General features: G+C 72.3%; 49 protein-coding genes (1 of these 49 running past the window's edge). 15 read left to right on the top strand and 34 right to left on the bottom strand.

Features of this window, described 5'->3' with window-relative positions:
- Both PV410_RS22885 and PV410_RS22880 read left to right on the top strand, forming a co-directional pair.
- Nucleotides 1-61, top strand: partial view of an ABC transporter permease gene (locus PV410_RS22885; protein WP_500327419.1) — the 3' portion only. Its footprint begins 656 nt before the window's first position; only the last 61 of its 717 coding nucleotides appear in the window; the start codon falls outside the window, past its left edge; it ends in the stop codon at nucleotides 59-61.
- Nucleotides 62-176: 115 nt separating this feature from the next.
- Nucleotides 177-1,193 (top strand): COX15/CtaA family protein, encoded by a 1,017-nt coding sequence (locus PV410_RS22880; protein WP_500327248.1) that lies wholly within the window; start codon nucleotides 177-179, stop codon nucleotides 1,191-1,193.
- Nucleotides 1,194-1,208: 15 nt separating this feature from the next.
- On the opposite strand, the gene PV410_RS22875 is transcribed toward PV410_RS22880, so the two are convergent.
- From PV410_RS22875 to PV410_RS22860, 4 genes are all read right to left on the bottom strand, one after another.
- Nucleotides 1,209-2,318, bottom strand: coding sequence for an amidohydrolase family protein (locus PV410_RS22875; protein ID WP_500327417.1), 1,110 nt, complete (start codon nucleotides 2,316-2,318; stop codon nucleotides 1,209-1,211).
- The gene (locus PV410_RS22870) at nucleotides 2,315-3,667 is read right to left on the bottom strand and encodes a glutamine synthetase family protein (RefSeq protein WP_500327246.1); all 1,353 of its coding nucleotides are present in this window, start codon (nucleotides 3,665-3,667) and stop codon (nucleotides 2,315-2,317) included. Before PV410_RS22870 ends, PV410_RS22875 begins: the two co-directional genes overlap by 4 nt.
- 73 nt (nucleotides 3,668-3,740) lie before the next feature.
- Nucleotides 3,741-4,103: a hypothetical protein gene (locus PV410_RS22865; protein WP_499511226.1), complete on the bottom strand. Its 363-nt coding sequence runs from the start codon at nucleotides 4,101-4,103 to the stop codon at nucleotides 3,741-3,743.
- A gap of 24 nt (nucleotides 4,104-4,127) precedes the next feature.
- Nucleotides 4,128-5,072: a heme o synthase gene (locus PV410_RS22860; protein WP_500327244.1), complete on the bottom strand. Its 945-nt coding sequence runs from the start codon at nucleotides 5,070-5,072 to the stop codon at nucleotides 4,128-4,130.
- A 347-nt stretch (nucleotides 5,073-5,419) separates the two neighbouring features.
- Here PV410_RS22860 and tkt point away from each other — a divergent pair, with 347 nt between their 5' ends.
- From tkt to pgl, 5 genes are read left to right on the top strand one after another with little or no spacing between them, the layout of a single operon-like run.
- Nucleotides 5,420-7,498, top strand: a complete 2,079-nt coding sequence (tkt, locus tag PV410_RS22855) for a transketolase (RefSeq protein ID WP_500327242.1) — start codon at nucleotides 5,420-5,422, stop codon at nucleotides 7,496-7,498.
- A 40-nt stretch (nucleotides 7,499-7,538) separates the two neighbouring features.
- A complete protein-coding gene (gene tal / locus PV410_RS22850; RefSeq protein WP_500327240.1) occupies nucleotides 7,539-8,657 on the top strand; it encodes a transaldolase in 1,119 nt (372 codons plus the stop codon).
- A gap of 5 nt (nucleotides 8,658-8,662) precedes the next feature.
- Complete coding sequence (zwf, locus tag PV410_RS22845; RefSeq protein ID WP_500327238.1) at nucleotides 8,663-10,186, top strand: glucose-6-phosphate dehydrogenase; 1,524 nt, start codon at nucleotides 8,663-8,665, stop codon at nucleotides 10,184-10,186.
- Complete coding sequence (opcA, locus tag PV410_RS22840; RefSeq protein ID WP_499511231.1) at nucleotides 10,183-11,187, top strand: glucose-6-phosphate dehydrogenase assembly protein OpcA; 1,005 nt, start codon at nucleotides 10,183-10,185, stop codon at nucleotides 11,185-11,187. The genes zwf and opcA overlap by 4 nt, the downstream gene beginning before the upstream one ends.
- Nucleotides 11,184-11,966, top strand: a complete 783-nt coding sequence (gene pgl / locus PV410_RS22835) for a 6-phosphogluconolactonase (RefSeq protein WP_500327236.1) — start codon at nucleotides 11,184-11,186, stop codon at nucleotides 11,964-11,966. The genes opcA and pgl overlap by 4 nt, the downstream gene beginning before the upstream one ends.
- Before the next feature lie 87 nt (nucleotides 11,967-12,053).
- Here the strand turns inward: pgl and pgi are convergent, their stop codons facing one another.
- The 15 genes from pgi to uvrA form a co-directional block, all read right to left on the bottom strand.
- Entirely contained in the window at nucleotides 12,054-13,715 is a 1,662-nt protein-coding gene (gene pgi, locus PV410_RS22830) for a glucose-6-phosphate isomerase (protein ID WP_500327234.1), read from the bottom strand.
- Between the two features lie 46 nt (nucleotides 13,716-13,761).
- On the bottom strand, nucleotides 13,762-15,015 hold the full coding sequence (locus tag PV410_RS22825; protein WP_500327232.1) for an MFS transporter: 1,254 nt from the start codon (nucleotides 15,013-15,015) through the stop codon (nucleotides 13,762-13,764).
- Between the two features lie 78 nt (nucleotides 15,016-15,093).
- Complete coding sequence (locus tag PV410_RS22820) at nucleotides 15,094-15,861, bottom strand: sugar isomerase domain-containing protein (RefSeq protein ID WP_500327231.1); 768 nt, start codon at nucleotides 15,859-15,861, stop codon at nucleotides 15,094-15,096.
- Between the two features lie 131 nt (nucleotides 15,862-15,992).
- Complete coding sequence (locus PV410_RS22815; protein ID WP_500327229.1) at nucleotides 15,993-16,973, bottom strand: N-acetylglucosamine kinase; 981 nt, start codon at nucleotides 16,971-16,973, stop codon at nucleotides 15,993-15,995.
- A 111-nt stretch (nucleotides 16,974-17,084) separates the two neighbouring features.
- Nucleotides 17,085-17,420 (bottom strand): RNA polymerase-binding protein RbpA, encoded by a 336-nt coding sequence (locus tag PV410_RS22810; protein ID WP_361803309.1) that lies wholly within the window; start codon nucleotides 17,418-17,420, stop codon nucleotides 17,085-17,087.
- A gap of 163 nt (nucleotides 17,421-17,583) precedes the next feature.
- The gene (secG, locus tag PV410_RS22805; RefSeq protein WP_018557252.1) at nucleotides 17,584-17,820 is read right to left on the bottom strand and encodes a preprotein translocase subunit SecG; all 237 of its coding nucleotides are present in this window, start codon (nucleotides 17,818-17,820) and stop codon (nucleotides 17,584-17,586) included.
- Nucleotides 17,821-17,942: 122 nt separating this feature from the next.
- Entirely contained in the window at nucleotides 17,943-18,719 is a 777-nt protein-coding gene (gene tpiA, locus PV410_RS22800; RefSeq protein WP_500327227.1) for a triose-phosphate isomerase, read from the bottom strand.
- 4 nt (nucleotides 18,720-18,723) lie between these two features.
- Nucleotides 18,724-19,935: a phosphoglycerate kinase gene (locus PV410_RS22795; protein WP_500327225.1), complete on the bottom strand. Its 1,212-nt coding sequence runs from the start codon at nucleotides 19,933-19,935 to the stop codon at nucleotides 18,724-18,726.
- A gap of 129 nt (nucleotides 19,936-20,064) precedes the next feature.
- Nucleotides 20,065-21,069 (bottom strand): type I glyceraldehyde-3-phosphate dehydrogenase, encoded by a 1,005-nt coding sequence (gene gap / locus PV410_RS22790; protein ID WP_499511239.1) that lies wholly within the window; start codon nucleotides 21,067-21,069, stop codon nucleotides 20,065-20,067.
- A 173-nt stretch (nucleotides 21,070-21,242) separates the two neighbouring features.
- Nucleotides 21,243-22,220 (bottom strand): DNA-binding protein WhiA, encoded by a 978-nt coding sequence (whiA, locus tag PV410_RS22785; protein WP_499511240.1) that lies wholly within the window; start codon nucleotides 22,218-22,220, stop codon nucleotides 21,243-21,245.
- Nucleotides 22,211-23,197: a gluconeogenesis factor YvcK family protein gene (locus tag PV410_RS22780; protein ID WP_500327222.1), complete on the bottom strand. Its 987-nt coding sequence runs from the start codon at nucleotides 23,195-23,197 to the stop codon at nucleotides 22,211-22,213. The genes whiA and PV410_RS22780 overlap by 10 nt, the downstream gene beginning before the upstream one ends.
- Nucleotides 23,198-23,214: 17 nt before the next feature.
- Entirely contained in the window at nucleotides 23,215-24,138 is a 924-nt protein-coding gene (gene rapZ, locus PV410_RS22775; RefSeq protein ID WP_018557246.1) for an RNase adapter RapZ, read from the bottom strand.
- Nucleotides 24,135-26,180: an excinuclease ABC subunit UvrC gene (gene uvrC, locus PV410_RS22770; RefSeq protein ID WP_499511242.1), complete on the bottom strand. Its 2,046-nt coding sequence runs from the start codon at nucleotides 26,178-26,180 to the stop codon at nucleotides 24,135-24,137. The genes rapZ and uvrC overlap by 4 nt, the downstream gene beginning before the upstream one ends.
- A gap of 39 nt (nucleotides 26,181-26,219) precedes the next feature.
- A complete protein-coding gene (locus tag PV410_RS22765; protein ID WP_499511243.1) occupies nucleotides 26,220-26,639 on the bottom strand; it encodes a Rieske (2Fe-2S) protein in 420 nt (139 codons plus the stop codon).
- A 75-nt stretch (nucleotides 26,640-26,714) separates the two neighbouring features.
- The gene (uvrA, locus tag PV410_RS22760; RefSeq protein WP_500327221.1) at nucleotides 26,715-29,630 is read right to left on the bottom strand and encodes an excinuclease ABC subunit UvrA; all 2,916 of its coding nucleotides are present in this window, start codon (nucleotides 29,628-29,630) and stop codon (nucleotides 26,715-26,717) included.
- 209 nt (nucleotides 29,631-29,839) lie between these two features.
- On the opposite strand from uvrA, the gene PV410_RS22755 reads away from it, so the two are divergent.
- The 3 genes from PV410_RS22755 to PV410_RS22745 all read left to right on the top strand — a co-directional run bounded on the left by PV410_RS22755 (nucleotide 29,840) and on the right by PV410_RS22745 (nucleotide 32,621).
- The gene (locus tag PV410_RS22755) at nucleotides 29,840-30,571 is read left to right on the top strand and encodes a maleylpyruvate isomerase family mycothiol-dependent enzyme (RefSeq protein WP_500327219.1); all 732 of its coding nucleotides are present in this window, start codon (nucleotides 29,840-29,842) and stop codon (nucleotides 30,569-30,571) included.
- Nucleotides 30,572-30,575: 4 nt separating this feature from the next.
- A complete protein-coding gene (locus PV410_RS22750) occupies nucleotides 30,576-31,232 on the top strand; it encodes an MBL fold metallo-hydrolase (protein ID WP_500327218.1) in 657 nt (218 codons plus the stop codon).
- An 87-nt stretch (nucleotides 31,233-31,319) separates the two neighbouring features.
- The gene (locus PV410_RS22745) at nucleotides 31,320-32,621 is read left to right on the top strand and encodes an MFS transporter (protein ID WP_500327415.1); all 1,302 of its coding nucleotides are present in this window, start codon (nucleotides 31,320-31,322) and stop codon (nucleotides 32,619-32,621) included.
- An 11-nt stretch (nucleotides 32,622-32,632) separates the two neighbouring features.
- On the opposite strand, the gene PV410_RS22740 is transcribed toward PV410_RS22745, so the two are convergent.
- The 7 genes from PV410_RS22740 to PV410_RS22710 all read right to left on the bottom strand — a co-directional run bounded on the left by PV410_RS22740 (nucleotide 32,633) and on the right by PV410_RS22710 (nucleotide 42,232).
- Nucleotides 32,633-33,613, bottom strand: a complete 981-nt coding sequence (locus PV410_RS22740) for a TerC/Alx family metal homeostasis membrane protein (protein WP_500327216.1) — start codon at nucleotides 33,611-33,613, stop codon at nucleotides 32,633-32,635.
- A gap of 249 nt (nucleotides 33,614-33,862) precedes the next feature.
- Nucleotides 33,863-35,611: a TerD family protein gene (locus PV410_RS22735; protein ID WP_500327215.1), complete on the bottom strand. Its 1,749-nt coding sequence runs from the start codon at nucleotides 35,609-35,611 to the stop codon at nucleotides 33,863-33,865.
- 20 nt (nucleotides 35,612-35,631) lie between these two features.
- On the bottom strand, nucleotides 35,632-36,210 hold the full coding sequence (locus PV410_RS22730) for a TerD family protein (RefSeq protein WP_499511249.1): 579 nt from the start codon (nucleotides 36,208-36,210) through the stop codon (nucleotides 35,632-35,634).
- A gap of 109 nt (nucleotides 36,211-36,319) precedes the next feature.
- Entirely contained in the window at nucleotides 36,320-38,416 is a 2,097-nt protein-coding gene (gene uvrB / locus PV410_RS22725) for an excinuclease ABC subunit UvrB (RefSeq protein WP_500327213.1), read from the bottom strand.
- Between the two features lie 49 nt (nucleotides 38,417-38,465).
- The gene (locus PV410_RS22720) at nucleotides 38,466-39,617 is read right to left on the bottom strand and encodes an acyltransferase family protein (RefSeq protein ID WP_500327212.1); all 1,152 of its coding nucleotides are present in this window, start codon (nucleotides 39,615-39,617) and stop codon (nucleotides 38,466-38,468) included.
- Nucleotides 39,614-41,788, bottom strand: coding sequence for a bifunctional polysaccharide deacetylase/glycosyltransferase family 2 protein (locus PV410_RS22715; RefSeq protein WP_500327211.1), 2,175 nt, complete (start codon nucleotides 41,786-41,788; stop codon nucleotides 39,614-39,616). The genes PV410_RS22720 and PV410_RS22715 overlap by 4 nt, the downstream gene beginning before the upstream one ends.
- A gap of 6 nt (nucleotides 41,789-41,794) precedes the next feature.
- The gene (locus tag PV410_RS22710; protein ID WP_500327209.1) at nucleotides 41,795-42,232 is read right to left on the bottom strand and encodes a hypothetical protein; all 438 of its coding nucleotides are present in this window, start codon (nucleotides 42,230-42,232) and stop codon (nucleotides 41,795-41,797) included.
- A 295-nt stretch (nucleotides 42,233-42,527) separates the two neighbouring features.
- Between PV410_RS22710 and PV410_RS22705 the strand changes: the two genes are divergently transcribed.
- Nucleotides 42,528-43,565: a chitinase gene (locus PV410_RS22705; RefSeq protein WP_500327208.1), complete on the top strand. Its 1,038-nt coding sequence runs from the start codon at nucleotides 42,528-42,530 to the stop codon at nucleotides 43,563-43,565.
- Here the strand turns inward: PV410_RS22705 and PV410_RS22700 are convergent.
- Complete coding sequence (locus tag PV410_RS22700) at nucleotides 43,530-44,309, bottom strand: MHYT domain-containing protein (protein WP_500327413.1); 780 nt, start codon at nucleotides 44,307-44,309, stop codon at nucleotides 43,530-43,532. The two genes, PV410_RS22705 and PV410_RS22700, sit on opposite strands and share 36 nt — an antisense overlap.
- Nucleotides 44,310-44,485: 176 nt before the next feature.
- Nucleotides 44,486-45,424 (bottom strand): hypothetical protein, encoded by a 939-nt coding sequence (locus PV410_RS22695; protein WP_500327206.1) that lies wholly within the window; start codon nucleotides 45,422-45,424, stop codon nucleotides 44,486-44,488.
- A 186-nt stretch (nucleotides 45,425-45,610) separates the two neighbouring features.
- Between PV410_RS22695 and PV410_RS22690 the strand changes: the two genes are divergently transcribed.
- Entirely contained in the window at nucleotides 45,611-46,189 is a 579-nt protein-coding gene (locus PV410_RS22690; RefSeq protein ID WP_500327205.1) for a methylated-DNA--[protein]-cysteine S-methyltransferase, read from the top strand.
- Nucleotides 46,190-46,255: 66 nt separating this feature from the next.
- Entirely contained in the window at nucleotides 46,256-47,086 is an 831-nt protein-coding gene (locus PV410_RS22685) for an N-formylglutamate amidohydrolase (RefSeq protein ID WP_500327203.1), read from the top strand.
- Here PV410_RS22685 and PV410_RS22680 read toward each other — a convergent pair.
- From PV410_RS22680 to rpsA, 6 genes are all read right to left on the bottom strand, one after another.
- On the bottom strand, nucleotides 47,079-50,183 hold the full coding sequence (locus tag PV410_RS22680; RefSeq protein WP_500327411.1) for an alpha-N-acetylglucosaminidase: 3,105 nt from the start codon (nucleotides 50,181-50,183) through the stop codon (nucleotides 47,079-47,081). The genes PV410_RS22685 and PV410_RS22680 overlap by 8 nt on opposite strands.
- Before the next feature lie 147 nt (nucleotides 50,184-50,330).
- Nucleotides 50,331-50,699, bottom strand: coding sequence for a tetratricopeptide repeat protein (locus PV410_RS22675; protein ID WP_500327202.1), 369 nt, complete (start codon nucleotides 50,697-50,699; stop codon nucleotides 50,331-50,333).
- A 92-nt stretch (nucleotides 50,700-50,791) separates the two neighbouring features.
- Nucleotides 50,792-51,736 carry a slipin family protein gene (locus tag PV410_RS22670; protein ID WP_500327201.1) on the bottom strand — a complete coding sequence of 315 codons (945 nt, stop codon included), beginning with the start codon at nucleotides 51,734-51,736 and terminating at the stop codon, nucleotides 50,792-50,794.
- Between the two features lie 68 nt (nucleotides 51,737-51,804).
- Entirely contained in the window at nucleotides 51,805-52,407 is a 603-nt protein-coding gene (gene coaE, locus PV410_RS22665) for a dephospho-CoA kinase (RefSeq protein ID WP_500327199.1), read from the bottom strand.
- A 41-nt stretch (nucleotides 52,408-52,448) separates the two neighbouring features.
- Nucleotides 52,449-53,384, bottom strand: a complete 936-nt coding sequence (locus PV410_RS22660) for a PAC2 family protein (protein WP_500327198.1) — start codon at nucleotides 53,382-53,384, stop codon at nucleotides 52,449-52,451.
- 146 nt (nucleotides 53,385-53,530) lie between these two features.
- On the bottom strand, nucleotides 53,531-55,027 hold the full coding sequence (rpsA, locus tag PV410_RS22655; RefSeq protein ID WP_499511262.1) for a 30S ribosomal protein S1: 1,497 nt from the start codon (nucleotides 55,025-55,027) through the stop codon (nucleotides 53,531-53,533).
- 303 nt (nucleotides 55,028-55,330) lie between these two features.
- On the opposite strand from rpsA, the gene PV410_RS22650 reads away from it, so the two are divergent.
- Both PV410_RS22650 and PV410_RS22645 read left to right on the top strand, forming a co-directional pair.
- Nucleotides 55,331-56,164 carry a class I SAM-dependent methyltransferase gene (locus PV410_RS22650; protein ID WP_500327197.1) on the top strand — a complete coding sequence of 278 codons (834 nt, stop codon included), beginning with the start codon at nucleotides 55,331-55,333 and terminating at the stop codon, nucleotides 56,162-56,164.
- The coding region (locus PV410_RS22645) for a helicase-related protein (protein WP_500327196.1) at nucleotides 56,068-57,671 on the top strand (1,604 nt) is incomplete at its 3' end. The genes PV410_RS22650 and PV410_RS22645, both read left to right, overlap by 97 nt.

Here is a 57,671-nt window from a genome sequence, read left to right as displayed (position 1 = left end):
CCTTGCCGTGTGGGCGGTGCTGGGGCTCGGCGCGGCGGCGCGCTGGTTCAGGTGGGAATGACGCGGTCCCCGTAGTGGGCGAAGCCGGCGTCCTTCCGCTGGTCGACGCCGCTTCTGTCCCCGTCCCCTCCCCTGGGCGTCCCCCTCGTGAAGGAATGCACAAGGGGGCCCCTACGATGGTGGCCGTGCCGAATCTCAGCCAAGCAGGCCAAGCCGTGCGAAACCCCCTGGCCTTCATCGCCCAGCGCTGGACCCCGTCCCCCGAGACGGTCCGGCGGGCCGCGCTGGCCGCGCTCGTGATGAGCGTCGTCATCGTGGTGACCGGCGGCGCCGTCCGGCTGACCGGTTCCGGTCTCGGCTGCCCGACCTGGCCCAAGTGCACCGACGACAGCCTCACCGCGACCGGCGCCATGGGGCTGCACGGGGCGATCGAGTTCGCCAACCGCATGCTGACCTACGTGCTGTGCGCGGCCGTCGGCTGGGCGATCATCGCCGCGCGGGCCGCGGAGCCGTGGCGGCGCGGGCTGACCCGGCTGGGCTGGGCCCAGTTCTGGGTCGTCATGGGCAACGCCGTACTCGGCGGCATCACCGTCCTGACCGGTCTCAACCCGTACACCGTCGCCGCGCACTTCCTGCTCTCCAGCGCGCTGATCGCCGTCGCGCTGCTGATGTGGCAGCGGGCCGGCGAGGGCGACGCGGGACCGCGCCCCCTGGTCGGCAAGCCGGTCAGGCAGCTGGCGTGGGTGCTGGTCGCCGCCTCCGCGGCGCTCATCGCGGTCGGCACGCTCGTGACGGGGGCGGGGCCGCACGCGGGCGACAGCAGCGATGTGCCGCGCGTCCCGGTGAAGTGGGAGACCATCTCGCAGCTCCACGCCGACCTGGCGTGGGTGGTGTGCGGGCTGGCGATCGCGCTGTGGTTCGTGCTGCGCGCCGTCGACGCCCCCGGGGGACCGCGGGCCCGGGTGCGGGACCTGCTGATCGTGCTGCTGGCGCAGGGCGTCATCGGCTACGTCCAGTACTTCACGAAGCTGCCCGAGGTGCTGGTGGCCCTCCACATGCTCGGCTCGACGCTGGTGTGGATCGCGGTGCTGCGGGTGCTGCTGTCGATGCGGGAGCGGCCGGAGACCGAGCCCGGCGAGGCGCCGGTGACCGAGGCCGTCGCAGCCGCCCCCGAGCCCGCGCCGGCCGCCTAGCCGCCACCGGCCCGGTCAGCCGAGCCGGTACAGCCGTCGCGCGTTGTCCGCGGCCACCATGGCCGCGACGCGCCGGGCGTCGGCCGCCGACCAGGCACCGTCCGCGACCCAGCCGCCCAGCACGTCGCGCACCGCGCCGCGGAAGACCTCGGCGCCGGTCACGTACAGCTCGGGCAGCCCGTAGGCGTCCGTGGAGAACAGCAGCTTCCCGAACGGCGCCAGCTCCAGGAACTCCGCGAGGACCGCGCCCGCCCGTGCCCCCACATGGGTGAGGGCCAGACCCACGTCCGCGTGCACGTGGGGGAAGACGTTCGCCAGGTAGGCCGCCTGACGGTGGTACGGGTAGCAGTGCAGCAGCACCAGGGCGATCCCCGTGCCCGCGGTCGCCCGGGCGAAGTCCGTCAGCAGCGCCGGATCGGCGTGGTCGAGCCGCAGGTCCGGGTCGCCGAATCCGGTGTGCAGTTGCAGCGGCAGCCCGGTCGCGACGGCCGTCCACAGCAGGTGCCGCAGCAGGACGGGGTGGTCGAGCCGGGTGCCGCCGGCGCGCCGCGCGTCCAGCCACGCCCCGGCGGCGTGCCGCACCTCACCGGGCGCCGGGGGCTCCGGGGCCAGGCCCAGTCCGTGGCGGTAGGCGGCGATCGACTTGAAGCCGGCGGCGGTGCGCGCGGCGGCGTGGACCGCCTCGGCGATGCCCTCGACCAGGGCCCCGGGCGAGTCGCAGGTCCCGGCGACGTCCTCGGCGAGCCGTTCCAGCCGCACGATCTCCCGCTGCGCTCCCCCACCCGCCGCGGCCAGCTCCGCGGGCGTCGTCAGGTCGCCCGTCAGTCCGGTGTCGACGACGTACGTGCCGATGCCGCTGCCGTGCAGCAGCCGGTGCGTGGTCTCGTGCGACCCGAGCTCACGGCGCCGTGCGAGGTAGCTCGCCGGCGGGCAGTGCGGCTCCAGGCCGAGCAGCGGCGGGCACCAGCGGCGCACGGCGAAGCCGGTCTGGGTGTCGAAGTAGGTGGTGCCGGGCGCCGCGGGCGCGTCGGACTCGGTGAGGTACCCCTCGAAGGCCGCGATGCCGAGCTCGCCGCGGACGACGCCGTGGCAGTGGTGGTCGACCAGCGGCGGCAGCTCGATCACCAGCGCCACCGGGTGGCCTCCGCGAGCTCGGCGGGACCGTACTCGGCCAAAGCCTCGGACTCGGCGCGCCGCACCGCGACCACCGCGCCGAACAGCGCCTCCCCCAGCGCCTCCTTCAGCGTCCCGCTGCGCACCAGGTGCGAGACGGCCTCGCTGAGCGAGGTCGGCAGCCGTTTCTGGTCGCCGCGCTCGCCGGGATCGCCGCTGACCGGAGGGGGCAGCGTTCCCGCGCCGTCGCGCAGGCCGGCCAGGCCCGCCGCGATGACGGAGCCGACCAGGAGATAGGGGTTGGCCGCCGCGTCGAACGGCTTGAGCTCGGCGTGGCCGCCGTCGGGGTCGTCGGACTCGCCCGGCACCAGGCGCAGCGCCGCCTCGCGGTTCTCCACGCCCCAGCAGCGGTGCACGCCGGCCCAGTGGGAGGGGACGAGCCGCAGGTAGCTGGCCGGGGACGGGGCGCCGATGGCGCAGAGGGCGGGCAGGGCGTCGAGCACGGCCGCCAGGAAGGTGTTCGCGGCGGGCGCCAGGCCGTACGGGGTGCTGGGGTCGCGGTGCAGGTTGTGCCCGTGCTCGCGCAGGCTCAGGTGCAGGTGGCAGCCGTTGCCTACCTGCCCGGCGACGACGGTCGGGGCGAAGGAGGCGCGCAGGCCGTGGGCGGCGCTGACGGCGCGTACGGTCTCGCGGACGAGGACGACCTCGTCGGCGGCGCGCACCGGGTCGGCGGGCGCGGTGGAGACCTCGAACTGGCCGGGCGCGTACTCGGGGTGCACCTGCAGCACCTCGATGCGCTGCGCGGCGAGCGCGTCGTGCAGGTCGAGCAGGTAGTCCGAGAGTTCGGTCACCCGCGTCAGGCCGTAGGCCGGGCCGCGGGAGGCCCAGTCGCCGCTGCCGTCGTCCTTGACCACGACCCACTCGGTCTCGAAGCCCATCCGCAGCTCCAGGCCGCGCTCGGCGGCCCGCTCCGTCATGCGCCGGGCGAACAGCCGCTGGCAGGCGGGGTGCGGGCGGCCTTCCTGGTCGTAGCGGTCGGCCGGGGCCCAGGCCCAGCCGGGGCGGGCGGCCAGCACGGTGAGGCGGTCCAGGTCGGGGAAGAGACGCAGGTCACCGTCGGGGCCGGCGATGTGCGGGGAGGAGGTGATGGCGTCGTCGGAGGTGAAGACGTCGAAGACCGGCGACATGCCCACCCCGCGGTGCGCGGCGTGCGGCAGCCGGGCGGGCGGCACGGTCTTGGCCCTGCTGATGCCCGCGTTGTCGACCCAGCTGACGGCGACCGCGCGCACGCCCTCCGCGGACAGCCGCGCCGCTTCCCGGCGGGCCGTCAGCCGCCGTTCGTCCCGTTCCTCGGTCTCCACCGACGCCTCCTCGTACCGGCCCGTCCGGTCGACCGGACCACTCCCATGGTGGTCCTAACGGGCGGGCCCGGCGTCAGGTGTTGGCGCGTCCGCCGATCTGGATCCCGGCCATCCGCGACCACTCGTAGCGGCCGGTGCGCACCTTGGCCGCCAGGTCGCCGTCGAAGGACTCGTGCACCGTGATCCCGGAGCGCTCGACGGCGCTGCGGGCGATGTCGTACGTGGGCGCCACCAGGTCGCCCCACTCGCCGTTCTCGCCGACGAGCACGATGCGGGTGCCGACCTCGCCGATGTACGCGATCTGGCCCTCGGCGCCGCCGCCGTGGCTCTTGGCGAACGCGGTGATCTGCTTCGCCAGGCGGGCGGCGCGGCGCTCGGCACGGGCCGCGGCCCGGCGGTCCGCGGCCTGGGTGACTGCTTCCTGGGTCTCTGCCATGAAGGGAATGCTACCCGCCGGTAATCAGCGCAGGAAGGGGTCCACGGCGACGGCGACGAACAGCAGCGTCGCGTAGGTGATCGACCAGTGGAACAGCCGCATCTCCTTCAGCTTGGCGCCGACCACACCGGCCTTCGCCCGCCCGTACAGGGCGTGCGCCTCGACCAGCCAGAAGGCGCCCAGCAGCACGGCGGCGGCCGCGTAGAACCAGCCCGCCGCGCCGAGCGGCCACCACAGGGTGAGCGAGACCAGCACCATCACCCAGCTGTAGATGACGATCTGCCGGCCCACCACGACGTTGCCCGCCACGACCGGCAGCATGGGCACGCCGACGCGCGCGTAGTCGTCCTTCACCTTCATCGACAGCGGCCAGTAGTGCGGCGGCGTCCAGAAGAAGAGGACGAGGAAGAGGACGAACGGCGCCCAGGCCAGTTCGTCCCGCACCGCCGACCACCCGATGAGCACCTGCATGCAGCCCGCGATGCCGCCCCAGACGATGTTCTGGGCCGTGCGGCGCTTGAGGCCGAGGGTGTAGACGAAGACGTAGTAGAGGATGGCCGTGAGGGACAGCGCCGCCGACAGCGGGTTGACGAGCACCCAGAACCAGGCGGTGGAAACCACCGAAAGCGTGATGCCGAAGACCAGGCACTCCCACGGCGCGACCATGCCGGTCACCAGCGGGCGCTGCTCCGTACGGTGCATGAGCGCGTCGATGTCACGGTCGATGTACATGTTGAGGGCGTTCGCGCCGCCCGCCGACATGTAGCCGCCGATCATGGTCGTCGCGACCAGCCAGAGGTCGGGCACACCACCCGCCGCAAGGAACATCACCGGAACCGTCGTGATGAGCAGCAGCTCGATGATGCGCGGCTTGGTCAGCGCCACGAACGCCATCACACGGGCACCGAACGGCCGGTGGCGATGGCTCGATCCGATGGCTCCGGCGGGCCGGGATTCGACGGCCGTCACGAACACCCCTGAGGAAAAGTCCAGCAAGCGGCTCCGCTTGCGCGTACCACGCCACTTTAGACGTAGCGGATACTCCACCCGCGCTCGGGGGTGGCACGTGTTGGCCTCCATAGCGCAAGAGAGGCGCAACCTGAAGGTGTTCTGTGTTCAACAGGCGAAGAAACGCTGACCGGGGCACGCTGGTGACACCACCGGTGCCGGGGAGGGAATGTGGCTGCCCGGGGATCGGTTGCCGCAGGCGTCGAGCCCGCACTCGAATAGGTGCACGTACGTGCAGGGGTAGGCTCGGCAACGCCCGGTGTGCACTTCGTCACCGGCGTAATACATGTGGAGAGGAGCCCTCTCAGGTGAGCACCGAGCCGACCACCACCGAGCTGGAGTGGACCGAGCTTGACAGGCGTGCGGTTGACACCGCCCGGGTTCTGGCGATGGATGCCGTGCAGAAGGTCGGCAACGGCCATCCGGGTACGGCGATGAGCCTCGCCCCCGCGGCCTACCTGCTGTTCCAGAAGCTGATGCGGCACGACCCCTCGGACGCCGGGTGGACCGGTCGCGACCGCTTCGTCCTCTCGCCGGGACACACGTCCCTGACGCTTTACACGCAGCTCTTCCTTTCGGGGTACGGCCTGGAGCTGGAGGACCTCAAGGCCTTCCGCACCTGGGGCTCGCGCACCCCCGGCCACCCCGAGCACGGTCACACGACGGGTGTGGAGACCACCACCGGCCCGCTGGGCCAGGGTGTCGCCAACGCGGTGGGCATGGCGATGGCCGCCCGCTACGAGCGCGGCCTGTTCGACCCGGACGCGGCGCCGGGCGAGTCGGTCTTCGACCACACCATCTGGGCGATCGTCTCCGACGGCGACCTGGAGGAGGGCATCTCCGCCGAGGCGTCCTCGCTGGCCGGGCACCAGAAGCTGGGCAATCTGATCGCCCTCTACGACGACAACCACATCTCGATCGAGGGCGACACCGCGACCGCCTTCTCCGAGGACGTGCTGAAGCGCTACGAGGCCTACGGCTGGCACGTGCAGCGCATCGAGCAGGACCCCTCGGGCGACTTCGACGTCCAGGCCCTGTACGCCGCCTTCGCGAAGGCCAAGGCCGTCACCGACCGCCCCTCGATCATCGCGGCCCGCACGATCATCGCCTGGCCCGCCCCGAACGCGCAGAACACCGAGGCCGCCCACGGCTCGGCACTGGGCGACAGCGAGGTCGCGGCCACCAAGAAGGTGCTGGGCTTCGACCCCGAGCAGGACTTCGAGGTCGTCCCCGAGGTGCTGGCGCACGCACGCAAGGTCGCCGACCGCGGCCGCGAGGCCCACGCGGAGTGGACCAAGCGGTTCGAGGAGTGGCGCTCCGCCAACCCGGAGCGGGCCAGGACCTTCGACCGTATCCACGCCGGCGAGCTCCCGGCCGGCTGGGAGGACGTCGTCCCGGAGTTCCCCGCGGGCAAGGACGTCGCCACCCGCAAGGCCTCCGGTGAGGTGCTGAAGGCGCTGGGCGGCGTGATCCCCGAGCTGTGGGGCGGCTCCGCCGACCTGGCGGGCTCGAACCTCACCACCATCGACGCCTCGTCCTCGTTCCTCCCGGCGGACAACCCGCTGCCGGAGGCGAACCCGTACGGCCGCACCGTGCACTTCGGCATCCGCGAGCACGCCATGGGCTCGACCATGAACGGCATCGCGCTGCACGGCAACACCCGCGTCTACGGCGGCACCTTCCTGGTGTTCTCCGACTACATGCGCCCGGCGGTCCGCCTGGCGGCGCTGATGAAGCTGCCGGTCTCCTACGTCTGGACGCACGACTCCATCGGCCTGGGCGAGGACGGCCCGACCCACCAGCCGATCGAGCACCTGGCAGCGCTGCGCGCCATCCCCGGCCTCAACGTCGTCCGGCCGGCCGACGCCAACGAGACGGCGATCGCCTGGGCGGAGATCCTGCGCCGCCACACGGCCAAGCCCGCCCCGCACGGCGTGGCGCTGACCCGGCAGAACGTGCCGACCTACCCGGCGAACGAGGACGCGGCCAAGGGCGGGTACGTGCTGTTCGACGCCGAGGGCGGCCAGCCTCAGGTGATCCTGATCGCGACCGGCTCCGAGGTGCAGCTGGCCGTCGAGGCCCGCGAGCAGCTGCAGGCCGACGGCATCCCGGCGCGCGTGGTCTCCATGCCGTCCGTGGAGTGGTTCGAGGAGCAGGACCAGGCCTACCGCGACAGCGTCATCCCGCCGAACGTGCGGGCGCGGGTCGCCGTCGAGGCCGGCATCGGGCTGACCTGGCACCGTTTCGTCGGTGACGCGGGCCGGATCGTGTCCCTGGAGCACTTCGGGGCAAGCGCCGATTACAAGGTCCTCTACCGCGAGTTCGGTCTGACCGCGGAGGCCGTGGCCGCCGCAGCGCGCGACTCGCTCGCCGCCGCCGCACGCTGACGCACGGACCCATACGACGTACCGAGGAGATGCAGAACCCATGACAGACGCACTCAAGCGCCTCTCCGACGAGGGCGTGGCGATCTGGCTCGACGACCTGTCCCGCAAGCGGATCACCTCCGGCAACCTGGCCGAGCTCATGGACCAGAGCCACGTGGTCGGTGTCACCACCAACCCCTCGATCTTCCAGAAGGCGATCTCCAGCGGGGACGGCTACGAGCAGCAGCTCACCGACCTCGCCGCCCGGAAGCTGACGGTGGACGAGGCCCTGCGCATGATCACCACCGCTGACGTGCGCGACGCCGCCGACGTGCTGCGCCCGCTGTACGACGCCAGCGGCGGCCAGGACGGCCGGGTGTCCATCGAGGTCGACCCGCGTCTGGCGCACAACACCGCCGCCACCATCGCCGAGGCCAAGCAGCTCGCCTGGCTGGTTGACCGGCCCAACACCCTGATCAAGATCCCGGCCACCAAGGCGGGCCTGCCGGCCATCACCGAGGTGATCGGCCGGGGCATCAGCGTCAACGTCACGCTGATCTTCTCCCTGGAGCGCTACCGCGAGGTCATGGACGCCTACCTGGCGGGCCTGGAGAAGGCCCGGGCCGCGGGCCTGGACCTCTCCCTGATCCGCTCGGTGGCCTCCTTCTTCGTCTCGCGGGTGGACACCGAGATCGACAAGCGCCTGGAGAAGCTGGGCAGCGACGAGGCCAAGTCCCTCAAGGGCAAGGCCGCCGTCGCCAACGCCCGGCTCGCCTACCAGGCGTACGAGGAGGTCTTCTCCTCCGACCGCTGGCAGGCGCTGGAGCACGAGGGCGCGCACAAGCAGCGTCCGCTGTGGGCCTCCACCGGCGTGAAGGACCCGTCCTACCCCGACACCCTGTACGTGACCGAGCTGGTCGCCCCGGGCATCGTCAACACCATGCCCGAGGCCACGCTCGACGCGGTGGCCGACCACGGTGAGGTCACCGGCGACACCATCCGCGGCACGTACGAGCAGTCCCAGGGCGAGCTGGACGCGATCGCCGCGCTCGGCATCTCGTACGACGACGTCGTCCAGCTGCTGGAGGACGAGGGCGTCGAGAAGTTCGCGGCGTCCTGGAACGAGCTGCTGGGCTCGACCGAGGCCGAGCTCAAGCGCCTGGCGCCGAAGGAGGCGTAAGCACGTTGAGCAGCGCCAACCCGCTGCGTGACGCATCGGACCGACGGCTCCCGCGCATCGCGGGACCGTCGGGCCTGGTGATCTTCGGCGTCACGGGCGATTTGTCACGTAAAAAGCTGATGCCTGCCGTGTACGACCTGGCCAACCGCGGGCTGCTGCCGCCGGGCTTCTCGCTCGTCGGCTTCGCCCGCCGCGACTGGGCGGACGAGGACTTCGCGCAGGTCGTCCACGACTCCGTCAAGGAGCACGCGCGCACCCCCTTCCGCGAGGAGGTCTGGCAGCAGCTCTCCGAGGGGATGCGGTTCGTCCCCGGCGACTTCGACGACGACCAGGCCTTCGAGAAGCTGCGCGGCACGGTCGACGAACTGGACAAGGCCCGCGGTACCGGCGGCAACTTCGCCTTCTACCTCTCGGTGCCGCCCAAGTTCTTCCCGACCGTGGTCCAGCAGCTGAAGAAGCACGGGCTGTCCGACCCGCCCGAGGGCTCCTGGCGACGCGCCGTCATCGAGAAGCCCTTCGGTCACGACCTGGCCAGCGCCCAGGAGCTCAACCAGGTCGTCCACCAGGTCTTCCGCTCCCAGGACGTCTTCCGGATCGACCACTACCTGGGCAAGGAGACGGTCCAGAACATCCTGGCGCTGCGGTTCGCCAACACGATGTTCGAGCCGCTGTGGAACCGTTCCTACGTCGACCACGTGCAGATCACGATGGCCGAGGACATCGGCATCGGCGGCCGCGCGGGCTACTACGACGGGATCGGCGCCGCGCGCGACGTCATCCAGAACCACCTGCTCCAACTCCTCGCGCTGACCGCCATGGAGGAGCCCGCCTCCTTCGACGCCAAGTCGCTGGTGCAGGAGAAGCTCAAGGTGCTGCAGGCGGTCAAGCTGCCGTCGGACCTCGGCAGGCACACGGTGCGCGGGCAGTATGCGCACGGCTGGCAGGGCGGGGAGGAGGTGCTCGGGTACCTGGAGGAGGACGGCATCGACGCCAAGTCCAAGACCGACACCTACGCCGCCATCAAGCTGGCCATCGACAACCGCCGCTGGGCCGGCGTCCCCTTCTACCTGCGCGCCGGCAAGCGCCTGGGCCGCCGTGTCACCGAGATCGCGGTCGTCTTCCAGCGCGCCCCGCACTCCCCGTTCGACAACACCGCGACCGAGGAGCTCGGGCAGAACGCCCTGGTCATCCGGGTCCAGCCGGACGAGGGCGTGACGATCAGGTTCGGTTCCAAGGTGCCGGGCACCTCGATGGAGATCCGGGACGTGACGATGGACTTCGCCTACGGCGAGTCCTTCACCGAGTCCAGCCCGGAGGCCTACGAACGGCTGATCCTGGACGTCCTGCTCGGCGACGCCAACCTCTTCCCCCGGCACCAGGAAGTGGAGGAGTCCTGGCGGATCCTCGACCCGATCGAGGAGTACTGGGACCGGCACGGCAAGCCCGAGCAGTACACCGCGGGCACCTGGGGTCCGAAGGCGGCGGACGAGATGCTCGCACGAGACGGCAGGAGCTGGCGCCGGCCATGAACATCGATCTGACCGAGACCACTTCAAGCAAGATCAATTCCGCGCTGATCAAGGCGCGCAGGGCCATCGGCAGTCCGGCCGTCGGCATGGTGCTGACCCTCGTCATCGTCACCGACGAGGGCAACCACTACGACGCCCTCAAGGCCGCCTCCGACGCCTCGCGCGAGCACCCCTCGCGCATCCTGGTCGTCATCAAGCGCCCCGGCCGCTCCCCCCGCGACCGGCGCAGCGCCCGCCTCGACGCCGAGGTGCGCGTCGGCGGCGAGTCCGGCACCGGCGAGACCGTCCTGCTCCGCCTCCACGGCGAACTCGCCGACCACGCCGAGAGCGTCGTGCTGCCGCTGCTGCTGCCCGACGCCCCCGTCGTCGTCTGGTGGCCCGAGGACGCCCCGGCGAACCCCGCCGAGGACCTGCTGGGCCAGCTCGCGGCCCGCCGGATCACCGACGCGGCGGCCACCGAGGACCCGGTCGCCGCACTGGGACTGCGCGCCGAGACGTACACCCCCGGCGACACCGACCTCGCCTGGACCCGGATCACCCCGTGGCGCAGCGTGCTGGCCGCGGCCCTGGACCAGAAGGAGGCAGCGGTCAAGGGCGCCGTCGTCGAGGGCGAGGCGTACAACCCGAGCACGGAGCTGCTCGGGCTGTGGCTCGCCCGGCGGCTCGGTGTGCCCGTCAGGCGGAAGGTCTCCGACGGCCCCGGCATCACCGCCGTACGGCTGGCGACCGCGGACGGCGAGATCTGCCTGGACCGGCCGACCGGCGCCCTGGCCGAGCTCGCCATCCCCGGCCAGCCGGACCGGCACGTGGCGTTGCAGCGGCGGGCGACCTCGGACCTGATCGCCGAGGAGCTGCGCCGGCTCGATCCCGACGAGGCGTACGCGGCCGCGGTCAAGTTCGGCGTGGACCGGCTGGGGCGCGCCGAGGACGCCGCCGAGCCGGCCGCCGCGGGGGCGGGGCCGGCCCAGAACGGCGGTTCGGACAAGGCGGCCGTCACGTGACCGCCCCCCAGGTGGTGGTCCACCGGGACAAGGAACTGATGGCGCAGGCCGCGGCGGCCCGGCTGATCACGAAGATCGTGGACGCCCAGGCCGCCCGCGGCTCCGCCTCGGTGGTGCTCACCGGCGGACGCAACGGCAACGCCCTGCTCGCCGCCCTGGCCGCCTCGCCGGCCAGGGACGCGGTGGACTGGGCGCGGCTGGACCTGTGGTGGGGCGACGAGCGGTTCCTGCCCTCGGGCGATCCGGAGCGCAACGAGACCCAGGCCCGTGAGGCGCTGCTCGACGCGGTTCCGGTCGACCCGGCGCGGGTCCATCCCATGCCGCCCTCGGACGGGCCGCTCGGCAACGACGCGGACGCCGCTGCCGAGGCCTACGCCCAGGAACTGGCGGCGGCTGCCGGTCCCGAGGACCACGGGCCGGTGCCCTCCTTCGACGTGCTGATGCTCGGCGTGGGGCCGGACACGCACGTGGCCTCGCTGTTCCCCGGGCACCCCGGGGTCCGCGAGACCGAGCGCACGGTCGTGGGCGTGCACGGCTCCCCTAAGCCGCCGCCGACCCGGATCTCGCTCACCCTGCCCGCCATCCGTGCCGCCCGCGAGGTGTGGCTGCTGGCGGCGGGCGAGGACAAGGCGGGCGCCGTGGCCATCGCCCTGTCCGGGCCCGGTGAGATCCAGGCCCCGGCGGCGGGTGCCCATGGGCGGGCCCGCACGCTGTGGCTGCTGGACCGTACGGCCGCCGCGAAGCTGCCCCCGCAGCTGTACCCGCCGTCCTCCCCGTGAGGCGGTGACCGGCGCGGGACGCGACACAGGACGCCGGGCGGGCTCCGAGGAGCCCGCCCGGCGTCCTTCTACCGCGTCTGCGGCGTCTCAGCGGCCGCGCAGCGACCGGTAGGTGGCCACGAGGGCCTTGGAGGACGCGTCAAGACCGGGCACCTCGGCTCCCTCGGTCAGGGCGGGCTCCACACGCTTGGCGAGGACCTTGCCCAGCTCGACGCCCCACTGGTCGAAGGAGTCGATGTTCCAGACCGCGCCCTGTACGAAGACCTTGTGCTCGTAGAGCGCCACCAGCTGCCCCAGCACCGACGGGGTCAGTTCCTTGGCGAGGACGGTCGTCGTCGGGTGGTTGCCGCGGAAGGTGCGGTGCGGGACCTGCGCCTCCGGGACGCCCTCGGCACGGACCTCCTCGCTGGTCTTGCCGAAGGCCAGCGCCTGCGTCTGGGCGAAGAAGTTGGCCATCAGCAGGTCGTGCTGGGCGGCGAAGGCCGGCTCCAGCTCTTCGACCGGGTTGGCGAAGCCGATGAAGTCCGCGGGGATGAACTTCGTGCCCTGGTGCAGCAGCTGGTAGTAGGCGTGCTGCCCGTTGGTGCCGGGCGTGCCCCACACGACCGGCCCGGTCTGCCAGTCGACGGGCCGTCCCTCGCGGTCCACGTACTTGCCGTTGGACTCCATGTCGAGCTGCTGCAGGTAGGCCGTGAACTTCGACAGGTAGTGGCTGTACGGCAGGACGGCGTGCGCCTGCGCGTCGAAGAACTGCCCGTACCAGACGCCCAGCAGACCCATCAGCAGCGGCGCGTTGGCCTCCGGAGGGGCGGTGCGGAAGTGCTCGTCGACGAGGTGGAAGCCGGCCAGCATCTCCCGGAACTGCTCCTCGCCGATGGCGATCATCAGCGAGAGCCCGATGGCGGACGGGTACGAGTAACGCCCGCCGACCCAGTCCCAGAACTCGAACATGTTGTCGGTGTCGATGCCGAACTTGGAGACCTCCGCCGCGTTCGTGGACACCGCCACGAAGTGGAAGCGCACCGCGTCCTGGTCACCGCCGAGCCCGTCGAGCAGCCACTCGCGCGCCGAGGTGGCGTTGGTGATGGTCTCGATGGTGGTGAACGTCTTGGACGCGACGATGAACAGCGTCTCGGCGGGGTCCAGTCCGTGCAGCGCCTCGTGGAGGTCGGCGCCGTCCACGTTGGAGACGAACCGGAAGGTGAGCCCGCGGTCGGTGAACGCGCGCAGCACCTCGTAGGCCATCGCCGGTCCCAGGTCGGAGCCGCCGATCCCGATGTTCACCACGTTCTTGATGCGGCGTCCGGTCGAGCCGACCCACTTGCCCGTGCGGACGGAGTTGGCGAAGCTCCCCATCCGGGTGAGCACGTGGTGGACCCCGGGCACCACGTTGACGCCGTCGACCGTGATCTCGGCCGACTGCGGGGCGCGCAGCGCCGTGTGCAGCACGGCGCGGTCCTCGGTGACGTTGATCTTCTCGCCGCTGAACATGGCGTCCCGCAGTGCGGCGACACCGGTGGCCGCCGCGAGGTCGCGCAGCAGACGCAGCGTCTCGTCGGTCACCAGGTGCTTGGAGTAGTCCAGATGGAGATCGCCGACCTGCACGGTGTAGCGCCGGGCGCGGTCCGGGTCGGCGGCGAACAGCTCCCGCAGGTGGGTCGCGCCCAGCTCCTCGTGGTGCTCGGCGAGCGCGTGCCACTCGGGCCGCTGGTCGAGACGGGTTCGGCCCTGCGTGTTGGTATCGGACATCAGTCCACTTCTCCTCGTCCTCCTGCTGCAGGTCCAAACTAGTTGATTACCTGCACGCCGTTGTTTCACCTCCGCCGTCTGGCGTGGTGACGATCGGACGAAGAACAGGCAACGCGCAGCCCAGCACGGCGGCCGCGAGCAGCAGCGGGGTGTTCGGCCCGAGGATCTGCGCCGCGGCGCCGCCCAGCAGGGCGCCGAGCGGAGCCCCCGCCACTCCCAGGGTGCGCATGGCCGCGCTCACCCTGCCCAGCAACTTCGCGGGCGTGCGCTGCTGCATCAGGGTGGTCTCGTTGACGTTCCACACCATGCCGAGGGCACCGAAGACGGCCAGGGCGGCCGCGGTCACCGGCAGGGAGCGCACGGTGCCGGCCACGACCAGGCAGCCGGCCTGGAGTGCCAGGCCCGGCGCGAGGCTCCTGACGCGGCCGCCCAGCAGCGCGGAGAGCCGCCCCGCGGCCGCTCCCCCGGCCACGCTGCCCGCCCCGTAGGCGACCAGCACGAGGGCGTATCCCGTGCGCCCGGCGTGGAGCCAGCCGGTGACCTGGAGGACGAGGGTCGCCACCAGGGCGCCGATGCCCACGTTGACCACGGTGTTGGCCGTGCACAGCGCCCGGAGCACGCGGTCCCGCCACAGCACCCGTATGCCCTCGGCGATGTCCTGCCGCATGGTGCGGCCCGCGGCCCGCGCCGCCCGTTCGGGTGCGGGCAGCCGCAGCGAGGCCACCAGCCCGGCCGCGACCGCGTAGGTGAGGGCGTCCACCCCGAACGGCAGCGCGGCCGTGAGGCCGAACAGCACCGGAACCAGCGGCGCGGCGAGGAAGGTCGCGGCTATGGTCTGACCGGTCATCAGGCGGGCGTTGGCGCGGCCCAGGGACCGGGAGGGGACGACCGCCGGCAGCAGTGAGGTCGCCGCGTTGTCGAAGAGGGTCTGCAGTGTGGTCAGCGCGAACGCCAGCATGAGCAGCAACGCGATGCCCGCCCGGTCCAGCCACACCGCGAACGCGAAGACGGCCGTGAGCGCGCCCCGCACGGCGTCCACGGCCCACATGGCGCGCCGTTGGTCCACCCGGTCGGCCACCGCCCCGCCGAGCAGCCCGAAGACGAGCCAGGGCACGAAGCCGGCGGCGGTGACGAGCGAGACCAGCAGCGGCGAGTCGGTCAGGCCCACGGCGAGCAGCGGCAGCGCCGCCGCCCGCAGCCCGTCACCGAACCGCGAGACCGCCGCGGCCGTCCACAGCCGCCCGAACCCGCCCCGCCACTGCGGCGTGCGCTCCCGGCCCTGCACGATGCCGACGCTCATGGATCCCCCCGCTCACCGGTCCTCGACCTTCGTCACAGACCGTAGCGGGGGCCACTGACAACGCAGCGTCCGCGCAGGTCAGAACCCTCCGCGGTGCAGTCTCTCCCCGTAGTGGCGCTCCAGGACGAGGTTGCGCTCGAAGCCGCCGGGGACGTTGGCCGAGACGTACACCGGTGCCTGGTGGCCCTCGGCGGTCATCAGGCCGACGGCCTCGGCGACGGTCATCTGGACGAGCATGGCCGAGGTGATCGTGGAGATCCCGCACAGCGAGCCGCCGTCGGGCAGCGGGAGCAGGGCGTCGCCGGTCGGCGCGCCGTTGTCCAGGACGACGTCGGCGACGTCGGCCAGGCGCTTGCCACCGGCGTGCAGCGCCGGGACGGAACGGGTGTGCCGCAGCGAGGTGAGGGCGATCAGCGGGTGGCCGGCGTCCTTCACGTGCAGGGCGAAGTCGACGATCGAGTTGTTGACGCCGGAGTTGGAGATGACGACGAAGACGTCCCGCGGATGCGGGGCGGCCAGTTCGTACAGACGCTTGCCGAGCCCCGGCGACCGCTCCAGCAACGGGTCGGAGAGCACCGAGAGGTCCTCGCCGCCCCGGAGCACCAGGTCCGACAGCCCGATGCGGTTGGTGGGGATGAGCCCACCGGCACGTCCGGCGATCTCCAGCGCCGTGGCCTGCGAGTGGCCGGTCCCGAAGGCCTGGACGATGCCGTCCGCGGCGACGCAGTCGGCGATCAGCCGGGCGGCGGCGGCCACGGAGTCCTTGTTGCCGGCGACCACGCGGTCGATGACCGTCCTCGCCTCGTCGGCGAAGCGTGCGGCGGTGGTCGTCACGTCGTCGGCCATGGCCGATTCCCCCTGAGTCCAGTGATCCGGCGGATGCTCCTCCGAAACGATGGACGAGAGGTCTAGTCCACGTCAATCCCCCGGTGGACGCCTCCTGTCGGCGCCGCCCGAACCGTCCGGTTCGCTCCCGCTCAGTCCCCGTTCACCCGCAGCCGGGCCAACGCCAGCGCGCCCGCGCCGCCGTCGCGCACCGGCTGGACGTCCAGGTCCATCTCCTCGGCACGGGCCACCACCCGGCCGAGCAACGGCCCCGTCGGGCCCAGCAGCCCGCCGGTGACGACCAGGGGTTCGCCCGGGCGCGGGTCCAGCGCGGCTACGGTGGCGGCGAGTTCGTCCGCGGCGTCGTCCAGCAGGGAACCGGCGACCTCGTCGCCGTCCCGGTCGGCGGTGACGGCGAGCGGGCTCAACCGGGCCAGCCTGACCGGGGGTTCGGCGTACACCAGCGGCACCAGACGGTTGCGCAGCACGTGGCACTCGTGGCCGCCGGGACGCTCCTGCGCGAGGTACGGGCCTCCGGGGGAACCCATGTAGTGGGAGAGCACGCCCTCGACGAGGATCGTCCACGGCCCGCGCCCGTCCAGCGCGCGCAGGGCGGCCCGCATGACCTCACGGCCCAGCCAGAACCCGCTGCCCTCGTCGCCGATCAACCAGCCGTTGCCGTCCGCGACGAGGGTCTGCTGGCGCTTCTCGATCCGCGCGGCGACGGCTCCCGTCCCGGCGACCAGGGCCAGACCGTCCGCCGGCGTGCCCGGCGCGGAGGCGAAGGCGACCTCGATGTCGCCGCAGACCGTCACCTCGGGCGTGCCGACGCCGTGGCTGTCGAGCGCCGCCCGCAGACAGGAGGTCGCCAGTTCGTGCCCCGTCTCGGGGCCGGTGCCGACCGCCGCACCGGCGAAGCCGCCCACGACGGACGTGACCTCGCCTCTGCGGTCCTCCGGGACCGCGCCGCGGATGGCGTCCGCGAGGTGCTGCGTCAGCGCCACACGTTCGACGGTCATCGCGTTGCCGGGCCCGCCCTCGCCCTCGCCGAGCACCACGCCTTCGCGCGCCGCCTCGGCCAGGTAGGCGCGCGTCCGGGTTCCGCCCGCATCGATGCCGATCACCAGAGACACGACACGGAGTATACGTTTTGGTTACGCACAGTCGAAGGGACGCGACGGGCCCGGCCGCGAAAGAAGGGTCTTCCTCGCGGGCCGGGCCCATGGAGTTTCAGCCGGTACGGCTCAGATCTCGCCGCGCAGCTTGGCGAGCGCCTCGGCGAGGATCGCCTCGCCGTCGGCCGCGCTGCGCCGCTCCCGCACGTACGCCAGGTGCGTCTTGTACGGTTCGGTGCGCGGCGGCGCCGGGGGGTTCTCCTCGTCCTGTCCGGCCGGGAAGCCGCAGCGAGGGCAGTCCCAGGTCTCCGGGATCTGCGCGTCGCTCGCGAAACTCGGCCGGGTCTCGTGCCCGTTGGAGCACCAGAAGGAGATGCGCAGGCGCGGCGCGGACTCGCCCCGCTCGGCCTCTCCCATCGGCCCCGCCCCGACCCGACTGCCACGGATCGCGTTGCCACTTGCCACGGTCGTAACTCCCTGCGTGATGGTGCTGCGAGGTCGCCCAGTTTACGGAGACCGGTCCACCCCCCGCGCCTGCGGGGAAAGGGCACCGTATCCCATGACGCGCTCCCATGATAAGTCGCGCCGACGACGAAGCGTCACTTCTCCCCGGAAGCCGGGGACTCGGTCACTTCTGGAACTTCAGCAGAAGCCCGAGGGCGACAATGCACGCAAACCACAGCAGACCGATGACAACCGTGATCCGGTCGAGGTTGCGCTCGGCCACCGAGGAACCGCCGACGGACGACTGCATGCCGCCGCCGAACATGTCGGACAGACCGCCGCCCTTGCCCTTGTGCATCAGCACGAGCAGCAACAGCAGCAGGCTGAAGATGATGAGGGCGATGGAGAACCCGATGACCACAGCTGGACCAACTCTCTCGGTGACCTAGGACGACGCGGGGGCCGGGCCGCTGCCTGCTATGCAGCGCTCCGACCCCCGACAGAGTACTTCGGGCAGGGCCCGACAGCCTACTGCCGCGAAACTTACTGGTCGCGGAAGCGGATGATCCTGACGAACTCCTCCGGGTCCAGCGCCGCGCCGCCGACCAGGGCGCCGTCCACGTCCGGCTGCGCCATGATCGCCGCGATGTTGCCGGCCTTGACCGAGCCGCCGTACTGGATGCGGATCGCGTCGGCCACCTCCTGGCCGTACAGCTCGGCCAGACGGCCGCGGATCGCCCCGCAGACTTCCTGGGCGTCCTCGGGGGTGGCGACCTCGCCGGTGCCGATGGCCCACACCGGCTCGTAGGCGACGACCAGGGTCGCGGCCTGCTCGGCCGGGACGTCCTTCAGGGCGCCGTCGACCTGGGCGAGGGTGTACGCCACCTGCTCACCGGCCTTGCGGACGTCCAGGCCCTCGCCGACGCAGACGATCGGCGTCAGCTCGTGCCGGAACGCCGCCTTGACCTTGGCGTTCACCTGCTCGTCGGTCTCGTGGTGGTACTGGCGGCGCTCCGAGTGGCCGATGACCACGTACGAGCACTTCAGCTTGGCCAGCATCGAGCCGGAGATCTCACCGGTGTAGGCACCGGAGTCGTGCGGCGACAGGTCCTGGGCGCCGTACTTGATCTTCAGCTTGTCGGCCTCGATCAGGGTCTGCACCCCCCGGAGGTCGGTGAAGGGCGGCAGTACGACGGCCTCGACGGCGTCGAAGTCCTTGTCGTTGAGCGCGAAGGCGAGCTTCTGGACGTGGTGGATGGCCTCGAGGTGGTTGAGGTTCATCTTCCAGTTGCCCGCCATGATCGGCGTGCGCGAGGTCATCGGGTCAGTCCTCCAGTGCGGCGAGGCCGGGGAGCGTCTTGCCCTCGAGGTACTCGAGGCTCGCGCCACCACCGGTCGAGATGTGGCCGAAAGCGTTCTCGTCGAAGCCCAGGATACGGACGGCCGCGGCCGAGTCGCCGCCGCCGACCACGGTGAACGCGGGGCTGTCGATCAGCGCCTGGGCGATCGCGCGGGTGCCCTCGGCGTAGTCGGGGTGCTCGAAGACGCCCATCGGGCCGTTCCAGAAGACGGTGGCCGCGTCGGCGAGCTTCGAGGCGAAGAGCTTGCGGGACTCCGGACCGATGTCCAGGCCCTGCACGTCGGCGGGGATGGCGTCGACGCCGACGACCAGCGGGTTGGTGTCGACCGGGTTCTTCAGATCCGGGAAGGACGGGGCGGCGACGACATCCACGGGCAGCACGAACTCCACGCCCTTGGCCTTCGCGCGCTCCAGGTACTCGGTGACCGCGGGGATCTGGTCCTCCTGCAGCAGGCTGTTGCCCACCTCGTGGCCCTGGGCCTTGAGGAAGGTGTAGACCATACCGCCGCCGATCAGGATCCGGTCGGCACGCTCCAGCAGGTGGTCGATGACCCCCAGCTTGTCGGAGACCTTGGCGCCGCCGAGCACCACCGCGTACGGACGGGACACGTCCTCGGTGAGCTTCTTCAGCACGGTGACCTCGGTGGCGATCAGCAGGCCCGCGGCGTGCGGCAGCCGGGCCGGGAGGTCGTACACGGAGGCGTGCTTGCGGTGCACCGCGCCGAAGCCGTCACCGACGTACAGCTCGGCCAGCTCGGCCAGCTGCCCGGCGAAGGCGCCGCGCTCGGCGTCGTCCTTGCTGGTCTCACCCGGGTTGAAGCGCAGGTTCTCCAGCAGCGCCACCGAGCCGTCGGTGAGGGCGTCCACCGTCCCGCGGGCGCTCTCGCCGACCGTGTCGGTCGCGAACGCCACCTGCGTGCCCAGGAGTTCACCCAGACGCGCCGCGACGGGGGCGAGCGAGAACTGCGGGTCGGGCGCGCCCTTGGGGCGGCCCAGGTGGGAGGCGACGATCACCTTGGCGCCGGCCTCGGCCAGCTTGGCGATGGTCGGTACGACGGCGCGGATGCGGCCGTCGTCGGTGATGGTCGTGCCGGACAGCGGCACGTTGAGGTCGGCGCGCACGAACACGCGCTTGCCGCCGACCCCCTCGTCGACGAGTTCGTCGATCGTCTTCATGGTGGAGGCTCCCCTGCCTTGGTCCTGACTGGTCGGATCGCTCCGACCGCCACGTCATGGGACAGGGCCCGGACGACGGCACGTCGTCCGGACCCTGTCCTCATCGCATGGCGGGCGGTCGAGCGGGTGTCAGAGCTGGCCGCCGACGAAGACGGTCAGGTCGACGAGGCGGTTGGAGTAACCCCACTCGTTGTCGTACCAGCCGATGACCTTGACCTGCTTGCCCTGCGCCATCGTCAGCGAGGAGTCGAAGGTGCAGGAGGCCGGCCAGTTGACGATGTCCGACGAGACGATCGGGTCCTCGGTGTACTCCAGGATGCCCTTGAGCTGGCCCTCGGCGGCCTTCTGGAAGGCCGCGTTGACCTCGTCCTTGGTGACCTCGCGCTCGAGCTCGATGACCAGGTCGGTCACGGAGCCGGTCGGGACCGGGACGCGCATGGCGATGCCGTCCAGCTTGCCCTTCAGCTGCGGGAGCACCAGGGCGGTGGCCTTCGCGGCACCCGTCGAGGTCGGGATGATGTTCTCCGCGGCGGCACGGGCGCGACGCAGGTCCTTGTGCGGGAAGTCCAGGATGCGCTGGTCGTTGGTGTACGCGTGCACGGTGGTCATCAGACCCTTGACGATGCCGAAGTTCTCGTCGAGGACCTTGGCCATCGGCGCCACACAGTTGGTGGTGCAGGACGCGTTGGAGATGATGTTGTGCTTCGCCGGGTCGTACTTCTCGTTGTTGACGCCCATCACGATGGTGATGTCCTCGTCGGAGGCGGGCGCCGAGATGATGACCTTCTTGGCGCCGCCGTCGAGGTGCTTCTTGGCGTCGGCGGCCTTGGTGAAGATGCCGGTGGACTCGATCACGATGTCGACGCCGAGCTCGCCCCACGGGATGTCGGCGGGGTTGCGCTCGGACAGCACCTTGATGGTGTGGCCGTCGACGGTGATGGAGTCGGCGGTGTGCGTGACCTCGGCCTTCAGGCGGCCCAGGATCGTGTCGTACTTGAGCAGGTGCGCGGTGGTGGCCGTGTCACCCAGGTCGTTGACAGCCACGATCTCGATGTCCGCACCCTGGTCCAGGGCGGCACGGAAGAAGTTTCGACCGATGCGACCAAAGCCGTTGATGCCTACGCGGATCGTCACGAACCGATCTCCTCGCTGGTGTGCCGGAGGCCATTTCGCTCCGGCTGCGACGTATTGGGATGTCCCCGACCAAGGACGACCCTACCTCCCCGGGCACCCGGCGGTGACATCGGCGCCACGGGTGCCCGCCGTACGGAACGGTAACCGGACGGGGCGGGCGGGCCGCGGCGGGTTCAGCCCACCATCTCCTCGGTCAGGTTGGACTCGGTGCCCGGGATGCCGAGGTCCGAGGCGCGCTTGTCGGCCATCGCCAGCAGGCGCCGGATCCGGCCCGCCACCGCGTCCTTGGTGAGCGGCGGTTCGGCGAGCGAGCCCAGTTCCTCCAGCGAGGCCTGCTTGTGGTCCATGCGCAGCCGGCCGGCCGCCGCGAGGTGCTCGGGCACCTCGTCGCCGAGGATCTCCAGCGCCCGCTGCACCCGCGCACCCGCGGCCACCGCGGCGCGGGCCGAGCGGCGCAGGTTCGCGTCGTCGAAGTTGGCGAGCCGGTTGGCGGTGGCGCGCACCTCGCGCCGCATCCGCCGCTCCTCCCACGCCAGCACCGACTCGTGCGCGCCGAGCCGCGTCAACAGCGCGCCGATGGCGTCACCGTCACGGACGACCACGCGGTCGACGTTCCGCACCTCGCGCGCCTTGGCGGCGATCTGCAGCCGGCGGGCGGCGCCGACCAGGGCAAGGGCCGCCTCGGGGCCGGGGCAGGTGACCTCCAGGGACGAGGAACGGCCCGGCTCGGTCAGCGAGCCGTGGGCCAGGAACGCCCCGCGCCAGGCGGCCTCGGCGTCACAGGTGGCCCCGGAGACGACCTGCGGGGGCAGGCCCCGGATGGGACGGCCGCGGCCGTCCACGAGCCCGGTCTGGCGGGCCAGCTGGTCACCGCCGGCGACCACCCGCACCACGTACCGGCTGCCGCGGCGCAGCCCGCCGGGCGCCATGACCACCAGGTCGGAGGAGTGCCCGAAGATCTCCAGGACGTCCTTGCGCAGTCTGCGGGCGGCGATCCCGGTGTCCAGCTCCGCCTCGATCACGATGCGTCCGCTGACCAGGTGCAGTCCGCCCGCGAACCTCAGGATCGCCGAGACCTCCGCCTTGCGGCAGCAGGTCCGGGTGACGGGAAGCCGGGAGATCTCGTCCTTCACCGCTGCCGTCATCGCCATGGGCCGATCCTTCCATGCATACGAAAAATCCGGTCGAACGCGGCCGCCAGCAGTTCCGGATCGTGCCGCGGCCCGTCGGGGGCGGCGACCCGGGCCAGCTCCACCGTGCCCGACAACCGCTCGGCTGCCTGTATGAGGCTGTCGCGGTCGAGCACGGCGGCCTCGTCGGCCAGCACCACGTCGATGGTGAGTTTAGGGGCGTGTCGGGCCAAAACCTCCAAGTGACGCTGCGGAGAAAAGCCCTCGGTCTCACCAGGTTGCGGCGCGAGGTTGAGCGCGAGCACCTTGCGGGCCCGGGTCTCCATGAGCGCGGACACCAGATCGGGCACCAGCAGGTGGGGCATCACGGAGGAGAACCAGGATCCGGGGCCGAGCACCACCCAGTCCGCGTCGAGCACGGACTGCACCGCCTCGGGGACGGCCGGCGGGTCGTGCGGCACCAACTGCACCTCCTGCACCTCACCGGGGGTGAGGGCGACGGTGGCCTGGCCGTGCACGGTCGTGACCTCGTCCGGCTCCGCCGGGTCGTGACCGCGCACCGTGGCCGTGAGCTCCAGCGGCACCGCGGACATGGGCAGCACCCTGCCGTGGGCGCCGAGGAGCCGGCCCACCCACTCCAGGGCCGCCACGGGGTCACCGAGCTGCTCCCACAGCGCCACGATCAGCAGGTTGCCCACGGCGTGGCCGTGCAGCTCGCCCTGGCTGACGAAGCGGTGCTGGACGACCTGGGACCAGGTGCGGCCCCACTCGTCGTCGCCGCACAGCGCGGCCAGCGCCTTGCGCAGGTCGCCGGGCGGCAGCACCCCCATCTCCTGGCGCAGGCGGCCGCTGGAGCCGCCGTCGTCGGCGACCGTGACCACCGCGGTCAGGTCCTGGGTGATGCGCCGCAGAGCCGACAGGGAGGCGGACAGTCCGTGCCCGCCTCCCAATGCCACGACCTTGGGCGTGGCCCCGCTGCGCCCTGCCGACCGGCGCAAGCGCCGCGTCGTCCTGATCACTCGCGCCCCATGTCCCGGTGGACGACCACCGTCTCCACTCCGTCGGCGGACAGTCGCGCGGCCAGGCGCTCGGACATGGCGACGCTGCGGTGCTTGCCACCGGTGCAGCCGACCGCGATGGTCACGTAGCGCTTGCCCTCGCGGCGGTAGCCGGCGTTGACGATGTGCAGCAACTCGGCGTAGCGGTCGAGGAACTCCTTGGCGCCGGGCTGGTTGAACACGTAGGTGGCGACCTCGTCGTTGAGACCGGTGTACGGCCGCAGCTCGGGCACCCAGTGCGGGTTGGGCAGGAAGCGGCAGTCCGCGACCAGGTCGGCGTCGACGGGGAGGCCGTACTTGAAGCCGAAGGACATGACGGTGGCCCGCAGCTCCGGCTCCTCCTCGCCGGCGAACTGGGCGTCCATCTTGGCGCGCAGCTCGTGGACGTTGAGGCTGGAGGTGTCGATCACCAGGTCGGCGTCGCCGCGCAGCTCGCTCAGCAGCTCCCGCTCCTTGGCGATGCCGTCGACGATGCGCCCGTCGCCCTGCAGCGGGTGCGGGCGGCGCACCGACTCGAAACGGCGCACCAGCGTCTCGTCGGAGGCCTCGAGGAAGAGCACCCGGCGCTTGACGCCCTTGGAGTCCAGGTCCGCGAGGGACTCGCGGAGGTTGTCGAAGAAGCGCCGGCCGCGGACGTCCACGACCACGGCGATCCGTGCCACGTTGCCCTGGGAGCGGGCGCCGAGGTCGACCATGGTGGGGATGAGGGCCGGCGGCAGGTTGTCCACGACGAACCAGCCGAGGTCCTCCAGGCACTTGGCCGCGTGACTGCGCCCGGCACCCGACATGCCCGAGATGATCACGAGTTCGGGGATGGCCTCGGCCGCCTCTCCCGCTCCTCCGGTCGTCACCTGTGCTCCGCCTCCGTCGTTCGCGTTCATGAGCTGTGCCCCCGTTCCGTGGGGACGGTCACGGGACCGGCCGTCCCCTCTTCCTCGATGATCTCTCCTGTGGCGGTGTTGACCGCCGGTCCGGCCGGGGCGGCCCCGGCCAGCGCGGCGAGCACGGCCTCGGCGGTGCGCAGGCCGACCCCGGGGACCTCGCAGATCTGCTCGACCGTGGCCGCCCGCAGCCGCTTGAGCGAGCCGAAGTGCTTCAGCAGCGCTTGGCGGCGGCTCTCGCCGAGGCCCGGCACCGCGTCCAGGGCACCGGCCTTCATCGACTTGGAACGCTTGTTGCGCTGGTAGGCGATGGCGAAGCGGTGGGCCTCGTCGCGGACGCGCTGCAGCAGGTACAGGCCCTCGCTGGTGCGCGGGAGGATCACCGGGTCGTCCTCGCCGGGCAGCCAGACCTCCTCCAGGCGCTTGGCGAGGCCGCACACGGCCACGTCCTCCACGCCGAGCTCCTCCAGGGCCCGCTGGGCGGCGGCGACCTGGGGCTGCCCGCCGTCGACGACGACCAGCTGCGGCGGGTAGGCGAACTTGCGCGGCCTGCCCGTGTCCGGGTCGATGGGACCGCCGGCGACCTCGCCGGGGCCCTCCTCGCCACCGTCGCCGTCCCCGTCGACCCACTCGCCGGTCTTCTGCTTCTCCAGCAGGTAGCGGCGGAAGCGCCGGGAGACCACCTCGTGCATCGACCGGACGTCGTCCTGGCCGGCGAAGCTCTTGATCTGGAAGCGGCGGTACTCGCTCTTGCGGGCCAGTCCGTCCTCGAAGACCACCATCGAGGCGACGACGTCGTCGCCCTGGAGGTGGGAGATGTCGAAGCACTCGATGCGCAGCGGCGCCGAGTCCAGGTCCAGGGCCTGCGCGATCTCCTCCAGCGCGCGGGAGCGCGTGGTGAGGTCGGAGGCGCGCCTGGTCTTGTGCAGCACCAGCGCCTGCTGGGCGTTGCGCTGCACGGTGGCCATCAGGTCCTTCTTGTCGCCGCGCTGCGGTATCCGCAGGCTGACCTGGGAGCCGCGGCGCTCGGTGAGCCACTGCTGGACCGGCTCGTACGGGTCGGGCAGCGCGGGCACCAGCACCTCCTTGGGCACCCCCTCGCCCCGCTCCTCGCCGTACAGCTGCTGCAGGGCGTGCTCGACCAGCCCGGCGGTGCCGACCTCCTCGACCCGGTCGGTGACCCAGCCGCGTTGACCGCGCACCCGGCCGCCGCGGACGTGGAAGATCTGGACGGCGGCCTCCAGCTCGTCCTCGGCGACGGCGATCAGGTCGGCGTCGGTGGCGTCGGCGAGGACGACCGCGTTCTTCTCCAGGGCGCGCTTGAGCGCCTCGATGTCGTCCCGGAGCCGGGCCGCCTTCTCGTACTCCATCGCGGCCGCCGCGTCCCTCATCTGCTGCTCCAGGCGGCGCAGGTAGGTGCCGGTGCGGCCGGCCATGAAGTCGCAGAACTCCTCGGCCAGTTCGCGGTGCTCCTCGGCGCTGACCCGGCCGACGCAGGGGGCCGAGCACTTGCCGATGTAACCCAGCAGGCAGGGGCGGCCGATCTGCGCGGAACGCTTGAACACCCCGGAGGAGCAGGTGCGCACGGGGAAGACCCGCAGCAGCAGGTCCACGGTCTCGCGGATCGCCCAGGCGTGCGCGTAGGGGCCGAAGTAGCGCACGCCCTTGCGCTTGGGGCCGCGCATCACCTGGACACGGGGGAACTCCTCGTTCAGGGTGACGGCGAGCGAGGGATAGCTCTTGTCGTCCCGGTACTTCACGTTGAAGCGCGGGTCGAACTCCTTGATCCAGGAGTACTCCAGCTGCAGCGCCTCGACCTCGGTGGTCACCACCGTCCATTCCACGGAGGCGGCGGTGGTGACCATCGTGCGGGTGCGCTGGTGCAGGTTCGCGACGTCCTGGAAGTACGAGGAGAGCCGCTGGCGCAGGCTCTTCGCCTTCCCGACGTAGATCACCCGGCCGTGCTGGTCCCGGAACTTGTACACCCCGGGGGAGTCCGGAATCTGTCCCGGCTTGGGGCGGTAGCTGGAGGGATCGGCCATGCCCCCACCCTACTGATTGACGGTGACATTCCCGCCGTCTCAGGCCCCGGTCACGGCGACGAGCTTGCCCTCCTTGACCTGGACGTCGACCTTGGTCAGCGGCTTGGTCGCCGGGCCGTTGCGGACGGCGCCGGTGGCGGCGTCGAAGACGCTGCCGTGGCAGGGGCAGGACAGGGCGGTGCCCTCGACCTTGTCGCAGGTGCAGCCCTGGTGGGTGCACACGGCGCTGAACGCCTGGTAGCTGCCCTGCGTGGGCTGCGCGACGACTATCTTGGCCTCGCGGTAGAGCTTGGCGCCGCCGACCGGGACCTCGGTGGCCGCGCCCAGCTCGACGGGGCCGTCGGAGACCGTGCTGCCGGAGCCGCCGCAGGCGGTGAGGCCGACCCCGGCGACGCCCACGAGGGCCGCGCCCTTCAGGACGGTACGGCGGCAGGGGGGCAGGTCGGTGATGTCGGCCATGAGGGGCTCCGTTTCGGCACGTAAGGAAAAGAGCTTGAAAGCTGCACCTTACGTGCCGAAACTCTGAGCCGGCTGTCAGGCCTTCGCCGCCGCCCGCTTCCGCGGGGCAGCCCGCTTCTTGGCCGGGACCGGCGGGGCGTCGGAGATCCGCTCGGCGCCCAGGAGGTCCCTGAGGAACTTGCCGGTGTGGCTCGCCCCCACCCCCGCCACCTGCTCGGGAGTGCCCTCGGCGATCACCAGACCGCCGCCGCTGCCGCCCTCGGGGCCCATGTCGATCACCCAGTCGGCCGTCTTGATCACATCGAGGTTGTGCTCGATGACGACCACGGTGTTGCCCTTCTCGACCAGCCCGGAGAGCACCTTGATCAGCTTGCTGATGTCCTCGAAGTGCAGACCCGTGGTCGGCTCGTCCAGCACGTAGACCGTGCGGCCGGTGGAGCGCTTCTGCAGCTCGGAGGCGAGCTTCACGCGCTGCGCCTCACCACCGGAAAGGGTCGTCGCGGACTGGCCCAGCCGGACGTAGCCCAGCCCGACCTCGGTGAGGGTGCGCAGGTGACGCGCGATCGTCGGGACGGCCTCGAAGAAGTCCAGCGCCTCGGAGATCGGCATGTCCAGGACCTCGGCGATGGACTTGCCCTTGTAGTGGACCTCCAGGGTCTCCCGGTTGTACCGGGCACCGTGGCAGACCTCGCACGGCACGTAGACGTCCGGGAGGAAGTTCATCTCGATCTTGATGGTGCCGTCGCCGGAGCAGTTCTCGCAGCGGCCGCCCTTGACGTTGAAGGAGAAGCGGCCCGGCAGGTAGCCGCGCACCTTCGCCTCCATCGTCTCCGCGAAGAGCCTGCGGACGTGGTCGAAGACGCCGGTGTACGTGGCCGGGTTGGACCGCGGGGTGCGGCCGATCGGCGACTGGTCGACATGGACCACCTTGTCGACCAGGTCGTCCCCGTCGACCCGGGTGTGCCGGCCCGGGACGCCCCGGGCGCCGTTCAGCTCACGGGCCAAGTGGGTGTAGAGGATGTCGTTGACCAGGGTGGACTTCCCGGAGCCGGAGACCCCGGTGACGGCCGTGAAGACACCCAGCGGGAAGGACACGTCGATGTCCCGCAGGTTGTTCTCCCGGGCGCCGTGCACGGTCAGCCGGCGCTCCCCGTCGACCGGGCGGCGCATGTCCGGGATCGGGATCTGGCGCTTGCCCGCCAGGTACTGGCCGGTCAGCGACTCCTTGTTGCGCAGCAGGTCCTTGAGCGAACCGCTGTGCACCACCTTGCCGCCGTGCTCACCCGCACCCGGGCCGATGTCCACCACCCAGTCGGAGGTCTTGATGGTGTCCTCGTCGTGCTCCACCACGATCAGGGTGTTGCCGAGGTCGCGCAGCCGCACCAGGGTCTCGATGAGCCGGTGGTTGTCGCGCTGGTGGAGGCCGATGGACGGCTCGTCCAGCACGTAGAGCACGCCCACCAGGCCCGAGCCGATCTGCGTGGCCAGCCGGATGCGCTGGGCCTCGCCGCCGGAGAGGGTGCCGGCCGCGCGGTTGAGCGAGAGGTAGTCCAGGCCGACGTCGACCAAGAAGCGCAGCCGCTCGTTGACCTCCTTGAGCACCCGCTCGGCGATGGTCTTCTCGCGCGCGCTCAGCTTCATGCCGCGCAGGAACTCCGCGCAGTCGCTGATGGACATCGCGGCGACCTCGGCGATGGACCTCCCCTGGACGGTGACCGCCAGCACGATCGGCTTGAGGCGGGTCCCCTCACAGGTCGGGCAGGGCACCTCGCGCATGTACCCCTCGAAGCGCTCGCGGCTGGAGTCGCTCTCGGACTCCGCGTGCCGGCGCCGGACGAAGGGGATCGCGCCCTCGAAGGAGGTGGTGTAGGAACGCTCGCGCCCGTAACGGTTGCGGTAGCGCACCGCGATCTGCGTCTTGTGGCCGTTGAGCAGGGCCTTCTTCGCCCGCTGCGGCAGCCCCGCCCAGGGGATGTCGGTGCGGAAGCCCAGCTCGTCGGCGAGCGCGCCGACCAGGCGCTGGAAGTAGTCCCGGGTGTGGCCGAGCGACCAGGGGGCGATGGCGCCCTCGTCGAGGGACTTGTCCTCGTCGGGGACGATGAGCTCCGGGTCGACCTCCATGCGGGTGCCGATGCCGGTGCACTCGGGGCAGGCGCCGAAGGGCGAGTTGAAGGAGAAGGAGCGCGGCTCCAGCTCCTCGAAGGACAGGTCGTCGTACGGGCAGTACAGGTGCTCGGAGAACATCCGCTCGCGCTGCGGGTCGTCCTCGGGGAGGTCGACGAAGTCCAGGATCACCATGCCGCCGGAGAGGCCCAGGGCGGTCTCGACCGAGTCGGTCAGCCGGCGCTTGGCGCTCTCCTTGACGGTGAGGCGGTCGATGACCACCTCGATGGTGTGCTTCTCCTGCTTCTTCAGCTTCGGCGGGTCGGTCAGCTGGACGGTCGCGCCGTCCACCCGGGCCCGGCTGTAGCCCTTGGTCTGCAGGTCGGCGAAGAGGTCGGCGAACTCGCCCTTGCGCTCGCGCACCAGCGGCGAGAGCACCTGGAAGCGGGACCCCTCCTCCAGCTCCAGCACCCGGTCCACGATCGCCTGGGGCGACTGCCGGGAGATGGGCCTGCCGCACTCGGGGCAGTGCGGCTTGCCGATGCGGGCGAAGAGCAGACGGAGGTAGTCGTAGACCTCGGTGATCGTGCCGACCGTCGAGCGCGGGTTGCGCGAGGTGGACTTCTGGTCGATCGAGACCGCGGGCGACAGGCCCTCGATGAAGTCGACGTCCGGCTTGTCCATCTGGCCCAGGAACTGCCGTGCGTAGGAGGAGAGCGACTCCACGTAACGACGCTGGCCCTCGGCGAAGATCGTGTCGAACGCCAGGGAGGACTTACCCGACCCGGAGAGGCCGGTGAACACGATGAGCGAGTCCCGTGGCAGGTCGAGCGAGACGTTCTTCAGATTGTGCTCGCGAGCGCCACGGACGGTGAGACGATCGGCCACGCCAGTGCGCACCTTTCAAAAGACAGACAAGGGGACAGCACCCCCAGACAGCCTAAACGGGGCGCCGACGAGTTTTCTTCCGGTTACGTTGACAGCGAGCCTATAGCACGCACATTCGATTTCCGGCATCGGTGCGGCAGCTTCACCCGAATGAGTGTCCCGCGCTAGCGTCTCCGTGGAGACGTCGATCGGTCCGACCAGGAGGCTCCGTGTCTGTCCAACGACCCGACCCCGACCACGATGCGGCCGAACTCCGAGAGGCCACCGAACGACTGATCGAGACCGTGGCCGCCATGCCCCCGGCGTGCGTCGCCGAGCCGTCGCGGCTGCCGGGCTGGACCCGCGGCCACGTGCTGGCCCACCTGGCGCGCAACGCCGACTCCCTGGTGAACCTGATGATCTGGGCGCGCACCGGCGAGGAGACCCCGCAGTACGAGAGCACCGACGGCCGCAACAAGGACATCGAGGAGGGTGCCGGCCGCACGCTCGCGGAGCACCTCGACGACCTGCGCGTCTCCGCGGACAGGCTGGCCCTGGCCATCGAGGAGCTCCCGCCCCAGAACTGGGCCGCGCAGGTCGTCATGCGCTCCGGCCGGGTGGTCGCCGCGGCCGAGATCCCGTACCTCCGGCTCATGGAGATCTACTTCCACCACGTCGACCTCGGCCTGGAGTACACCTGCGCGCACCTCCCCGGGGACTTCGCGGCACGGGAGCTCGGCGCCATCATCGACGACCTGTCCGGCCACGAGGGCGTCGCCGCCGTCCGCATCCACGACACCGACAGCGGCGAGAAGTGGGTGATCGGCGCCGCGAACGAGCCCGAACTCACCGTCGGCGGGCCGCGGCACGCCCTGCTCGCCTGGGTCAGCGGCCGCTCCGACGGCGAGGGCCTGACCGCCCTGCCCGACGTACCCCTGCCGGTGCTGCCGCCACTAGGCTGACGCCATGACGTACAGCGGCGAGGTCACGGTCGGGGGCGCGCCCGACGTGCACGAACTCAAGGACCTCATCATCACCAAGGTCGCGGTCGGCCCCATGGACAACAACGCGTACGTGCTGCGCTGCCGCGCCACCGACGAGCAGCTGCTCGTCGACGCGGCGAACGACGCGCACACGCTCGTGGAGGTCGCCGGCAACGACGGTCTCGCGTCCGTCGTCACCACGCACCGGCACGCAGACCACTGGCAGGCGCTGCAGGCCGTGGTCGACGCGACCGGTGCCCGTACCTACGCGGGCCGCCACGACGCCGAGGGGATCCCCGTCCCCACCGACGTGCCGGTCGAGGACGGCGACCGGATCCGGGTCGGCCGGGTCGAGCTCACCGCCCGGCACCTGGTGGGCCACACGCCCGGCAGCATCGTCCTGATCTACGACGACCCCCACGGGCACCCGCACATCTTCACGGGGGACTGCCTCTTCCCCGGCGGCGTGGGCAACACGCACAACAACCCGGACCACTTCACGAGCCTGTTCGAGGGGGTCAAGGCCAAGCTCTTCGACCGGCTCCCGGACGAGACCTGGGTCTACCCCGGCCACGGCAAGGACACCACGCTCGGCGACGAGCGCCCCCACCTCGACGAATGGCGCGAGCGGGGCTGGTAGCGGCTCCGTGGCGGCGCCCCCTGCGGCGCCGCCACCCCCGCGCACGTGCGTCGTTGGACCCACGTGCGCACCTCCCCCTCCCCCTCCATGGCCCGGATCGCCGCCGCGTCGGCGGCCGGGACCGCGATCGAGTTCTACGACTTCTTCGCCTACGGCACCGCGGCCGCCCTCGTCCTCGGACCGCTGTTCTTCCCCGACGCCTCGGCTCTCGCGGGCACCCTCGCCGCCTTCGGCACCTTCGCGGTGGGCTTCGTCGCCCGCCCGCTCGGCTCGGTCCTCTTCGGCCACATCGGCGACCGCGTCGGACGGCGCCCCGTGCTGATCGGCTCCCTGCTGCTGACCGGGCTGGCGACCACCGCCGTCGGCTGCGTCCCCGCTCACGCCTCGATCGGCACGGCCGCGCCCGTGCTGCTGGTGGCCCTGCGTTTCCTGCAGGGTCTGGGGCTGGGCGGCGAGTGGGGCGGGGCGGTGCTGCTCGTCGCGGAGCACGCGCCGGGGCGGCGCCGCGGACTGTGGACGAGCCTGCCGCAGACCGGTCCCGCGGTGGGCTTCCTGCTGGCGAACGGGATCGTGCTCGCCCTGTCCGCGGGGCTGAGCGACGCGGCCTTCCGCTCCTGGGGCTGGCGGGTGCCGTTCTGGGTGGCGGGCGTGCTGGCGCTGGCCGGGCTGGCGCTGCGGGCGGCGCTGCCGGAGACCCCCGCGTTCGCGGCGGCCGCGGGGCGCGGGGACCTGGCCCGGGTGCCCGTCTCTGAGCTGCTGCGCGAGCACGGGCGCCTGGTGCTGCTCACGGCGGGCGCCATGGCGTGCGGCTACGCCGTCTTCTACACGGTGACCACCTGGTCGCTGGCGTACGCCACGGAGCACCTCGGCATGGACCGCACGGTCGTGCTGGGCTGCGTCCTGGTGGCCGTCCTGGTCAAGGGGGCCCTGACCCCGCTGGCGGGACTGCTCGGCGACCGCTTCGGACGCCGGCGGATGGCACTGGCCGGTACGGCGGCGATGGGCGTGGTGATCTTCCCTTACGCCGGACTGCTCGCGAGCGGCTCGCCGGTGGCGATCACCGTGGGGTCCGCCGCGGAGCTGCTCGCCTTCATCACGGTCTTCGCCGTCGTGGGCGCGTACCTCCCGGAGCTGTACGCACCCCGGGTGCGCTGCACGGGCGCCGCCCTGGGCTACAACCTCGGCGGTGTCCTGGGCGGCGCGCTGACCCCGGTCGTGGCGACCCGGCTGGCGGCGGGCTCCGGCACGCCCTGGCCGGTGGCGGCGTACGTCGCGGGGGTCGCGCTGCTCAGCCTCGGCTGCTTCGCGGCGCTGCCGGAGACCCGGGGCGAGGCCGCCGCGGACGCGACGGCGGGGTGCGCGGCGGTCCGCGCACCCCGTCCGGGCTGAGGAGCCGTGGGTCAGGCGTCGATGTGCTCCTCGTCGCGCTTGTCCGCGGCCGCCTGCTTCTTCGACGCCATGAGGCTGGTGACCGTGGTGACGGCGAGGACCACGACGATGAAGCCGAGGGAGAACGGGATGCTGATCTCGGGGACGTGGACCCCCGCCTCGTGCAGGGCGTGGAGCACGAGCTTCACGCCGATGAAGCCGAGGATGATCGACAGCCCGTAGGAGAGGTGGACCAGCTTCTTCAGCAGACCGCCGATGAGGAAGTACAGCTGCCGCAGGCCCATCAGCGCGAAGGCGTTGGCGGTGAAGACGATGTACGGGTCCTGGGTCAGGCCGAAGATCGCCGGGATGGAGTCCAGCGCGAACAGGACGTCGGTGGTGCCGATCGCGAGCATGACCACCAGCATCGGGGTCATGATCCGCTTGCCGTTCTGCTGAATGAAGAGCTTGGTGCCGTGGTAGCGGTCGGCGACGCCGAAGCGGCGCTCGGCGGCCTTGAGCAGCCGGTTCTCCTCGAACTCCTCGTCGTGCTCCTCGGCGCGGGCCTCCTGGACCAGCTTCCACGCGGTCCAGATGAGGAAGGCGCCGAAGATGAAGAAGACCCAGGAGAAGCTGGCGATGATGGCGGCGCCGGCGGCGATGAAGGCCGCTCGCAGGACGAGCGCGATGAGCACGCCGAAGAGCAGCACGCGCTGCTGGTACTGGGACGGCACCGCGAACTTCGCCATGATCAGGACGAAGACGAAGAGGTTGTCGACGCTGAGCGACTTCTCGGTGATGTAGCCGGCGAAGAACTCGCCCGCGGGCTGGCCGCCGGCGAAGAACAGCAGGCCGAGCCCGAACAGGGCGGCCAGGACGATCCAGACGACGGTCCAGGTCCCGGCTTCCTTGACGGACACCTCATGGGGCTTGCGCCCGATGAAGAAGTCGGCGGCGATCAGGGCGCACAGACCGGCGATGGTCAGCACCCACAGGGTCAGGGATACATCCACGCGATGCCTCCGGCAGATGGGCTGGCAATTGTCAGCGTTGTCGCTGCCGGAGGTCTCTTCCACCCGGGCCGTCAGGCCGGGGCCGGTGTCCCGGGGCCGTTCCGGCCCGTGATGACGGGATGCACCGCAATCAGGGAGTACTCCCCTCCGCGTAAAGAAGAGTACATGAAATCCCAAGGAAAGGTAAAGAGAGTAAAGTGATGGTCAATCAGGAGGGTGTACCGGGGTCCCGTGGGACCGGTCGGCCGGTCAGTGGCGGCCCGGGTCGTAGGTCCGGCGCGCGGCGGCCACCTGGCGCAGCACCTGCGACAGGACCGCGCTGCCGGCCGGGGCCAGCAGCGGTTCGTACGTCCAGGCGTGGCCCACCCAGGGGTCCGCGAGGTGGTCGTCGGGCTGCGGGGTCAGCCGCAGCATGGAGCGCCACAGCGGGTCGAGGAGCGGACCGTACTCGCGGGCGTCCTCGCGGTCGGCGACCAGGACCAGGTGGACGCCGACCTGCGGGCCTTCGTCGGCGAGGTAGCGCAGCTGGTTGACCGTGCGGTCGTCGAAGCCGTACGGGAAGTCGTTGACGACCAGCACCTGGCGGGCCGGGTCGACGCCCGGGGGGACCTCGAAGGGGACGTCGGCGCGCAGGGCCATCTGCACCAGGTCGACCCGCTCGGTGAGCCGGGCGAGCAGGGCCGCCACCCCGGCGGCGCCGGTGGCGGGCGGCTCGCGCAGCGCGCCGGAGTCCGTGAACGGCGCCAGCGCCGTCCCGGCGGAGCCCGCCGGGTCGATGACGTGGACGGCGCACTCGCCCGCCGGATGGGAGGCCAGCAGGCGGGCGGCGAGCGCCACGGCCACGTCCACGGCACGGCGGCGGTCCTGGGCGCTGTCCACCCACAGACCGCGCTCCAGCGGCAGCCGTACCAGCAGGGGGACGCGCAGCTCCGGGCGCTCGGGCAGGTGGAGGTCGCCGAGCCGGACCGCCATCGGCGGCTCGGCGGGGGCGCGGTAGCCGTGCCAGACCGGGCTCTCCCAGCCCGCGTAGGGCGGCGGCAGGGCGGGCTCGACCACCTCGGCCTCGGCGGTGAGCTGGGCCAGGTCGCGGTCGAGCACGGTACGCGCCCGGTCCACCAGTTCGGCCTGGCGGGCCCTGGCCTGGTCGCGGGCGGCCTCGGCGGCGGGGCCGACCCGGGTGCGCGGGTCGGCGAGGAGCGTGTCCAGCTCCTGGTCGAGCCGGGACTCGGCGAAGTCGACGGCGCTGCGGTACGCCGCGATGGTGCGGGCCAGGTCCTCGAACATGCCCCAGACCTGGTTGTAGAGCCGTTCCTCCATGCTCCAGCCCGCGGCGTCACCCGCGACGGGCGCGGAGGCCGGGGGCACCGCGTGCGGCACGGAGTCCGCGGGGGGCGGAGTCGGGGGAACGGGGGGCGGGGGCGGCGCGGGGGAGGGTGCGGTGGGCGCGGGGCGTACGGCGTCCGCCACGCGCGCGGCCACGGCGTCCGCCTCCGGGCGGCCCAGCCCCTGGTCGCGCAGCAGCTCCGCCAGCCCGCCGCCGTACCCCTGGCCGAGCGCCCGCACCTTCCAGGCGCCCTGGCGGCGGTAGAGCTCCAGGGCGACGATCGCGGCCTCGGCGCCGAGCCCGGTGACGGTGAAGCTCACGACCGGCGCCCCGTCGGAGCCGGCGACGGTCAGATGGGGCGCGGGGCAGGCCCCGAAGCGGGTCGGTGCCCCGGCGACCGGTGGCAGCGCCAGCAGCACGTGGACGCGCTCCACGTCCGCCGGCACGGCCGACAGGTCGGCGGTGACGCGCTGCTCGGCGGCGAGGCCCGCGGGCACCTCGATGCCCGGCAGCCGCGGCGCCCCGGGGTGGGCGACGGACCCGGGGCCGCTCACGCGCCCCTGCCCGTCACCCAGCGAGACACCGGCCACCACCGGCGTACCGGCCGACACCCGTACCTCCAGCGAGGTGCCGGGAAGCGGATGGTTCTGCCCGTGGACCAGCTCGATGGTCATGCCCGCGCCCCCCTGTGCGGTCAGAGCGCCGGCAGGATCGCCGGCATCAGGTCCTGGAACGTGCGGCCGTTGGCCGGGGAGCCGATCGCGGTCATCGACCAGCCGTCACCGTTGCGCTGCACCTTCGCCATGATCTGCGCGGTGTAGCCACCGCCTCCGGTCAGGGTGTAGCGGGCGAGTTCCTGCCCGTTGGTCTCGTCGACCAGGCGGCAGAAGGCGTTCTGCACCTCCTGGAAGGTCTGCCCGGTGAAGGAGTTGACGGTGAAGACGATCTGGTCGATGTGCACCGGCACCCGCTGCAGGTCGACCAGGATCGACTCGTCGTCGCCGCCCTGTCCGGCACCGCCGACGAGGTTGTCGCCGGTGTGCCGGACCGAGCCGTCGTCGCTGACGAGGTGACGGAAGAACACCACGTCCACGGGCTGCTTGTCGGCGAACAGGACCGCGGAGGCGTCGAGGTCGATCTCCCGGGTGCGGGAACCGAAGAGACCGCGACGCGGGGCGGCCTGCCAGCCGAGCCCCATGCGGACCGACGAAAGCGTCCCCCCGTCCGACTTCTGCAGGCTGATCTTCTGACCCTTGGTCATGTTGACCGTCACGCGCTGTCCCCTCTCAACCGTTTTGCCGTCGTGCGGTTGCTCCGCACCCTATGGGGAGACGCACGGGTAGGGCACCGTGGTTCGGCAAGAGATTCGACAGCCGGTACGGTCAGGCCACGCCGGCCTCCCGCATCTGCCGCAGCTCCTTCTTCAACTCGCCCACCTCGTCGCGCAGCCGGGCCGCGACCTCGAACTGAAGATCCGCGGCGGCGGCGTGCATCTGGTCGGTCAGCTCGCCGATGAGCTCCGCCAGTTCGGCCGCGGGCAGGCTCTTGGCGGCCCGCTTCTCCCCCGCCTTGGCGGACAGGCCCGGCACCGGCGCCTTGCCGCGCGAACGCTGGCGGCCGGAGCCCAGCAGCTCCTCGGTGTCGGCGTCCTCGCGGGCGAAGGAGTCCAGGATGCCGGCGATCTTCTTCCGCAGCGGCTGCGGGTCGATGCCCCGCTCCTCGTTGTACGCGATCTGCTTGGCCCGGCGCCGGTTGGTCTCCTCGATGGCCTTCTCCATCGCCGGGGTGATCTTGTCGGCGTACATGTGGACCTGGCCGGAGACGTTGCGCGCCGCGCGGCCGATGGTCTGGATCAGGGAGGTGCCCGAGCGCAGGAAGCCCTCCTTGTCGGCGTCGAGGATGGCGACCAGCGACACCTCGGGCAGGTCCAGGCCCTCGCGGAGCAGGTTGATGCCGACCAGGACGTCGAACTCGCCCGCCCGCAGGTCGCGCAGCAGCTCGACCCGGCGCAGGGTGTCGATGTCGCTGTGCAGGTACCGCACCTGGATGCCGAGTTCCAGCATGTAGTCGGTGAGGTCCTCGGACATCTTCTTGGTGAGGGTGGTGACCAGGACGCGCTCGTCGCGCTCGGCGCGCAGCCGGATCTCGTGCACCAGGTCGTCGATCTGCCCCTTGGTGGGCTTGACGATGACCTCGGGGTCGACCAGGCCGGTCGGGCGGATGATCTGCTCGACGACGCCGTCGCCGCGGGAGAGCTCGTACTTGCCCGGGGTGGCCGACAGGTAGACGGTCTGCCCGACGCGTCCCAGGAACTCCTCCCACTTCAGCGGGCGGTTGTCGAGGGCGGAGGGCAGGCGGAAGCCGTGGTCGACCAGGGTGCGCTTGCGGGAGGCGTCGCCCTCGTACATGGCGCCGATCTGCGGCACGGTGACGTGCGACTCGTCGATGACGAGGAGGAAGTCCTCGGGGAAGTAGTCGATGAGGGTGTCGGGGGCGGAACCCGCCTCGCGGCCGTCGATGTGCCGCGAGTAGTTCTCGATGCCGGAGCAGGTGCCGATCTGCCGCATCATCTCGATGTCGTACGTGGTGCGCATCCGCAGCCGCTGGGCCTCCAGCAGCTTGCCCTGCTTCTCCATGACCGCGAGCTGCTCGCCGAGCTCCTTCTCGATGCCGGCGATGGCGCGCTCCATGCGCTCGGGGCCGGCGACGTAGTGGGTGGCGGGGAAGACGTACAGCTGCTGGTCGTCGGTGATGATCTCGCCGGTGAGCGGGTGCAGCGTGTACAGGGCCTCGATCTCGTCGCCGAACATCTCGATGCGGACGGCGAGCTCCTCGTAGACCGGGAAGATCTCGATGGTGTCGCCGCGCACCCGGAAGGTGCCGCGGGTGAACGCCACGTCGTTGCGCGCGTACTGGATGTCGACGAACTTGCGGAGCAGCGCGTCCCGGTCGATCTCCTGGCCGACCTTGAGCCGCACCATGCGGTCGATGTACTCCTGGGGGGTGCCCAGGCCGTAGATGCAGGACACCGAGGCGACCACGACCACGTCGCGGCGGGTCAGCAGCGAGTTGGTGGTGGAGTGGCGCAGCCGCTCGACCTCCTCGTTGATCGAGGAGTCCTTCTCGATGTAGGTGTCCGTCTGCGGGACGTAGGCCTCGGGCTGGTAGTAGTCGTAGTACGACACGAAGTACTCGACCGCGTTGTTCGGCAGCAGCTCGCGGAACTCGTTCGCCAGCTGGGCGGCCAGGGTCTTGTTGGGCGCCATGACCAGGGTCGGGCGCTGCAGCCGCTCGATCATCCACGCCGTGGTCGCCGACTTGCCCGTGCCCGTCGCGCCGAGCAGGACGACGTCGTTCTCGCCCGCGCGGATGCGCCGCTCGAGGTCGTCGATGGCGGTCGGCTGGTCGCCGCTGGGCTGGAAGGGGCTGACGACCTCGAAGGGCGCCACACTGCGTTCGATGTCTGATACGGGCCGCATGGGTCAACGGTACGACCCCCCACCGACAACCGGTCCCGACCGGCCCGGGTCAGGGCAGGAGCCGGGGCCGGCGCCCCGCGGCGAGGTCCTCCACCCGGCCCAGGAGGAGCACCGCCACCGCGATCAGCACCCAGGCCACCGCGAACTGGAACCAGGTGCTGTCCAGCGGCAGCGACAGCTCGAGGAGCCTGACCCGCCACATCAGGTCGATCAGGGGGACGCTGAGCATGAGGGCGACCTCGTGCCACAGGTAGACGGTCACGGCCCGCGCGCTGACGATCCGCGCCGCCCGGTCCAGCGTCCGGAGCCGCCCGGCCGGGCCCGCGCCCGGCCGGAAGCGCAGCAGGAGCAGGACGAAACCGGCCGACCACAGGGCCTGGGCGAGCGGGATCTCGTTGAGGTCGTACGAGCCGTCCGCACGGTGGGACCAGGCCCACCAGGCGCCGGCCGCCATGGCGACGGCGGCCAGGACCGGCACCAGGCCCGCCCGCGCGCGGTCCAGCAGTCCGTCGTGGTGGGCGAAGCCGAGCAGCCAGCAGGTGAGGAAGGCCGCCAGATCGGTGACGGCGCTGCCGGCCCCGCCCTCCGGCAGGCTCCAGGGCGTCTGCAGGAGCACGACCGGGGCGAGGGAGGCGACGAGCACCGCGGTGGGTGACCGCCGGAACACGCGCAGCAGCAGCGGCGAGAGCAGGACGAACCACAGGTAGGCGCGCACGTACCACAGCACCCCCGTGGCCTGTTCGGCCCAGGCGCTGCCCGGCGGGTCCGCCAGCGGCACCACCCACCACAGCAGCCGCGCCCACCAGCGTGCCGCGTGGTGCCCACCGGGCGACCAGCCGTGGAGCAGCATCGCCGGGACCAGGACGGCGCCGAGGCACCACAGCGGCGGCAGGAGCCTGCGCAGCCGCCGCCGCACCACCGGCAGCGCGGGCCGCTTCTCCAGCGACCGCGCCATGAACGAGCCCGCGAGGGCGAACATCACGCCGAGGGAGGGGAAGACCAGGCTCAGCCACGCCCAGCCGAACGTGTGGTACGTCACGACGCGGACGAGCGCCAGGGCGCGCAGCAGGTCCAGGTACCGGTCGCGGGCGCCCGGGGCAGTGGTGGCGGCAGTGGCGAGCGCCCGCGCGCCGCGGCGGGCGGCGTGCCGGCCGGAGGTCCCGGGCCGGGGCAGGGGCAGGGAGGCGCCGGACGCGGTCACCGGGCGGCTCCCGCGGACGCCCGCGGGGAGTTGACCTCGCCGGTGCGCTCGAGCTTCTGCCAGCGCAGCCGGCCGCCGGTCATGGCCGTGACGCAGGAGTGGATCAGGACGAGGTACATCAGCTGCCGGTAGACGATCTGCTGCAGCGGCAGCATCAGCAGGTGGCGGTAGTGCTCGCGGTCCAGGCGGAAGGCGTAGGCCGCGCACAGCAGCTGCACGGACATCAGCGCGGCCCAGGCGAGGAGCGACCTGACCGGTGCGACGAAGACGGCGCCGTAGACGGTCAGGAGGTCGATCAGCGGCGCGAAGAGGGGCGTGACGATCTGGAAGAGCACGACCAGCGGCATGCCGACCCGGCCGAAGCGCCCCGAGGGCCCGCGGTCCACCAGGGAGCGCCGGTGCTTCCACAGCGCCTGCATGGTGCCGTAGCTCCAGCGGTACCGCTGCCGCCACAACTGGCCGATGCTGCCCGGTGCCTCGGTCCAGGCGCGGGCGTGCTCGGCGTACACCACGCGCCAGCCCGCGCGGTGCAGCGCGATGGTGACGTCGGTGTCCTCGGCGAGGGTGTCCCCGCTCATGCCCCCGGCCTCGAGCAGCGCGGCGCGGCGGAAGCCGCCGACGGCTCCCGGGACGGTCGGCATGCAGCCGAGCAGGTCGTACATGCGCCGGTCGAGGTTGAAGCCCATCACGTACTCGATGTGCTGCCAGGCCCCGATCACCGTGCCGCGGTTGCCGACCTTGGCGTTGCCCGCGACGGCGCCGACCCGCGGATCGGCGAAGGGCTGCACGAGCCGGTGCACGGTGCCGGGCTCGAAGACGGTGTCGCCGTCCATCATCACGACGAGGTCGTGACGGGCGTACTCCAGGCCGCGGTTGAGCGCGGCGGGCTTGCCCGCGTTCTCCTGGCGCACGACGCGCACCTGGGGCAGGCCCATCGCCTCGACGATGCCGGCGGTGCCGTCGGTCGAGCCGTCGTCCACGACGACGATCTCCACCGGGTGGGTGCTCGCCGCGAGCGAGCCGACGGTGTTGGCGATGCACTCCTTCTCGTTGTAGGCGGGCACGATGACGCTGACCGGTTCGGTGACCGCGGGCCCCCAGCTGAAGCGGCGGCGGCCGCGGATCCTGGCGTGGCGGCGGGCGAGGACGAGCATCAGGGCGAAGCGGGCCAGGACGGCGACGCCGACCACGACGAGCAGCCAGAACAGGACGGGCATGGTGAACTCGGCCAGCGCCACGACCCCGATCAGGGCGCGCCCCTGCCACAACTCGGCGCCGCTCGCCCGGTGGTTGGCGGTCGTGGCGCCCAGGCTCGCGGTGAGCGTCGTGAAGGTGTAGCCCTTCGCCTTCATGGTGTCGATGTACGTGCCGAGCGCCTCCACGGTCTGGGAGCGGTCGCCGCCGGCGTCGTGGAAGAGCACGGAGGCGCCCTTGCCGCCCCTGGGGGTGGCGTCACGGACGATGGCGGCGGCACCGGGGCGCCGCCAGTCCTCGCTGTCGGTGTCGACGAAGGCGCTGATGTAGCCCTTGGTGCCGAGGTAGCGGTAGACGGGCCACGTGGTGTCGTCGACGGCATCGGGCTCGGAGGAGTACGGGGCGCGGAAGAGCGAGGTCGTGATGCCCGCGGCGCCCGCGAGCGCCAGCTGGGTCTGGGCGAGTTCCCGGTCGATCCTGGCCCTGTCCTGGTACGCCAGGTCGACGTGGGAGAAGGTGTGGACGCCGATCTCGCCGCCGGAGTCGACGATGTCGCGGATGAGCGCGGGGTACCGGGCGGCCATCTGGCCGACGACGAAAAAGGTGCCCGGCACGTCGTGCTCGCGCAGCACCGCGAGCACCTTCGCGGTCCACCGGGGGTCCGGGCCGTCGTCGAAGGTGAGCGCGATCGTCCGGGGCGGCAGGGTGTGGCTGACGGGCTCGCCGTCGGCGCCGAAGGTCAGCACGGGGCCGCCCCCGAGGACGGAGGCGGGCACCTGGCTCGCGCTCCCGGACTCGTGGACGCGGCTGTCGTTGCCGATCTCCGAGTGCAGGTAGCCGTCCAGCAGCATCACGCACACGAGCGCGAACAGCCCCAGCACGGCCATGACCACGCGAGGTCTGGGCACGGCCTGCCGGCCGGCCGACGCCACCTTGGTGATCGCACCGGGTGCCGCGTGCCGGGCCGTCCGCGCCATGGCCGCTCAGTCGTCCCAGCCGTCGCCGGGCACCGGGTCGCCGCCGGCGTCGCCCGGGGGGAAGGCGGGGGTGTCCGGCCCGGCTGTCACGGGCACGGAGGCGGACGGCGAGGCGGTGGCCGTGGGGGTGCGCGCGGACGTGGGCCGCGGGGAGGCGCTCGCCGTCGCGGTGGCCCCGGGGCCGGCGGAGGGGGTCGCCGAGGCCGTGGCGCGGCGCCCGGTGGCGGAGGGGGTGACCTCGGCGGCTGCGACGACGGTGGGCGCGGCGGCGGGGCCCCGGGCCACCGGGGCGGGGGCGTGGGCGGCGGCCGGGGCGCTCGCGACGCGTTCCGCGGTACCCCCGGTTCTTCCACCCGCCTCGGCCTGCGCCGACGCGCCCTCGGGGACGTCGGCGCCCGGAATCAGGGTCTGGGGCGCGAAAGGGGTGCCGCCCGCAAAAGCCACCCCCAGCAGGACGGCATATCCCGCGCAGGCGATCCCGACGGCCAGTCCGGCGCGCCGGATAATGCGCGCCCGGCGGCCCGACGCATCGACGAATACGGGCCCTTCCTCCGTGGACCGCCCACGGGGACACGCCCGTCGGGAGAGGGAATGCATGGGCGGAATGCTAGCAGTAATTTCTCTCCATGAATTCCACGGATTCACTTCCGCATTAATCCCACGAATGACCCGAGACCCCGATTTACTCAATTCCAGGAAATCGTGATCCGGAATTCCCGGGGCAGATAGTCTCTCCGTCATGAAGAGCCGCACGGCACAGCTGATCACCGGACTCGTGGCGGTCGCCGTCGCCGCCACGACCGCCTCCCTCCTCACCGGCACGGAGCCCGCCGGCTCCCCGGCGCGCCACGCGCCCGGGGGGAGGGAACCGGTGGCCGAGGTGGCCTTCACCCCCTACGTGGACGCCTCGCGTTCCACCGCGTACGACATGGCGGACGCCGCCCGCAGGACCGGGGCCGACGGTTTCACCCTCGGGTTCGTGACCGCGCGCGGTGGCTGCGCCCCGACCTGGGACGGGCGTGACGGCATCGCCCACGGCGACCTGGCGGACCGGATCGCCGCGCTGCGGGCCGCCGACCTCGACGTACGGGTCTCGTTCGGCGGCGCCGACGGCACGGAACTCGCCGGCGCCTGCGACGACGTGGACGAACTCGTTTCCGCCTACGCCGATGTGATCGGGCGTTACCGGCTGACCGGGGTCGACTTCGACGTCGAGGGCGACGACCTCGCGGACACCGCCGCCGGCACCCGCCGGGCGCGCGCGGTCGCCCGGCTCCAGCAGGAGGCCGAGCGGGAAGGCCGGACGCTGTCGGTCTCCTTCACGCTGCCCGTGATGCCGTCCGGGCTGACCGCCGAGGCCGCCGCGCTGCTCGCGGACGCCCGGCGCCAAGGGGTGCGCGTCGACGCGGTCAACATCATGGCGATGGACTACGGGGAGACGTACACCGGCGACATGGGCCGGTACGCGGTCCAGGCGGCCACCGCTGCGCACCGGCAGCTCAAGGCGCTGCTGGGCCTGCCGGACGCCGCGGCGTGGCGGACCCTCTCGGTGACCCCGATGATCGGGGAGAACGACATCCAGGGCGAGGTGTTCACCCTGCGGGACGCGGCCACGCTGGCCGCCTTCGCCCGTGACAAGCGGCTGGGCGGCCTGTCCATGTGGTCGGCCGACCGGGACCGGCCCTGCGAGGACGACACCAAGGAGACGGCCCCGGCCCGGTGCAGCGGGGTCGACCAGCCGTCACTGGCGTTCGCGCGGGCGCTCGCGGATGCGTGAGGGCCGGGCGGCGTGCGAGGAGCGGGCCGCCCGCGGGGAACGGCGGCCGCGGCCGGCCGCGGGCTCGGGCTCGAAGTCGCCGACGGGCGGGTCCAGCGCCACGACGACCCCCGCGAGGAAGAGGAAGACGACCGGCCCGATCAGCACCGGGGCGAGGAACGCGGCCGGTCCCGCCCCGCTCGTTCCCTCCCGCGCGCCGCTGTGCAGGTGCACCGTCAGCGCGGCCATGCCGATGTAGTGCATGGCGGTGACGGCGAAGCCCAGGACGAGGCTGGCGAGCACGCCGCCGTACGGGCGCCGGACGGAGACCGCCGACCACAGGGCGACGGTGGCGGCCAGGACGGCGACGCCGACCGACAGCAGCACCGTGGCCCGCGTGTACTCCAGGTCGCCGCGCAGCCGCATCCCCCGCATGCCCATGTAGTGCATGGTGGCGATGCCGAGTCCCGTGACGCAGCCGCCGGCCAGTACGGCGGGGAGCGTGCGGCCCACGAACCCGACGAGGAACACCCCGAGAGCGACGACCACGACGGCGACCAGCAGGCTCTCGAAGGTGACGAGCGTGTCGTAGGTGATCCGCACCTCGCCGACGGTGAAGCCCATCATGGCGATGAAGTGCATGGTCCAGATGCCGGAGCCGATGGCCGCCGAACCCAGCGCGAGCCAGCCGACCCGTCGCGAGGGGTGCATGGCAAGGGCCCGGGTCGTGCAGCGCAGCCCGAGGGCGGCACCCAAGCAGGCCATCAGGAAACCCGCGAGAGGGGTCGCCCATCCGTAGGTGAAGCCATTGACCGTTCCGTACGTGCCGCTCACGGCACCCTCCCCTTGCCGCCCCGGTCCCCGTGCTGACACACGCTAGGCTCGCCGGCCCGCCCCGCGCGGCCGCCTCATGGCGACTTCATCGCGCGGACACCCGTACGTCACATCGCCCCGGGCAGTGCCGTGATGCGGTCCAGCGGCCCGTACGGTCCGGCCGCGAGCGCGGTGCGCAGGGCGGCGACGACCTCGGCGGGGCTGCGGGTGAACGCGGCGGGCGCGACCCGCAGCACGCGCAGGCCCAGCGACTCCAGTCGGCCGCGCCCGGTCCCCGGGCCGAGGTCCAGGACGAGGCCGTCGCGCACCCAGTACGCGTCGGGCGAGGCCAGGAAGGCGCCGTCGAACTGGAGCGTGGGACGCCACAGCGGCTGCCTGAGTCCCGACCGGGCCACCAGGGCGCGGGCCATGGGCCCGGCGGAGGCGGCGCGCGGACCGGGATCCATGGCGTCGAGCAGGGCGGCCACGGCGGGGCGCCGGGCGAGCACCGCGCCACCCAGTTCCGCGGCGAGCGCTGGAGCGGGCACGCCGAGCGCTATGACCAGTTCGCGGACGACGTCCAGGGCCCACTCGGGGTCGATGGACTCCCGTACGCCGTCGGCCGCCGCCCGGGCCACCGGGGCCACGGGCACACCGTCCACGGTGTCGGCCACGGGGAGCCCGCGGCCGTGGTGGACCCGCACCCAGGTGTGCGTGCGGATGCGGCGCTCGCTCGGGACGAGCACGTCCACCACCGGGAGCCCGCAGGGCGGCGCGGCCACGGCGACGCCGTGCAGGGCCAGCCCCGCCACGCCGGTGATCATGGCCGGGACCTGCGGGTACCCGGCGAAGGCCAGGGCAGCCCTGGACCGCTGCGCGGCGGTGAGCGGACCGGGCTGGAGGACGACCACCCGGGGCAGCGGCCGCTGCCACCGGCCGCCGGGGCGGCACCACTCCCGCAGCCTGCTCTGCGGCACGCCCACGGCGGCGAGTTGGGCGACGGTGGCGACCCGGTCCTGTTCACGGGCGAGCCGGCGGACGGCCGGGGTGAAGTCGTTTCGCGTCATGCGCGCCCCATCCCCCCTCGTAACCGGTCGACCACCGCTTGTGACAGACCTGTCGAGAACGGCCACCCTCCCGGGTGGCGGGGCGTGCGGCCGGTTGCCGTGGCCGTCCCGGGCCCCGGTGGGACCCCTCTCCGGCGGGACCCCGGCCGGGACCGGCTGTCAGTGCCCCGTCCTACGCTGGGGAGCGTGACGCAACCACGGACCCCTTCCGCCGAGGTCGCCTGGTCGGTGCTGGAGGCACCGGTCGGGCCGCTGCTGCTCGCCGCGACCGGGCAGGGCCTGGTCCACGTCGCCTTCCGGACCGGGGAGGAGCAGGCGCCCGCCGTGCTGGAGCGGATCTGCTCCCGGCTGGGCGCCGCGCCCGCCCGCAGGCCCGGGCCCGCGAGCGCCGCGGGGGCCCGGCTGGACGAGGCGATACGCCAGGTGGAGGCGTACTTCGCCGGGACGCGTCAGACCTTCGACCTCGACCTCGACTGGTCCCTGACGACCGGCTTCAACCGCCGTGTGCTGCGCGAGCTGTCGGCCGGCGTCCCGTTCGGCAGTGTGGTCGGTTACCAGGACCTCGCCAAGCGGGTCGGAGAGCCGGGCGCCGCCCGGGCCGTCGGGGTGGCCATGGGCGCCAACCCGCTGCCCGTCGTCGTCCCGTGCCACCGGGTCCTGGAGAGCGACGGAGGCATCGGCGGCTTCGGCGGGGGCCTGCGCATGCTCGACATCAAGCGCGCGTTGCTGGCCCTGGAGGGCATCCTGCCGGAGCCGCTGTTCTGACGGTTCCTCAACACCGCCGTGCTGGACGGCAGGTCACACCGGCGGGGGCCGGGGAGGGGTGGAGAAATGGACGAATCGACTTTCCGCATCACCGAGGGCGCGCCGGACTCGCCGGTGCTCCTCCACGTCCCGCACAGCGCCCGCGCCGTGCCCGGGCACGTCCGTGAGCGCATCCTCCTGGACGACGCCGGACTGGCGGCCGAGCTCGACCACATGACGGACTCGTACACCGACCTGATCGCGGCGCGCGCCGCCGGACGGACGCGGGCGTGGCGGTTCACCAACCGGCTGTCGCGGCTGGTCGTCGACCCCGAGCGGTTCCCGGACGAGCGGGAGGAGATGCGGGCCGTCGGCATGGGCGCCGTCTACACCCGCACCTCGCACGGGGCGCCGCTGCGCGAGCCCGACCCCCGGCACGAACGGGCCCTGCTGGACGCCTACTTCGAGCCGTACGCGGCCGCCATGACGGCGGCCGTGCAGGACCGGCTGGAGGCCACCGGGCGAGCGGTCGTCATCGACGTGCACTCCTACCCCGGCGCGCCGCTCCCCTACGAGCTGCACGGCGACGGGCCCCGGCCCGCCGTCTGCCTGGGCACCGACGCCTTCCACACCCCGGGCTGGCTGCTGGACGCCGCCCGCGAGGCCTTCGCGCCGTGCGGCGAGGTCGGTCTCGACTCGCCGTTCGCCGGCACCTATGTGCCGTTGAAGCACTACGGCGAGGTCCGCGAGGTCTCGGCGCTGATGGTCGAGATCCGCAGGGACGGGTACATGAGCGAGCCCGGTGGTGCCCCCGGCGAGGGACTGGACCGGTTCGGTGACGCCCTGGCCGCCCTCGTCGCCGCCGTGGGCAGGGGCGGCGCAACCGGCGGTGGCAGCGGAACCGGCGGCCTCAGGTGACGCGGAAGCCCGTGAACTCCACCAGGCCGTGGTCGCCCGTGCCACCGTTCCCCGCGGTCATGAAGAGCCCCACGTCCTGGGTCCGGGCCGCCGCCGGAACGGTCACGGTCGCGACCTTCCGCCACGTCGTCCCGTCGTCGGTGCTGCACTCCCCCGTGTACGCGCGGCCCCTGCGGCGCAGCCTCAGCAGCACCGGGGCCCGCACACCGGCGAGCCGCCGGTAGCGGTTCAGCCGGCCGTCGCCGTCGGAGTCGTACGACAGCGTCACCCCGTGCCCGGGGCTCACCGCCAGGTTCAGGAAGCCCGGGGCGGCCGGGTCGTCGAGGTCGTCGCGGACGACGATGCCGGCCCGCGCCCATGCGGCGGTCTCGGCCTGGCTGTCGACCCGGGTGGTGACCGACCCGCCGTCGCGCAGCGCGCCGGACCGCAGGACCGCCGCGAACTCGGCCGTTCCCTTCCACAGGTCGCGCCCGGCGCCGTCGATGGCGAAGCGGTCGCCGAGCTGCCCGAACACCGCTCCGGTGCCGTTGACGGTCCGGTACGCACGGTCCAGCGGGCCCGCGACGTACAGGTCCCCCGTGGCCACCGCGGGCACCCGCGCGCCGCCGGGCACCGGCTCGTACGCGGCCCGCGCCTCGTACCGCAGCGGCGACAGCGGCCGCTTGGGGCGGGCCTCGGGCGCGGTGACGTGCCAGGTCGCACGGCCGGTGCCACCGGCCGCCACGCGCGGCAGCGACAGCGCCCCGCGCGGTGCGGCCCGCACCCCGTCCGTGGTCAGGGAGAAGCCGACCGTGCCGGTGGGGGCGAGCCCGTTGGTGTTGGCGAACTCCGCGGTGACCACGGCCCGGCCGCCCGGCACCAGCGTCACCGGGTCCGCGGTCACGGTCAGCGTGCCCTGGTAGGGGGCCGCGGCAAGGATCTCGTAGGCCCGCCGGGCGAGCGTGTGCGCATCGCCGGTGGGCCGGGTGGGGTAGCGCCTGGCGCGCTTCGTCCAGGGCTCCTCGGCGCGGTACCAGTCGACGGCCCGCGGGGTGCGGCGGGTGGTGAGGGCCGCCGCGCACTCGTCCAGGAAGGTCCGCCAGCGCGGCAGGTAGAAGTCCGCGACCAGCCCGTTCCAGTCACGGTTGGCGTACTCGTGCAGCGACACCGACGTCGCGCGCCCGCCCCAGGTGGTGGTCAGCACCCGGGCGGTGCGCTCGAGTTCGGCGCGCTGCGCGTCCGCCCCGCCCCAGGCCCGGGCCTCCGCGAGCCAGGGGCCGAGCAGGAAGGCCCGGTGGCCGCCCGCGACCTCGTCGGCCAGCCGCATCAGCCGCAGCCAGAGCTCGGACAGCTGGCGGAAGACCGCCGCGTCGCCGCGCGCGAACGCTGCGCGCAGTTGCGGCAGGAGCTGCCGGCTGCGGTTGGCGACGGCCTGCCGGGCGACGTCGGTCAGGTCGTAGCGGTAGGCGTCGCGGCCGCGTGCCCCTGCGGACACCGCCAGCAGCGCGGCGAACGCCGCGTCGAAGGCGGCGGGATCGTAGGTAAGAGCGTTCGGCGCGTACACGCTGCTGGAGTCGGCCGTCAGCGAGGGACGGGCGGTGAAGAGGCTGTCGTGGGCGTCGGCGCGCTCCAGCGCGTCGTGCCGGTAGGCGGTGCGGCGCAGCGCCTGCCAGGCGACGCGTGCCTGGCCGTCCTCGGTGCCGTAACGGGTCCGCGCGTAGGTGTCGAACCAGGTCGGCAGGTCCACCCGCTGCTCGTGCCAGGGCAGTTCGCAGAACAGCTCGAAGGCTGCCGGGTCGCGTTCGGCGGCCTCCGGGAGGTAGCAGGTGCCGGCCAGGGCGCTGCCGGGCTTGTCCCGCCAGCTGAAGAAGCGGTCCGCCCACACGTGGGTCTTGGCGCCGATCGTCGTCCGGCCGCCGAAGTTGGGGATGGAGCCGAAGGCGTACGGGGTGCCCGCCCAGTCCCGCTCGCGGTCGGTGACCGAGGCGAACCGGTCGGAGACGCCGTCCACGACGAGCGTCCGCTCCTTGTCGACCGCTTCCAGCAGGTCGGCCCGCGGGTTCTTCTCCCAGCCGAGGATCACCCAGGTGGCGCGGGGGTGCGCCGCGCGCAGCGCCGCCTGGACGCCGCGGGCGGCCGCGGCCACGGGGACCCCGCCCGCGGTGCCGCCCTCGTGGAGCAGGTCCATCTTGAAGTACGCGGCCTCGCCGAACAGCTGCTTCTGGTGGCGGTAGAAGGAGGCGGCCACCGCGGCGAATGCGCCGGTGCGCGGGTCGAGCCAGTCCGGGCGGGCGAAGCCGTGCCAGGTGCCCTGCGGGACGACGTGCGCCCCGGGGTTGCGGCCGGCGAAGCCGTCCGGGACGGTGCCGAAGTAGCCCGGCAGCACGGGGGCCATACCCAGTTCGCGCAGCCGCGCGGTGATCCTGCGGCCCAGCGCCGCGCGGGCGTCGACGATGCCCGCGGTCAACGGGCCGCCGTACCCGGAGAGGTTCTGCAGCAGCCACCACGGCTGGTGGGACGGGGCCGGCAGCCAGGCCAGGGCCTCCTTGTCGGAGTAGCCGAACTCGCGCAGCACGCGCCGGTACACGGCCTCCGCACCGGCCACCACCAGCACCTCGTTGCAGCCGTGCAGTGCCAGGACGTCGATGAAGCGCTCCCAGCGCGACCAGTCGGCGTAGGGGGCGGTGTACCCGTCGTTGGTGTCGTTGAGCACGAAGCGGTGCGGCACGGTGGCGCGGCGGGCGATGCCGCCCGGGGGTGGCGCCGGGAGCGTCGCGGGCAGGGCGTCCAGGCTGTCGCCCACCCAGGAGACGCCCACACCGCACACGTGCTTGAGGTACCAGCGCACGCCGCACAGCAGTGTGGCCGGGGACGTACCGGCCACCTCGATACGGCCCCGCGCACCCGCGATCCGGAAGCGGTCGGACCGTTCGCCGTCCTTGCCGCCGTTCCCCCGGCCCTGCGCGACCAACCGGAACTGCCCCGCGTGCCGTGGCAGCAGCCGGCCCAGCGCGGCGCGTGCGGGAGCGGTGTCGAAGGCAGCGGCCGTGGTCGCGCCCGCCGCCCCCGTCGCGAACACCGCGCCCGTCGCGGTCGCGGCGGCGGAACCCAGCAGCATCCGCCTGGTCACTCGAGTCACGGCCGGCTCCCGACAGTTGAGGCTGCGTCAGAACGCGTGCCCCGGAACGGTAACGGGAGTGACGATACGGATCAATGTGACGCGAGGGATGTTCGCCGTAAAAGCGGACGGACTACCCACCCTGGCTCACGCCGGACCAGGGAAGCGGGCCGCCTGCAGGTAGTCGGGCTTGGGGTCGAGCGCCGCCGCCAGCCGGAAGTGCCGCAGCGCCTCGTCGGAGCGGCCGGAACGCTCCAGGGTGCGGCCGAGGGCGAAGTGCGCGTACGCGTTGTCCGGCTCGCGCTCCAGGACGACCTGGAACTCCAGCTCGGCCGGGCGCAGCTGCGCGGACAGGAAGAAGGCCCGCGCGCGCAGCAGCCGCGCCGCGGTGTTCTCCGGGTGGGCGGCGATGACCGAGTCCAGCAGCTTCACCGCCCCACGGGCGTCGCGGACCGCCAGCAGCTGCTCGGCCGCACGGAAGTCGATGACGTGGTTCTCGGGGCTCTGCTCGGGCACAGCCGCCTCCTTCCCCGGGCGCTCAACAGCTCACAACTACCCAACATCACCATCCGCATATGCATTCCCCGGCGGAACACCCCGGTGGTCGCTCAGGCCTCCTCGTCGGCCGGGCGCCGTTCCGCCGGCACCGTGGGCCCCGCCGGGTCCTTCGGCGCCTCCAGGGCCGCCGGCGCCGCGCCGCCGACCTCGGCGACGGGCCGCGGCGGCTCCACAGCCGCGGCGGGGTCAGGTGCCGGGGCAGGAACAGGGGCCGGCTCGGCGGCCGGACGTTCGCCACCCGACGCCCGCTCGAAGAAGCGCAGCATCTCCACCGGGAACGGCATGACCAGCGTCGAGTTCTTCTCCGCGGCCACCTCCACGACCGTCTGCAGCAGGCGCAGCTGCATCGCCGCGGGCGTGCCGTCCATCGCGGCCGCGGCCTGCGCGAGCTTCTGCGAGGCCTGCAGTTCGCCGTCGGCGGTGATGATGCGCGCCCGGCGCTCGCGGTCTGCCTCGGCCTGCCGCGCCATCGACCGCTTCATCGACTCCGGCAGGGCCACGTCCTTGATCTCCACGCGGTCGATGTGGATGCCCCACCCGACGGCAGGCGTGGCCAGCATCAGCTCCAGGCCCTCGTTCATCGCCTCGCGCCCCGACAGCAGGTCGTCGAGCTCGCTCTTGCCGATCACCGAGCGCAGCGAGGTCTGGGCCACCTGCAACATCGCGAACTGGTAGTTCTGCACGTCCACCGTGGCCTTGACCGGGTCGATGACCCGGAAGTACAGCACGGCGTCCACCCGGACCGAGACGTTGTCGCGGGTGATGCCCTCCTGCGAGGGCACCGGCATGGTCACCACCTGCATGTTGACCTTGGTCATCCGGTCCGCCAGCGGCACCAGCAGGCGCGGCCCGGGCTGCTTGGCCTGCGGCCGCACCCGCCCGAAGCGGTAGACCACGCCCCGCTCGTACTGCTTGATCACCCGGAAACTGCTCTTGAGACCACCCAGTCCCAGCACCACGACGGCGATCCCGATCGCTGCCGACACGGCTTCCATCCCAGCCCCCTCTGTCCGCGGTGGAGCGACGCTACTGCTCCACAGACGTCCACGGAGAGGATTCCGGATCAGCTCTTGACGATCTTTTGACGCAACTGCTCCCACACCTGCCGGACCTGGGGCTCCAGCGCCTCCAGCGGCCCGTCGTTGTCGATCACGACGTCGGCGACCGCCAGCCGCTGTTCCCGGGTGGCCTGGGCCGCCATCCGGGCCCGGGCGTCCTCCTCGGCCATGCCGCGCCGCCGCACCAGCCGGTCCAGCTGGGTCTCCGGTGCGGCGTCCACCACCACGACCACGTCGTACAGCGGTGCCAGGGCATTCTCCGCCAGCAGCGGCACGTCGTGCACGACAACCGCGTCCGGGCCGGCCGCCTGCTCCAGCGCCGCCGAACGGTCCCGGACCAGGGGGTGGACGATGGCGTTCAGCGCCCGCAGCCGCTCGGGGTCGGAGAAGACGATCGCGCCCAGCTTCGGCCGGTCGAGGGCGCCGCCCGCGGCCAGCACCCCCTCGCCGAACTCGGCGACCACCGCCGCCAGTCCGGGCGTGCCCGGCTCCACCACCTCGCGCGCGATCCGGTCGGCGTCGACCAGCACCGCCCCGTACGAGGCCAGCAGCCGCGACACCTCGCTCTTGCCCGCACCGATCCCGCCCGTCAACCCCACTTTGACCATGGCGCGAGACTACCGGTGCCCCCGCACACCCACGATCCGGGTCAGGAGCCGTCGTCCTCACGGTCGGCCAGGAAGCGCTCGAACTCCGCCGCAAGGTCGTCCGCCGACGGCAGCTCGACCGGCTCGGCGATCAGGTTCTGCCGGCTGCCGCCGCCCGCCAGCGCGTCGTACTGGTTCTCCAGGCCCTGCACCACCGCGACCAGCTCCGCGTCACCGTCGGCGACCTGCCGGTCGATCTCGGCGCGCACCGTGTGCGCCTCCATCCGCAGCGCGTGCGCCACCTGCGGAAGCACCAGTCCGGTGGCGGCCGTCAGCGTCTCCACCACCGTCAGCGCGGAGTCCGGGTAACCCGAACGCGCCAGGTAGTGGGGCACGTGCGCGGCCAGGCCCAGCACATCACGGCCCGCCTCCGCCAGCCGGAACTCGACCAGCGACTCCGCGCTGCCCGGCACCTGCGCCTCGTCGAACCAGCTGCGGTGCCCCGGCACCAGGTCCAGCCGGTTGCCGTGCGGCGTCAGCCCCACCGGGCGGGTGTGCGGCACGCCCATGGGGATGCCGTGGAAGTTGATCGCCAGCCGTACCCCCAGCCGCTCCACGACCTGCACCACCGCGGCGGCGAAACGCTCCCACTCGATGTCCGGCTCCTGGCCCGACAGCAGCAGGAACGGGCTGCCCGTACTGTCGCGGACCAGCCGCAACGCGATCTCCGGCGCGTCGTACGCCGTCCAGCGGTCCCGCTTGAAGGTCATCAGCGGACGGCGCGCGCGGTAGTCCACCAGGCGGTCCGCGTCGAAACGCGCCACCACCTGGTGCTCCTGCCGCTCCAGCAACTCCTCGACGACCTGCCCGCCGGTCTCCCCGGCGTCGATGTACCCGTCGAAGTGGTACAGCAGCACGGGTCCGGTCTCACCGAACGCCTCGTCGACCGCCTCTGCCCCGCCCGGCTCGTATGCGTACAGCCCCTGCGGATCCAGCACTGCGCACCCTTCCCTCGGTCTTCTCAACTCTCGGTGCAACGGACCGCACAGCCCGCGCATTCCCACCGGACCCCGCAACGCGGAAGGACCCGCCCTCCAACAGGAGAGCGGGTCCTTCCGTGGTGCGTGGGCGACACGCCCTGCGATCAGCTCTGGCCGCCGGCCAGCTTCTCGCGGAGCGCGGCCAGCGCCTCGTCCGAGGCGAGCGCGCCGGACTGGTCGCCGGACTCCGAGGAGTACGAGCCACCGGTCGGACCGGCCGGAGCCGCCTCGCCGGCCGCGGCCGCAGCCTCGGCGTCGGCCTCGCGGGACTTGATGACCTGGGCCTGGTGCTGCTCGAAGCGGGACTGCGCCTCGGCGTACTGGTGCTCCCACGCCTCGCGCTGGGTCTCGTAGCCCTCGAGCCAGTCGTTGGCCTCGGGGTCGAAGCCCTCGGGGTAGATGTAGTTGCCCTGGTCGTCGTAGGACGCGGCCATGCCGTACAGGGTCGGGTCGAACTCGACCGAGGCCGGGTCGGCACCGAAGGACTCGTTGGCCTGCTTCAGCGAGAGGCTGATGCGACGGCGCTCGAGGTCGATGTCGATGACCTTGACGAAGATCTCGTCGTTGACCTGGACGACCTGCTCCGGGATCTCCACGTGGCGCTCGGCCAGCTCGGAGATGTGGACCAGACCCTCGATGCCCTCGTCCACGCGGACGAACGCACCGAACGGCACCAGCTTCGTGACCTTGCCGGGCACGACCTGGCCGATCTGGTGGGTGCGGGCGAACTGCTGCCACGGGTCTTCCTGGGTCGCCTTCAGCGACAGGGAGACACGCTCACGGTCCATGTCGACGTCCAGGACCTCGACCGTGACCTCCTGGCCGACCTCGACGACCTCGGAGGGGTGGTCGATGTGCTTCCAGGACAGCTCCGACACGTGCACCAGGCCGTCCACGCCACCCAGGTCCACGAAGGCACCGAAGTTGACGATGGAGGAGACGACGCCGGAGCGCACCTGACCCTTCTGGAGGGTGGTGAGGAAGGTCTGACGGACCTCGCTCTGGGTCTGCTCCAGCCAGGCACGGCGGGACAGGACCACGTTGTTGCGGTTCTTGTCCAGCTCGATGATCTTGGCCTCGAGCTCCTTGCCGACGTACGGCTGGAGGTCGCGGACACGGCGCATCTCGACCAGCGAGGCGGGGAGGAAGCCACGGAGGCCGATGTCGAGGATGAGACCACCCTTGACGACCTCGATGACGGTACCGGTGACGATCCCGTCCTCTTCCTTGATCTTCTCGATCGTGCCCCAGGCACGCTCGTACTGAGCGCGCTTCTTGGACAGGATCAGACGGCCCTCCTTGTCCTCCTTCTGGAGGACCAGGGCCTCGATCTCGTCGCCCACGGCGACGACCTCGTTGGGGTCGACGTCGTGCTTGATCGAAAGCTCGCGCGAGGGGATGACACCCTCGGTCTTGTAACCGATGTCGAGCAGGACCTCGTCCCGGTCGACCTTCACGATGACGCCGTCGACGATGTCGCCGTCGTTGAAGTACTTGATCGTCTCGTCGATCGCGGCGAGGAAGGCTTCCTCGGAACCGATGTCGTTGACCGCCACCTGCGGGGTGGTACGAGGGGCCTGGGCCTCGGTGCTGCTCGTCATTAGGAAAAGGGCTCCGGTACGGACATGAAGTCGTAGGTACTGCTACGCCGTAAGCCCGTTTCGCTCCTGCCGATTCCGGACAGCCCAGAGGCCGAGAGGTTTACAACAGATGTGAGCGCAGCCTGCTCCGTCCGAGGCGCGCAGGCTCGCAGCGCAACTTGTAGCATACGGGGGCAGCCGGGCACGGTCAATGCACGAAGAGCGCACCACGGGCGTAACACCCCGTACCGGGCACTGGCACATAGACGTGTTGCGGCGGCACCGCAGCCACAGGTCACCACAGAGGGTACGACGACCAGCGCAATGATCCAAGCACCGGCCCCCCGGCCCTTCCCCGAAGAACCCGAGGCCACGCGCCGTGTCGCAGGCGCCACGGAGAGCAGCCGAGCCAACCGCGGATGGTGGGACCGCAACGCCGACGAGTACCAGAACGACCACGGAGAGTTCCTCGGCGACGGAGATTTCGTCTGGGGCCCGGAAGGAGCAACCGAGGACGAGCTCCACCTCCTCGGACCCGCCGCCGGACTCAAGGGCGCGTCCGTCCTGGAGATCGGCGCCGGCGCCGCCCAGTGCTCCCGCTGGCTCGCCGCGCACGGCGCCCGGCCCGTCGCCCTCGACCTCTCCCACCGCCAGCTCCAGCACGCCCGCCGCATCGACGACGGCCACAGCCCCTTCCCCCTCATCCAGGCCGACGCCGGCGCCCTCCCCTTCGCCGACGCCTCCTTCGACCACGCCTGCTCCGCCTACGGCGCCCTCCCCTTCATCGCCGACACCGCCCACGTCATGCGCGAGGTCCGGCGCGTCCTGCGCCCCGGCGGCCGCTGGGTCTTCTCCGTCACCCACCCCATCCGCTGGGCCTTCCCCGACGAACCCGGCCCCGACGGACTCACCGCCTCCGCCTCCTACTTCGACCGCACCCCCTACGTCGAACAGGACGAGAGCGGACACGCCGTCTACGTCGAACACCACCGCACCCTCGGCGACCGCGTCCGCGAACTCGCCGCCGCCGGCTTCCACCTCGTCGACCTCGTGGAACCCGAATGGCCCGCCTGGAACACCGCCGAATGGGGCGGCTGGTCCCCGCTGCGCGGCCGGATCATCCCCGGCACCGCGATCTTCGTCTGCGTCGCCCCGTGACCACCCCCCGCCCCGCGGGCCTGCGGCAGGACGCCCTCGCCGCCCTCCCGGTGCGCACCGCCCTGCCCGCCCTCCACGAGGCCCTCGACAGCCACGGCTGCGCCGTCCTGGCCGCCCCGCCCGGCACCGGCAAGACCACCCTCGTCCCGCTCGCCCTCGCCGGGCTCCTCGACGACGGCCGCCCCACCCGGACCGTCGTCGTCGCCGAACCACGCCGCATGGCCGCCAAGGCCGCCGCCCGCCGCATGGCCTGGCTCCTCGGCGAGGAGACCGGCGGACGGGTCGGACACACCGTGCGCGGCGACCGCAAGGTCTCCCCCGCCACCGTCGTCGAGGTCGTCACCACCGGCGTCCTCCTCCAGCGGCTCCAGCGCGACCAGGAACTCCCCGGCACCACCACCGTCCTCCTCGACGAGTGCCACGAACGCCACCTCGACGCCGACACCGCCATGGCCTTCCTGCTCGACGTGCGCGCCGCCCTCCGCCCCGACCTGCGCATCGTCGCCGCCTCCGCCACCACCGACGCCGACGCCTGGTCCCGGCTGCTCGGTCACGCACCCGTCGTTCACGCCGAGGGCCGCCTCCACCCCGTCACCGTCACCCACGCACCCCCGCCGCACGGCATACGGCCGCCGCACGGCATGCGCGTCGACCCCGCGTTCCTCGACCACGTCGCCGCCACCGTCCGCACCGCGCTGCGCACCACCGACGGCGACGTCCTCTGCTTCCTCCCCGGCACCGGCGAGATCGCCCGCGTCGCCGGGATGCTCGGCGACGCCGGCGCCGACGTCCTGCAACTCCACGGCCAGGCACCCGCCGCCGTCCAGGACGCCGTGCTCCGCGGCGGCGACGGTACCCGGCGCCGCGTCGTCCTCTCCACCTCCGTCGCCGAATCCAGCCTCACCGTCCCCGGCGTACGCGTCGTCGTCGACTCCGGCCTCGCCCGCGAACCCCGCACCGACCACGCCCGCGGACTCGGCTCCCTCACCACCGTCCGGGCCTCCCTCGCCACCGCTGCCCAGCGCGCCGGACGCGCCGGACGCGAAGCCCCCGGCACCGCCTACCGCTGCTGGAACGAGGCCGAGGACACCGCCCGGCCCCGCTTCCCCTCCCCCGAGATCGCCGTCGCCGACCTCACCCCCTTCGCCCTCCAGGCCGCCGCGTGGGGCGACCCCCACGCCACCGGGCTCGCCCTCCTCGATCCGCCCCCGCCCGGCGCCCTCACCGCCGCCCGCGACGTCCTCACCGCCATCGGAGCCCTCCGCCCCGACGGCCGCACCACCGACCGCGGCGACCGCATGGCCCGCATCGGCCTCCACCCCCGCCTCGCCCGCGCCCTCCTCGACGGCGCCCCCCGCACCGGCACCCGCCGCGCCGCCGACATCGTCGCCCTCCTGTCCGAACAGCCCCCGCGCGAACGCGGCGACGACCTCGCCGCCGCCTGGCGCACCACCCGCCGCGCCCACGACGCCCACGCCGACCGCTGGCGCCGCGAGGCCCGCCGCCT

This window comes from Streptomyces sp. PA03-5A (assembly GCF_033792725.1).
Classification (GTDB): Bacteria; Actinomycetota; Actinomycetes; order Streptomycetales; family Streptomycetaceae; genus Actinacidiphila.
Note: the sequence above shows the minus strand (reverse complement) of the source record. Positions and strands in the feature narration are given on the sequence as shown.

Bases quoted from the DNA above. Each gene is read 5' to 3' on its own strand.
- PV410_RS22880 (WP_500327248.1), top strand. From the start codon at position 177: ATGGTGGCCGTGCCGAATCTCAGCCAAGCAGGCCAAGCCGTGCGAAAC.
- PV410_RS22865 (WP_499511226.1), bottom strand. From the start codon at position 4,103: ATGGCAGAGACCCAGGAAGCAGTCACCCAGGCCGCGGACCGCCGGGCC.
- tal (WP_500327240.1), top strand. From the start codon at position 7,539: ATGACAGACGCACTCAAGCGCCTCTCCGACGAGGGCGTGGCGATCTGG.
- opcA (WP_499511231.1), top strand. From the start codon at position 10,183: ATGAACATCGATCTGACCGAGACCACTTCAAGCAAGATCAATTCCGCG.
- pgi (WP_500327234.1), bottom strand. From the start codon at position 13,715: ATGTCCGATACCAACACGCAGGGCCGAACCCGTCTCGACCAGCGGCCC.
- PV410_RS22825 (WP_500327232.1), bottom strand. From the start codon at position 15,015: ATGAGCGTCGGCATCGTGCAGGGCCGGGAGCGCACGCCGCAGTGGCGG.
- PV410_RS22820 (WP_500327231.1), bottom strand. From the start codon at position 15,861: ATGGCCGACGACGTGACGACCACCGCCGCACGCTTCGCCGACGAGGCG.
- tpiA (WP_500327227.1), bottom strand. From the start codon at position 18,719: ATGACCTCGCGCACGCCGATCATGGCGGGCAACTGGAAGATGAACCTC.
- PV410_RS22795 (WP_500327225.1), bottom strand. From the start codon at position 19,935: ATGAAGACGATCGACGAACTCGTCGACGAGGGGGTCGGCGGCAAGCGC.
- whiA (WP_499511240.1), bottom strand. From the start codon at position 22,220: ATGGCGATGACGGCAGCGGTGAAGGACGAGATCTCCCGGCTTCCCGTC.
- rapZ (WP_018557246.1), bottom strand. From the start codon at position 24,138: ATGAACGCGAACGACGGAGGCGGAGCACAGGTGACGACCGGAGGAGCG.
- uvrC (WP_499511242.1), bottom strand. From the start codon at position 26,180: ATGGCCGATCCCTCCAGCTACCGCCCCAAGCCGGGACAGATTCCGGAC.
- PV410_RS22765 (WP_499511243.1), bottom strand. From the start codon at position 26,639: ATGGCCGACATCACCGACCTGCCCCCCTGCCGCCGTACCGTCCTGAAG.
- PV410_RS22750 (WP_500327218.1), top strand. From the start codon at position 30,576: ATGACGTACAGCGGCGAGGTCACGGTCGGGGGCGCGCCCGACGTGCAC.
- PV410_RS22745 (WP_500327415.1), top strand. From the start codon at position 31,320: ATGGCCCGGATCGCCGCCGCGTCGGCGGCCGGGACCGCGATCGAGTTC.
- PV410_RS22735 (WP_500327215.1), bottom strand. From the start codon at position 35,611: ATGACCATCGAGCTGGTCCACGGGCAGAACCATCCGCTTCCCGGCACC.
- uvrB (WP_500327213.1), bottom strand. From the start codon at position 38,416: ATGCGGCCCGTATCAGACATCGAACGCAGTGTGGCGCCCTTCGAGGTC.
- PV410_RS22715 (WP_500327211.1), bottom strand. From the start codon at position 41,788: ATGGCGCGGACGGCCCGGCACGCGGCACCCGGTGCGATCACCAAGGTG.
- PV410_RS22705 (WP_500327208.1), top strand. From the start codon at position 42,528: ATGAAGAGCCGCACGGCACAGCTGATCACCGGACTCGTGGCGGTCGCC.
- PV410_RS22700 (WP_500327413.1), bottom strand. From the start codon at position 44,309: ATGGCCTGCTTGGGTGCCGCCCTCGGGCTGCGCTGCACGACCCGGGCC.
- PV410_RS22695 (WP_500327206.1), bottom strand. From the start codon at position 45,424: ATGACGCGAAACGACTTCACCCCGGCCGTCCGCCGGCTCGCCCGTGAA.
- PV410_RS22685 (WP_500327203.1), top strand. From the start codon at position 46,256: ATGGACGAATCGACTTTCCGCATCACCGAGGGCGCGCCGGACTCGCCG.
- PV410_RS22680 (WP_500327411.1), bottom strand. From the start codon at position 50,183: ATGCTGCTGGGTTCCGCCGCCGCGACCGCGACGGGCGCGGTGTTCGCG.
- PV410_RS22670 (WP_500327201.1), bottom strand. From the start codon at position 51,736: ATGGAAGCCGTGTCGGCAGCGATCGGGATCGCCGTCGTGGTGCTGGGA.
- coaE (WP_500327199.1), bottom strand. From the start codon at position 52,407: ATGGTCAAAGTGGGGTTGACGGGCGGGATCGGTGCGGGCAAGAGCGAG.
- rpsA (WP_499511262.1), bottom strand. From the start codon at position 55,027: ATGACGAGCAGCACCGAGGCCCAGGCCCCTCGTACCACCCCGCAGGTG.
- PV410_RS22650 (WP_500327197.1), top strand. From the start codon at position 55,331: ATGATCCAAGCACCGGCCCCCCGGCCCTTCCCCGAAGAACCCGAGGCC.